Here is a 57,671-nt window from a genome sequence, read left to right as displayed (position 1 = left end):
CCGGAATATGCTCAACAGAGCTTATCTCTTCAAGCATACGCAAACAGGCTTCGTTAGCACCACCGTGTGCAGGCCCCCACAGTGAAGCGATACCCGCAGCAATACACGCGAATGGGTTGGCACCTGAAGACCCCGCAGTACGCACGGTTGAGGTAGAAGCATTCTGCTCATGGTCGGCATGGAGAATCAGGATGCGATCCATTGCCCGCTCCAGCACCGGGTTAACGACATACTGTTCGCAAGGTGTGGCGAACATCATATGCAGGAAATTCCCGGCATAGGACAAATCATTACGCGGATAAACGAACGGCTGGCCGATAGAGTATTTGTAACACATCGCTGCCACAGTCGGCATTTTTGACAGCAGACGATAAGCCGCGATTTCACGATGACGCTCGTTACCGATATCCAGCGAGTCATGATAGAACGCCGCCAGTGCGCCCGTTACACCGCACAGTACCGCCATAGGGTGCGAGTCACGGCGAAAGCCGTGGAACAGGCGGGTAATCTGTTCATGCACCATGGTATGACGCGTGACCGTCGTTTTGAAGGTGTCGTACTGTTCCTGTGTTGGGGCTTCGCCAAACAACAGAATATAACAAACTTCAAGATAGTTTGATTTTTCAGCCAGTTGTGCAATCGGATACCCGCGGTGCAACAACACACCCTGATCGCCATCAATGTAGGTAATTTTAGATTCGCAGGATGCGGTGGAAGTGAAACCGGGGTCAAACGTGAAGTAACCTTTAGAACCCAGGCTACGAATATCAATTTCGTCGTTGCCAAGCGTACCTGACAGCACATTCAGCTCAATTGCTTCTTTGCCGTCTATTGTAAGCGTTGCTTTTTTATCAGCCATTTACAGTCTCCTTAGCGCTTTAATCTTTAATTTTAAAAATTCGTCACTGCAGAAATACCGTCATGCCCGCACGCTGGACAAAGTAAACAGACCAGACGTCGCTCTGTCGTCAGGAACAAGACTGGATACAGAGTTGACTGTTATCGTCAGGCGGCCACAGCCAGGAATGAACAGGTTGTTCTTCCTGCCAAGGGGTTGACCCTGTCCTGCTCTAAGTGTAGCTAGTACTTATAACTTTTCCGTGGACTTTATTCCCCACTGTTACATAACTTTGGCGAATGGGAAAGAGCTACTGACAAGCTTTAACAGGGCCAATGTATTCTTGGGCACTAGTTGTAATTTAAATGTTTAAGATTTGTCAAATCAGATAATTAATTTTATATAAATTGTGAAATGCGTGATCTTAATCACTGTTCAGGGCAAATGTGCCCAAACCGTTTGTAGGGTAATTGTAATGGGAATGTGAAGTGCCTATACTGCCGCCAGGTCTCCGGAATACCCTGCAGTAGGAGCACCCAGTGTGATCGGTTTGCATAACTGAAGTATTAAGGATTGTTACTCAGGTGTGCATCAACAGAGACGAACACCATCTCATCGTCCACACTGTCTGACCCCACAACAGGTCCGGAGGAAGAAAATAATAAAAGCTGTGTGGGCAAACCCGTGAAAAAACAAAGACCTGTCAATCTGGATCTCCAAACGATCCAGTTCCCCGTTACTGCGATAGCATCTATTCTTCACCGTGTCTCCGGCGTTATTACGTTTGTGGCTGTGGGTATTCTGTTATGGCTGCTTGGTCTCTCCCTGTCTTCCGCTGAAGGGTTTGCTCAGGCATCGGCCATCATGGGCAGCTTCATCGTGAAATTCATTGTCTGGGGCATCATGACCGCGCTGGCCTATCATATCGTCGGTGGTCTTCGCCATTTGCTGATGGATTTCGGTTATATCGAAGAAAATTTCGCCGCAGGCGCTCGTTCTGCAAAAACCTCGTTCATCATTACTGTCGTGCTTTCATTTTTGGCTGGAGTCCTCGTATGGTAAGCAATGCCTCCGCATTGGGGCGCAATGGCGTACACGACTGGTTATTACTTCGTGCTTCTGCCATCGTCATCGTGCTGTATGTGCTTTATATCGTTGGCTTTGTAGCCAGCGCCGGTAACATTACCTATGAAGTCTGGCATGGTTTCTTTGCCATGCATCTCACCAAGGTATTCACCCTGCTGACGCTATTTGCGATTTTGGTTCATGCCTGGATTGGCATGTGGCAGGTGTTGACTGACTACATCAAACCGTTAGCCATTCGCCTGACATTGCAACTGGCGATTGTGGTCGCGTTACTGGTGTACGTCATTTATGGAACTGTTGTGGTGTGGGGTGCGTGATGAATTTGCCAATCAGAGAGTTTGATGCTGTTGTTGTTGGCGCAGGTGGCGCGGGAATGCGTGCTGCATTGCAGATTTCTCAGATGGGGTTGTCGTGCGCCCTGTTATCAAAAGTCTTTCCGACCCGCTCTCATACCGTTTCCGCTCAGGGTGGCATCACGGTAGCGCTGGGTAATTCCCATGAAGATAACTGGGAATGGCATATGTATGACACCGTGAAAGGGTCTGACTATATCGGCGATCAGGATGCGATTGAATACATGTGTAAAACCGGCCCGGAAGCCATTCTGGAGCTTGAACACATGGGGTTGCCGTTCTCGCGTCTGGACGATGGTCGCATTTATCAGCGTCCGTTTGGTGGTCAGTCCAAAAATTTCGGCGGCGAGCAGGCAGCGCGTACCGCGGCGGCGGCAGACCGCACCGGTCACGCCTTGTTGCATACGCTGTATCAACAGAATCTGAAAAATCACACCACCATCTTCTCCGAATGGTACGCGCTTGATTTGGTTAAAAATCAGGATGGCGCGGTGGTTGGATGTACCGCTATCTGTATTGAAACCGGTGAAGTCGTCTATTTCAAAGCCCGCGCGACGGTGCTGGCAACCGGCGGCGCGGGCCGTATTTATCAGTCCACTACTAATGCCCATATCAATACCGGTGATGGTGTTGGTATGGCTCTGCGTGCCGGTGTACCGGTACAGGATATGGAAATGTGGCAGTTCCACCCGACTGGCATTGCTGGTGCTGGGGTATTGGTGACTGAGGGGTGCCGTGGCGAAGGCGGCTATCTGCTGAATAAACACGGTGAGCGTTTCATGGAGCGCTATGCACCGAATGCCAAAGATCTGGCCGGCCGTGACGTGGTAGCCCGTTCTATCATGATTGAAATTCGTGAAGGGCGTGGTTGTGAAGGCCCGTGGGGGCCGCATGCCAAGCTGAAACTGGATCATTTAGGTAAAGAGGTATTGGAATCTCGCTTGCCGGGGATTCTGGAGCTTTCCCGTACCTTCGCTCACGTCGATCCGGTTAAAGAGCCTATTCCGGTTATCCCAACGTGTCACTACATGATGGGCGGCATTCCGACCAAAGTGACAGGTCAGGCGCTGACGGTAAACGAGAAGGGCGAAGATGTGGTGATCCCAGGTTTGTTCGCTGTGGGTGAAATCGCCTGTGTATCGGTGCACGGTGCGAACCGTTTGGGGGGTAACTCACTGCTTGATTTGGTGGTGTTTGGCCGTTCTGCCGGTATGCATCTGCAAGAATCTCTGGCCGAGCAGGGAGCAAGCCGTGATGCCAGTGAGTCTGATATCGACGCCTCACTTGACCGGCTTAACCGCTGGAATACCACCCGCTCTGGTGAAGATCCGGTCGAAATACGCAAAGCGTTGCAGTCTTGTATGCAAAACAATTTCTCGGTATTCCGAGAAGGTGATGCGATGGCAAAAGGGCTGGAAGAACTGAAAGTGATTCGTGAGCGCCTCAAAAATGCCCGTTTGGATGATACATCGAGTGAGTTTAATACCCAGCGTATTGAGTGCCTGGAGCTGGATAATTTGATGGAAACGGCTTATGCAACTGCCGTATCAGCCAATTTCCGTACGGAAAGTCGTGGTGCGCATAGCCGCTTCGACTACCCTGATCGTGATGACGAGAACTGGTTGTGCCATTCGTTGTATCAACCGCAAAGTGAGAGCATGACGCGCCGTGAGGTGAACATGCAGCCCAAACTGCGCCCGGCCTTCCCGCCGAAAGTGCGTACCTACTAATTGTGCGGAGAAACAGCGATGAAAGTTGAATTTTCCATTTATCGTTATAACCCGGATGTCGATAACGCGCCGCGCATGCAGGATTATACGCTGGAAGCCGAAGATGGCCGGGACATGATGCTGCTCGATGCGTTGATTCAGCTCAAAGAGCAGGATCCAACGCTGGCGTTCCGGCGTTCGTGTCGTGAAGGCGTGTGCGGTTCTGATGGTTTGAACATGAACGGTAAAAACGGTCTGGCTTGCATCACACCGGTTTCCACTTTGCGCAACGGTAATAACAAAATTGTGATCCGGCCATTGCCGGGATTACCGGTTGTGCGTGATTTGGTGGTAGACATGGGCCAGTTCTATGCTCAATATGAGAAAATCAAACCTTACCTGTTGAATAATGGGAAGAATCCACCAGCCCGTGAACATTTGCAGGCACCAGAGCAACGTGAAAAGTTAGATGGATTATACGAGTGCATTATGTGTGCCTGTTGTTCCACCTCATGTCCGTCGTTCTGGTGGAATCCGGACAAATTTATCGGGCCTGCGGGTTTGCTGGCGGCCTATCGCTTCCTGATTGATAGTCGTGATACGCAAACGCAGGCACGTCTGGATGATTTGAATGATGCTTTCAGTGTGTTCCGCTGCCATAGCATCATGAACTGCGTCAGCGTATGTCCTAAAGGACTTAATCCGACGCGGGCTATTGGGCATATTAAATCGATGTTACTGCAACGCAGCGCCTGATTGTTCAGCAGCTAAGATGACATGCTCCCTTGCAAGCGAGCAGGGGAGCTGGCAGGAAACCTTTAAAAGCCGGCTCACGCGCCGAACCGTTTTTTAAAGGTTCCTTCTGGATAGGAATATGCGCCTCGTGCGTCAGAAGGCACTGTAAGTGAACCGTTTTTACGGCTGTCCGTTTTTATTACGGCAAGATAAAACATGTTAACCACGGCGAAAACTGAAGGCTTATTAGCTTAAGGGATCACAATGCAGAACGGCGCAATGAAGGCCTGGCTGGATTCCTCCTATCTGGCGGGCGCGAACCAGTCCTACATAGAGCAGCTCTATGAAGATTTTTTAACAGATCCAGATTCTATCGATCACAGCTGGCGTTCGATCTTTCAACAACTTCCTACCACCGGGGTTAAACCCGATCAGCTTCACTCTAAAACGCGTGATTATTTCCGCCGTTTGGCGAAAGATGCGGCGCGTTATGCTTCTTCTATTACCGATCCTGACAGCGATGCGAAGCAGGTGAAAGTCCTGCAATTGATAAACGCTTTCCGTTTCCGTGGTCATCAGCATGCTAATCTTGATCCACTGGGCTTATGGAAGCAGGATCGCGTCGCCGATTTGGAACTGGCCTATCATAATTTGACGGATAACGATCTCAAAGAGAGCTTTAACGTTGGGTCGTTTGCGATAGGTAAAGACACCATGCAGTTGGGCGAACTCTATGCCGCCCTTAAGCAGACCTATTGCGGCTCGATTGGTGCAGAGTATATGCACATCACCAATACGGATGAGAAGCGCTGGATTCAGCAACGCATTGAATCAGTTGTCGGGCAACCAAGTTTTACCAATCAAGAAAGAAAACGGTTTCTGAAAGAGCTGACGGCGGCTGAAGGGCTGGAGCGTTATCTCGGGGCTAAATTTCCTGGTGCGAAACGTTTCTCGCTGGAAGGTGGCGATGCGTTAATCCCGATGCTTAAAGAAATGATCCGGCATGCGGGTAAGAATGGCACACGCGAAGTGGTAATGGGGATGGCCCACCGCGGTCGTCTCAATGTGCTGGTCAACGTGATGGGGAAAAAACCTCAGGATCTGTTTGATGAGTTCTCTGGTAAACATAAAGATCACCTCGGTACGGGTGACGTGAAATACCACCAGGGTTTTTCGTCTGATATGGAAACCGAAGGGGGCAAAGTCCATTTGGCTCTGGCCTTTAACCCTTCACATCTGGAAATCGTCAGCCCGGTGGTAATGGGGTCGGTTCGTGCGCGTATCGATAGGCTGGATAAACCCAGCAGTTCATTGGTGCTGCCGATTACGATTCACGGCGATGCGGCTATTGCTGGCCAGGGTGTGGTGCAAGAAACCCTGAACATGTCTCAGGCCCGTGGCTATGAAGTCGGCGGTACTATTCGCATTGTTATCAACAATCAGGTGGGATTTACAACCTCTAACCCGCGTGATGCCCGCTCTACTGAATACTGTACTGATATTGGCAAGATGGTACAGGCTCCGATTTTCCACGTTAATGCGGATGACCCTGAAGCGGTGGCGTTTGTGACTCGCCTGGCGCTGGATTTCCGCAACACCTTCAAACGCGATGTGTTCATTGATTTGGTCTGTTATCGCCGTCATGGCCATAACGAAGCGGATGAGCCGAGTGCGACTCAGCCCGTGATGTACCAGAAAATCAAGAAGCATCCGACACCGCGTAAAATTTATGCCGATCGTCTGGAGCAGCAAAAAGTCTCGACGCTTGAGGATGCGACTGAGCTGGTCAACGTCTATCGCGATGCGCTGGATGCTGGCGAATGCGTGGTAGATGAATGGCGACCAATGGATATGCACTCTTTCGCCTGGATGTCTTATCTCAACCATGAGTGGGATGAGCCTTATCCGCATAAGGTAGAAACCAAGCGCTTACAAGAATTGGCCCGTCGCATCAGCGAAGTGCCATCGGCACTGGAAATGCAGCCGCGCGTTGCCAAGATTTATAATGACCGCGCTGAAATGGCGGCTGGTGAGAAATTGTTCGACTGGGGTGGGGCTGAAACGCTGGCCTACGCGACCCTGGTTGATGAAGGGGTTCCGGTGCGCTTGTCGGGTGAAGATGCCGGACGCGGGACGTTCTTCCATCGTCATGCGGTGGTGCATAACCAGAAAGGCGGTTCTACTTATACACCGCTGATGCATGTCCATAACGCGCAAGGCGTGTTTAATGTCTGGGACTCTGTTCTGTCAGAAGAAGCCGTACTGGCATTTGAATACGGCTATGCGACGGCAGAACCGCGTACGCTGACCATCTGGGAAGCACAATTTGGTGACTTCGCTAACGGTGCACAGGTGGTTATCGATCAGTTCATCAGTTCTGGTGAGCAGAAATGGGGCCGTATGTGTGGTCTGGTGATGTTGCTGCCGCATGGCTATGAAGGCCAGGGGCCGGAACACTCCTCTGCACGTCTGGAACGTTATCTGCAATTGTGTGCTGAACAGAATATGCAGGTATGCGTCCCCTCTACGCCAGCACAGGTGTATCACATGCTGCGCCGTCAGGCGTTACGTGGCATGCGCCGTCCGCTGATTGTTATGTCACCGAAATCGTTATTGCGCCACCCGCTGGCAACATCGTCACTTGACGAGCTGGCAAGCGGCCAGTTCCAGCCTGCAATCGGTGAAATTGATGCGCTTGATCCAAAAGCAGTGAAGCGCGTCGTGCTGTGCTCTGGCAAGGTCTACTATGATTTACTGGAGCAACGTCGCAAAAACGAACAGAACGATGTGGCGATTGTACGTATTGAACAGTTATATCCGTTCCCGCATCAGGCTGTGCAGGCTGCACTGGAGCCTTTTGCTCACGTACATGATTTTGTCTGGTGCCAGGAAGAGCCGTTGAATCAGGGGGCATGGTACTGTAGCCAGCACCATTTCCGTGAGGTCATTCCATTTGGTGCCTCGTTGCGGTATGCCGGTCGTCCGGCCTCTGCTTCACCCGCCGTCGGCTATATGTCCGTACACCAGAAACAACAGCAAGCTCTGGTTGATGACGCGCTGAACGTTAATTAAATAAATAAGGATAGATAATGAGTAGCGTAGACATTCTTGTTCCCGATCTGCCGGAGTCAGTCGCTGATGCCACTGTGGCTACCTGGCACAAGAAACCGGGTGATAGCGTCCAGCGTGATGACGTGCTGGTAGAAATTGAAACGGACAAAGTGGTGTTGGAAGTGCCGGCTATTGAAGCGGGTGTGCTGGAAGTGGTGCTGGAAGCAGAAGGTGCAACCGTCACCTCTCGTCAGGTACTCGGACGCCTGCGCCCCGGAGATAACTCGGGTAAAGAAACCAGCGAGAAAGCACAAAGTAAAGAATCAACGCCAGCACAGCGCCACACCGCAGGGCTGGAAGACGAGAATAATGATGCCCTCAGCCCGGCGATTCGTCGCCTGATTGCCGAGCACGATCTGGATGCTGCTGCTATCAAAGGCAGTGGTGTCGGTGGACGAATTACGCGTGAAGATGTAGAGAAACATCTGGCAAGCCAGAAAAAAGCACCAGCAGTAGCACCTGACGTGGTGGCTTCGGCACCGGTACTCGCCAGCCGCAGTGAAAAACGCGTGCCGATGACCCGCCTGCGTAAGCGTGTCGCTGAGCGTTTACTGGAAGCGAAGAATAGTACCGCCATGCTGACGACGTTCAATGAAGTCAACATGCAGCCTATCATGGATTTGCGCAAGCAATATGGTGAAGCCTTCGAGAAGCGTCATGGCGTCCGTCTGGGCTTTATGTCTTTCTATATCAAAGCCGTTGTGGAAGCGCTGAAACGCTATCCTGAAGTAAATGCATCTATCGATGGTGAAGATGTGGTGTACCACAACTACTTCGATGTCAGCATCGCGGTGTCTACTCCGCGCGGGCTGGTGACACCCGTGCTGAAAGATGTCGATCTGCTGGGTATGGCCGAGATCGAGAAGAAAATTAAAGAGCTGGCAGTGAAAGGTCGCGACGGTAAATTAACCGTTGAAGAGCTGACTGGCGGAAACTTTACCATCACTAATGGCGGCGTGTTTGGCTCTTTGATGTCTACGCCGATTATCAACCCACCACAAAGCGCGATTCTTGGCATGCATGCCATCAAAGATCGCCCAATGGCCGTTGATGGTCAGGTTGTTATCCTGCCGATGATGTATCTGGCGCTGTCCTACGATCATCGCCTGATTGACGGCCGTGAGTCCGTTGGTTTCCTGGTCACCGTAAAAGAGATGCTCGAAGATCCGGCACGTTTGCTGCTGGACGTCTGACACACTACGGTGAAAGGCGGTTGGCCTGCGCCCGACCGCCGCGATAACGAGTGCTATGCAGGCCGTTACATGAATAACTAAATGAATGTGGCGGCGTTATCCACGATAGAAAGTCCCAGGACTTATCTTCAAACTTAAATGGATAGAACATCATGAATTTACATGAGTATCAGGCAAAACAACTCTTTGCTCGGTATGGTTTGCCGGCTCCGACCGGTTACGCCTGCACAACACCGCGTGAAGCGGAAGAAGCCGCATCAAAAATTGGTGCAGGCCCTTGGGTGGTAAAATGCCAGGTACATGCAGGTGGTCGCGGTAAAGCCGGTGGCGTGAAACTGGTTAATAGCAAAGAAGAGATTCGCGCTTTTGCCGAAAACTGGTTGGGTAAACGTCTGGTGACCTACCAGACAGATGCCAATGGTCAGCCCGTTCATCAAATTCTGGTGGAAGGGGCAACCGATATTGATAAAGAACTCTATCTGGGTGCGGTAGTAGACCGTGGCAGTCGGCGTGTGGTCTTCATGGCCTCGACCGAAGGTGGGGTTGAAATTGAGAAAGTGGCAGAAGAAACGCCGCATCTGATTCATAAAGTGGCGCTTGATCCGCTAACCGGGCCTCAGCCCTATCAGGGGCGTGAACTGGCCTTTAAACTGGGCCTGAGTGGCAAACAGGTTGCACAATTTACCAAAATTTTCATGGGGCTGGCGACGCTGTTCCTGGAACGCGATCTGGCGCTGGTAGAAATTAACCCGCTGGTTATCACTAAGCAAGGCGATTTGATCTGCCTGGATGGCAAGCTGGGTGCAGACGGCAATGCTCTGTTCCGCCAGCCTGAGTTGCGTGAGATGCGTGACCCCTCACAGGAAGATGCACGCGAAGCACATGCAGCCCAGTGGGAACTGAACTATGTTGCCTTGGACGGTAACATTGGCTGTATGGTGAATGGTGCCGGTCTGGCGATGGGGACCATGGATATCGTGAAACTTCATGGTGGTTCCCCGGCCAACTTCCTTGACGTGGGAGGCGGTGCGACCAAAGAGCGAGTGACCGAGGCTTTCAAAATTATTCTGTCTGATGACAAGGTAAAAGCCGTTCTGGTCAATATTTTCGGTGGCATCGTGCGTTGTGACCTGATCGCCGACGGGATTATTGGTGCCGTTGCCGAAGTTGGGGTGAATGTACCGGTCGTGGTGCGTCTGGAAGGGAATAATGCCGAACTGGGTGCACAAAAACTGGCGGATAGTGGTCTGAACATCATTGCTGCGACCAGCCTGACGGATGCGGCTCAGCAAGTGGTTGCGGCAGTGGAGGGTAAATAATGTCCATTCTGATCGATAAAAACACCAAGGTCATCTGTCAGGGTTTTACCGGCAGCCAAGGGTCATTTCATTCTGAACAGGCGATTGCTTACGGAACGTTGATGGTGGGGGGGTTACGCCCAGGTAAGGGCGGCACTGAGCATCTGGGCTTGCCAGTATTTAACACCGTGCGTGAAGCGGTAGAAGCGACCGGAGCGACGGCGTCGGTGATTTACGTTCCGGCACCGTTTTGCAAAGATTCGATTCTGGAAGCGATTGACGCGGGTATTGAGCTGATTATCTGTATCACCGAAGGCATTCCAACGCTTGATATGCTGACAGTGAAAGTGAAGCTTGAGCAGAGTGGGGTTCGGATGATTGGCCCTAACTGTCCGGGCGTTATCACACCTGGTGAGTGCAAAATTGGTATCATGCCGGGTCATATTCATCTGCCGGGTAAAGTGGGTATCGTATCGCGTTCGGGCACATTGACCTATGAAGCAGTGAAGCAAACTACGGATGCCGGTCTGGGCCAGTCAACCTGTGTAGGTATCGGTGGCGACCCGATTCCAGGCTCCAACTTTATCGATATTCTCAAGCTGTTCGAACAAGACCCACAGACTGAGGCTATCGTGATGATTGGTGAAATCGGTGGGACGGCAGAAGAAGAAGCGGCCGCTTACATTAAAGAACACGTCACCAAGCCGGTTGTGGGATACATAGCGGGCGTCACCGCGCCGAAAGGCAAACGCATGGGTCATGCGGGTGCCATCATCGCGGGTGGTAAAGGTACGGCAGATGACAAATTTGCCGCCCTGGAAGCCGCTGGCGTTAAAACTGTACGTAGCCTGGCGGATATCGGTGATGCGGTGAAAGCGGTACTGAGCCGCTAAGTTACCTTCATTCCTGTTCTGGAATGGGTAGACAAAAAATCGAGTCTGTCGTTTTCTGGGTTCGACATGGTTGGCCACTCCTGTGAGTGGCCTTTTTTATTGCAGTCATTTTGTGCCGAGTGTAAGCCCGGTGTATTTGTGGAAATGTGGCTGTCACTGTTGTCCTGACTTATTGCAAAATTTATTGATTGCCGTCGCAAAAAAACAGTTTATCTGAAAACAAACCAACCCAATAAAATAACAATAAAACAACAAATAGGGGGCGATTAAAAAATTTAGTATTCCGAGATCAAATTTCGCCATTTTTAATTAAACTTAAAAATATATTCTTAACAATCTACGCACGAAATCGGTTTATTACATTAAATTAACAATGAGTGTTTGTGTAAAAATAAATACCACAGTTGTTAACATTGCAGGAAATTATTGTTTGAGATCAAAAAAGCGAGCTGGATATCGTTTAAGAAATAAGATTAAATTGCTACAGGTCAATTACGCCTTTGACGGGTTGTTACGCGGGGATTGATGCAGAGGCAAAAACTCAATCCATATCACGTAAAAACTTATTTATTGTAGGGTTACAGAGGCGTAATATACCCGTACTCATATTTGAGTATGTTATTTGTAATTCTGTGATTTTTTTGGCTCACTTTCCAAATGCGCATAGCGACGTGGTAGCGCATATTAAGGCCTGTGCTAAAGCAATTGTTGTGTTTTCTTTAGGTTACTAACTGCCGGGTGTTTAGTGGCTTGTTTGCATAGCGAGCTAAAGACCCTCCTGCGAGGAGCAAGGAGTTAAGATGTTTGATGTAGTCGAACTGTCACGTTTACAGTTTGCCTTGACCGCGATGTATCACTTCCTGTTCGTGCCATTAACGCTGGGGATGGCGTTTTTGCTGGCGATCATGGAAACCGTATATGTCCTGTCCGGTAAACAGATCTACAAAGATATGACCAAGTTCTGGGGCAAGTTATTTGCAATCAACTTCGCACTGGGCGTTTCCACCGGGCTGACTATGGAGTTCCAGTTCGGTACTAACTGGTCATATTACTCTCACTACGTAGGCGATATCTTCGGTGCTCCGCTGGCTATCGAAGGTTTGATGGCATTCTTTCTGGAGTCTACCTTTGTCGGGCTGTTCTTCTTTGGCTGGGATCGTCTGGGCAAAGTTCAGCACATGGCAGTGACATGGTTGGTTGCGTTAGGTTCTAACCTGTCGGCACTGTGGATTCTGGTAGCAAACGGCTGGATGCAAAATCCGATTGCGTCGGATTTCAACTTCGAAACCATGCGTATGGAGATGGTGAGTTTCGCCGATCTGGTGCTTAACCCAGTCGCACAGGTGAAATTCGTCCACACCGTGGCTTCCGGTTATTGCACTGGCGCTATGTTCATTCTGGGCATTAGCTCCTACTACCTGTTGAAAGGGCGTGACATCGCTTTTGCCAAACGATCTTTCGCTATTGCAGCCAGTTTTGGTATGGCGGCGGTACTGTCAGTTATCGTGCTGGGCGACGAATCAGGTTATGAGATGGGTGATGTGCAGAAAACCAAGCTCGCTGCAATCGAAGCTGAGTGGGAAACCCAGCCTGCTCCTGCGGCATTTACCTTATTCGGTGTGCCTAATCAGGATACGATGGAGAATAAATACGCGGTTCAGATCCCCTATATGCTGGGACTCATCGCGACACGCTCTACCGATAAGACGGTCACCGGCCTGAAAGAGCTGATGGTGCAGCATGAAGTGCGTATTCGCAACGGTATGCAGGCTTACCATCTGTTACAGCAGTTGCGTTCCGGTAATACCGATCCTGCTGTGCGCGATGCATTTAACAAAAACAAACAGGATCTGGGCTACGGGTTGTTGCTCAAGCGCTACACGCCAAACGTAGCTGATGCCAGCGAAACGCAGATCAAACAGGCGGTGAAGGACTCCATTCCGCGTGTGGCTCCATTGTACTTCTCTTTCCGTATCATGGTGGCATGTGGCGTACTGATGCTTCTGATTATCGGTCTGTCTTTCTGGACGGTACTGCGTAACAAGATTGGTCAAAAACGTTGGTTGCACCGTGTCGCGTTGTACGGTATCCCACTGCCGTGGATTGCGGTTGAAGCAGGCTGGTTTGTTGCCGAGTATGGCCGTCAGCCCTGGGCTATCGGTGAAGTGTTGCCGACGGCGGTAGCGAATTCTTCGCTGACGGCGGGCGATATCCTGTTCTCTATGGCACTGATTTGCGGTCTCTACACGCTATTCCTGGTCGCTGAACTTTACCTGATGTTCAAGTATGCGCGTCTGGGTCCAAGCAGCCTGAAAACAGGGGCCTATCACTTCGAACAGCCGATCGCGGCTCAGGAAGCACGGTAACAGGAGTCCACTATGTTTGATTATGAAGTATTGCGTTTTGTCTGGTGGCTGCTGATTGGTGTGTTGCTGATCGGTTTTGCGGTCACCGATGGGTTTGATATGGGTGTCGGGATGCTCGTGCGCCTGATGGGCCGTAACGATGTTGAACGCCGTGTGATGATTAACAGCATTGCGCCACATTGGGACGGCAACCAGGTTTGGCTGATTACGGCAGGTGGCGCTTTATTTGCTGCCTGGCCGATGGTGTATGCTGCCGCGTTTTCCGGTTTCTATATCGCGATGATCCTGGTGCTGGCTTCTCTCTATTTTCGTCCGGTAGGGTTCGATTATCGTTCAAAACTGGAGAGTTCACGCTGGCGCAACCTATGGGACTGGGGCATTTTTATCGGTAGCTTTGTACCGCCTGTCGTCATTGGTGTGGCGTTTGGTAATCTGCTGCAAGGTGTCCCGTTTCATGTGGATGAGTACTTACGCCTGTATTACACCGGTAATTTCTTCCAGTTGCTCAACCCGTTTGGCCTGCTGGCGGGTATTGTCAGCCTGAGCATGATTCTGGCTCAGGGCGCGACATACCTGATGATGCGTACCACGGGTGATTTGCACTTCCGTGCAAAAAAAGCAGCCCAGCTATCCTCGCTGGCACTGACCGTCACTTTCGCATTAGCGGGGGTGTGGGTGGTATACGGCATTGACGGCTATGTGATTACCTCGGTTATCAATACGGCTGGCGAGTCCAACCCGTTACATAAAGAAGTGGTGCGTCAGGCTGGTGCCTGGATGGTTAACTTTAATCATTACCCTGCGCTGTGGGCTATTCCGCTGCTGGGGGTGCTGCTGCCGTTGGTCACGCTGATTATGGCGCGAGCGCAGAGAGGCGCACTCGCGTTCCTATTCTCTTCACTGAGCATTGCGTGCGTTATCCTGACTGCCGGTATTGCGATGTTCCCGTTCGTGATGCCGTCAGTAACGGTACCGAATGTCAGCCTGACGATGTGGGACGCGACTTCCAGCCTGCTGACGCTTCGTGTAATGACGGTGGTGGCGATAATCTTCGTGCCTATCGTGCTGAGTTACACCATCTGGTGTTACTACAAGATGTTCGGTCGTATCACCAAAGAACATATTGAGCAGAACACTCATTCGTTGTACTAAGTAAGGAGCCTGATTTATGTGGTATTTTGCCTGGATATTGGGAACGCTTCTTGCTTGCTCGCTGGGCGTCATTACGGCTCTGGCGTTAGAGCAGAGCGAAGCGACCAAGGCGAATAAAGATAAACCGCAATGATTGCCTTCATTGATAGTCTCTATCGCTGCATGGATAAGGGCCCGCTAAGGGCCCTTTCCCTGTGCATGGCTCTGTTGCTGGCCGGATGTGTCTTCTGGGAGCCAGCCCGTTTTGCTGCACGAACCAGTTCATTGGCCGTCTGGCAGGGCATGGCGCTCATTTGGGCCGTATGCAGCGGGGTAATACATGGTGTGGGCTTTCGTCCTCTGCGAGTCAGGTGGCGTGCTGCCTTCAGCCCATTGCCTGCCTTTGTGATCCTGGCCGCAGGATTATATTTCTACTTCTTATAGAATATCCGCTCATTCCTTTTGGTTATGGGTTGTGCACAACCCATAATTATTTACCATCCTGTACATAGAACCCATTCCAAACCTTATCCCTCTTGCGTATAGTAGCGGGGTTTATCGCATTACCGGGATGTAGAGTGAGTAATACAGTGTTCCGCTGGCCAGTACGCGTCTACTACGAAGATACTGATGCAGGTGGTGTGGTCTATCACGCACGCTATGTGGCCTTTTATGAACGGGCCAGAACTGAAATGTTGCGCGCACATGGCTTTCATCAGCGTGAACTTATGCATGAACATGTCGCCTTCGCTGTTCGTAAAATGACGGTTGAGTATCTTGCCCCGGCGCGTCTTGATGACTTACTGGAAGTGCAGAGCGAAATCGTTGGCATACGCGGCGCTTCCCTGACATTCGCACAGCGCATTATTGACTCTCAGGGCACTTCATTGAGCCATGCTGAGGTGTTAGTCGCATGCATCGATCCATTTCAAATGAAGCCAATCGCGCTTCCTAAGTCTATTGTCGCGGAGTTTAAGCAGTGACTGAAATGAACGTTCTTGATTTGTTCCTGAAGGCAAGCCTTCTGGTTAAACTTATCATGTTAATTTTAATCGGTTTTTCTATTGCCTCCTGGGCAATTATCATTCAGCGTACCCGTATTCTGAATGCTGCGACGCGTGACGCCGAAGCGTTTGAAGATAAGTTCTGGTCGGGTATTGAGCTGTCGCGCTTATATCAGGAAAGTCAGACGCGCCGTGAAAATCTGACCGGGACTGAGCAAATCTTCTATGCCGGTTTCAAAGAGTTTGCCCGCTTACACCGTGCTAACAGCCATGCGCCAGAAGCGGTTGTCGAAGGGGCATCGCGCGCTATGCGTATTTCTATGAACCGGGAGCTGGAAACGCTGGAAACGCATATTCCATTTCTTGGCACCGTCGGCTCTATCAGCCCTTATATCGGGTTGTTCGGTACCGTTTGGGGGATTATGCATGCATTTATCGCTTTGGGGGCGGTTAAGCAGGCAACGTTGCAGATGGTTGCACCGGGTATTGCTGAAGCTTTGATTGCGACAGCGATTGGTCTGTTTGCGGCTATTCCAGCGGTGATGGCATACAACAGGTTAAATCAGCGTGTGAATAAGCTTGAGCAGAATTACGATAACTTCATGGAAGAGTTCATTGCTATCCTGCATCGCCAGGCGTTCTCCAGTGAAGGCAACCGGTAATCGGGAGGTAATATGGCTCGTGCGCGTAGTGGCCGTCGGTCGCTAAAATCCGAGATTAATATTGTTCCCCTGCTGGACGTACTGCTGGTGTTGTTACTGATATTTATGGCAACGGCACCCATTATCACACAGAGCGTGGAAGTGGATTTGCCGGATGCGACAGAATCTAAAGCAGTTTCCAGTAATGATAATCCACCTGTGATTGTCGAAGTGTCTGGCGTGGGGCAGTACAGCCTGGTGGTTGATCATAATCGTATGAATCAATTGCCGGCAGAGCAGGTGGTGGCTGAGGCACAGTCACGCCTGAATGCAAACCCGAAAACGGTTTTTCTTATCGGAGGAGCTAAAGATGTTCCTTATGATGAGATAATCAAGGCACTGAATTTGTTACATCAGGCCGGTGTCAAGTCTGTCGGGTTAATGACCCAACCGATTTAACTGGCGAGTCCGTAAATGATGCATCGTCATTTTTCTGGCAAAACTGTTTTTGGGAATCCCTTGTGTTAAAGGCAAACGAACGAAACGATAAGCTAAAGCGTGCCGTTACTATCTCGGTCGTTTTGCACATTATTTTGATTGCGTTGCTGATCCTGAGTTCGATGAATCAGAAGATGGATGACGCCAGCGGTGGCGGCGGTGGTTCATCGATTGATGCGGTGATGGTTGATCCCGGTGCCGTCGTCGATCAGTATAATCGCCAGCAACAGCAACAGAGTGATGCGCGCCGTGCAGAGCAACTGCGTAAAAAACAGGCCGAGCAACAGGCTGAAGAGTTACAGGCAAAGCAGGCGGCTGAACAGCAGCGTCTGAAGGAACTAGAAAAAGAGCGTCTGCAAGCACAAGAAGAAGCCAAGCAGCAGGCACAGGAGCAGGCTGAGGCGAAGAAACAGGCTGAAGAGTCGGCGCAGAAAGCTAAAGAGCAGCAAAAACAAGCTGAAGCCGCGGCGGCGAAAGCGAAAGCGGAAGCTGAACAGCAAGCCAAAGCCGCGGCTGAAGCGAAAAAACAGGCGGAAGAAGAAGTCAAGAAACAAGCCGCTGCTGCTGCTGCAAAAAAGAAAGTTGAAGAAGAAGCCAAGGCTGCTGCGGCTGCACAGGCAAAGAAACAGGCGGAGGAAGAGGCCAAAGCTAAAGCCGCCGAAGTGAAGAAAAAAGCGGAAGAAGAAGCCAAGGCCAAGGCCGCTGCTGAGGCGAAAAAACAGGCAGCAGAAGAGGCTAAAGCGGCGGCTGCCGAAGCGGCTAAAGAAAAAGCTGCTGCTGAGGCCGCGAAGAAAGCAGAAGCCGCCGCTGCGGCGAAGAAAGCGGCTGATGATAAGAAAAAAGCAGCGGCTGCCTCCGCTAAACAAGCGGGCGAAGTCGATGATCTCTTAGGTGGACTGGCTTCTTCGAAGAATGCACCTAAGGGCGGTTCGAGCGGTGCCAGTGGTGGTGCAGCCGCGGCCGGGGTGGGAAACAGTAAAAAGAGCGGTGCATCCGGTGCTGCGCTCGATAGTTACGGCAGCCAGGTTCGCTCTGCTATCCAGAGTAAATTTTATGACTGGGAGTCCTACAAAGGCCGTACTTGTACGTTACGTATCAGACTGGCACCTGATGGCCTGCTGATTGATGTGAAGACAGAAGGGGGCGACCCTGCGTTGTGTCAGGCGGCAATTGCTGCTGCCAAGCAAGCACGGATACCAAAACCGCCTAGCACCGACGTCTATGACGCTTTCAAAAATGCACCGATAGACTTTAAACCGCAGTGATGAGGTTGTCGGTATCCAGAGTGCGTAACTGTGGATTAACCGGCTATCACACACTTTGTGTTTGTTGATATGGGTTTGTTAAAACGCTGCCAGATTATCGTTGGCGCTGTAGCCGTGATAAGGGAGATGAGATGAAGCAGGCATTAAAAATAGCATTGAGTTTTCTGATGCTGTGGACCGCTGTATTACACGCAGAAGTTCGCATTGAAATTACCCAAGGGGTAGACTCTGCCCGGCCGATTGGCGTTGTGCCGTTTAAGTCCACAGGTGGCGCTGTTCCTGAAGAAATTGGCAGCATTGTGGCCGCCGATCTGCGTAACAGTGGTAAATTTAACCCGATCGACGCCAGTCGTATGCCCCAGCAACCGGGCAGCGCGGCGGAAGTGACGCCATCAGCCTGGACTGCATTGGGGATCGATGCGGTAGTGGTCGGTCAGGTTCAGCCAACTGCCGATGGTTATTTGGTGTCTTACCAGTTGGTTGATACCTCGGGTAATGCCGGTAGCGTGTTGGCGCAAAATCAATTCAAAGTCACGAAACAGTGGTTGCGTTATGCTGCGCATACTGCCAGTGATGAAGTGTTTGAGAAACTGAGTGGTATCAAAGGGGCGTTCCGTACGCGTATTGCGTATGTCGTACAGACTAACGGTGGTCAATATCCCTATGAACTGCGCGTTGCTGATTATGACGGATATAATCAGTTCGTGGTGCATCGCTCCCCGGAACCGCTGATGTCACCCGTATGGTCTCCTGATGGTAGCAAGCTGGCGTATGTGACCTTCGAAAGTGGTCGTTCCGCGCTGGTCATCCAGACGTTGGCTAACAGCGATATCCGGCAGGTTGCTTCTTTCCCTCGTCACAACGGGGCTCCTGCGTTCTCGCCGGATGGCAGCAAACTGGCATTCGCGCTGTCCAAGAGTGGCAGTTTGAACCTGTATGTAATGAATCTGGGCTCAGGACAGATTTCCCAGGTAACCGATGGCCGTAGCAACAATACGGAGCCTACCTGGTTCCCCGATAGCCAGACGCTGGCCTATACTTCTGACCAGGCTGGCCGTCCACAGATTTACAAAGTCGGTATCAATGGTGGCGCGCCACAGCGTATCACCTGGGAAGGGGCACAGAATCAGGATGCTGAAGTCAGCAGCGATGGCAAATTCCTGGTGATGATCAGCTCCAACGGCGGCGCTCAACATGTCGCCAAGCAGGATCTGGTAACGGGTGGCGTTCAAGTGTTAACGGACACGTTCCTGGATGAAACGCCTAGTGTCGCGCCAAATGGCACCATGGTAATCTACAGTTCCAAACAAGGGCTGGGATCCGTGCTGCAACTGGTTTCGACCGACGGGCGTTTTAAAGCGCGTCTTCCGGCAACCGATGGTCAGGTGAGATTCCCTGCCTGGTCGCCGTATATGTAATGAAAATATGTACAATAACCTATTTAAAGGACATAGAAATGCAATTCAATAAAGTGCTGAAAGGCCTGATGTTGGCTCTGCCGGTGCTGGCTGTTGCCGCATGTAGCTCCAACAAACACGCTAACAATGACCAGTCCTCTCTGAATGGCGGTGCAGGTCTGGAAAACAATGGCGGCAACATGTCTTCTGCTGAGCAGGCTCGTCTGCAAATGCAGGAACTGCAACGCAATAACATCGTTTACTTCGATCTGGACAAATATGACATTCGTCCTGATTTCGCTCAGATGCTGGATGCTCACGCGGCTTTCCTGCGCAGCAACCCGTCTTACAAAGTGACTGTTGAAGGTCATGCTGACGAACGTGGTACGCCGGAATACAACATCGCGCTGGGCGAGCGTCGTGCTAACGCTGTGCAGATGTACCTGCAAGGCAAAGGCGTGTCTGCCGATCAGATCTCTGTGGTTTCCTACGGCAAAGAGAAACCGGCTGTTCTGGGTCATGACGAAGCTGCATGGTCCAAGAACCGTCGTGCCGTTCTGGTATACTAAGAGAATCGCATGAGCAGTAACTTCAGACATCATTTGCTGAGTCTGTCGTTACTGGTTGGCGTAGTGGCCCCCTGGGCCGCTACTGCCCAAGCGCCAATCAGTAATGTCGGCTCTGGCTCGACAGAAGATCGAGTCACTCAACTTGAGCGTATCTCCAACGCTCACAGCCAGCTATTAACCCAACTCCAGCAGCAACTTGCCGACACTCAGCGCGATATTGATGGTTTGCGCGGCCAAATTCAGGAAAATCAGTATCAACTGAATCAGGTGGTTGAACGCCAGAAGCAGATCTATCAACAGATCGATAGTCTGGGTTCTCAGGGATCCACCTCCTCGTCAGCGTCATCGGCAGCAACGAGCGGTGCGGCATCCCCTGACGTGGGGTCAGCAAACAGTGCTAGCGCAAACGCCGCAGCCGCACCTGCGATGACGGGAGATGCTAATACCGACTACAATGCGGCTGCATCACTGGTGCTGGAAAAAAAGCAGTATGACCAGGCGATAGTGGCGTTTCAGAACTTTATCAAGAAGTATCCTGATTCAACTTATCAGCCAAATGCCAATTACTGGCTAGGTCAGCTTTTTTACAACAAGGGAAAAAAAGACGACGCAGCATATTATTTTGCTAATGTTGTCAAAAATTACCCTAAATCACCCAAAGCCTCAGAAGCGATGTTCAAAGTGGGTGTCGTGATGCAGGAAAAGGGCCAGACGGATAAAGCCAAAGCCGTCTATGAACAGGTGATAAAAACCTACCCAAACTCCGATGGGGCCAAGCAGGCTCAGAAACGGTTGTCGGGTTTGTAATCGCTATTCCTACACAAAAACTGCGCAATGTGCGCGGTTTTTGTGCTTTGGCGTTCAAGCTATAAGCAATTGATTTTTTTTTCTGAAAATAGGTTGCACAGAAAAATTATATTAGTAATATATGCCGCCGTTGCCAAGGCGATATGCCATTGCTAAAGCAGCCGTTGTTTTGGGTCGTTAGCTCAGTCGGTAGAGCAGTTGACTTTTAATCAATTGGTCGCAGGTTCGAATCCTGCACGACCCACCAAAACAAAATATCTCTTTGTGGCACACCTGTAGCGGGTCGTTAGCTCAGTCGGTAGAGCAGTTGACTTTTAATCAATTGGTCGCAGGTTCGAATCCTGCACGACCCACCAAAGCAAGATATCTCTGTGTAGCACACCAATAGCGGGTCGTTAGCTCAGTCGGTAGAGCAGTTGACTTTTAATCAATTGGTCGCAGGTTCGAATCCTGCACGACCCACCACCGCGAAGTAGAAGTAAATGTCTTCTAAACGATTGCCGCCTGCTCCGGCGTGATTTCATAAAACCACTCCCGCACGAACAAACCGGCAACTACCACCCCGTAAACACCGTACTCATCTGGTAAGACACGCCACCTTTTCCTGCCGTATTGCAAAACCCCTTACCGCTTCATGTTGTTTGCTATATCTCTTTTTACCCTGTACCGGTTTAAGCACGACAGCACATTTGGCGTATAGTGGAAGCTTCTTTTTTGATTGAGGGCAATGTCCCTTCGCAAGCTGCACAATTGAAGGATAAGCCTTAAGGGAGACGTGATGATAGGTCCGGTAATTAATGGTGTTGCCATTCTGGCAGGAGGGGCGCTGGGCGTGGTGTTACAGCGTTTTATTCCACAGCGTATGCGTGATGGTCTGCCACCGGCATTTGCCATGGTGTCGATTGCTATGGGGATTACGCTGGTTGTAAAGGTGCATCAACTGCCCGCTGTCGCGCTGGCAATTATTCTTGGGGTGGGTGTAGGGGAGTTTTTACGTCTTGAAGCTGGCGTACAAAAAGGGGCCATCATGATTGAGCGCCTGTTGAGCCGGTTTGTTCCTGCCCCCGCACTCAAGCTGCCGCAGGATGTTTACACCCAGAACTTTACCGCGTTGATTGTGCTGTTTTGCGCCAGCGGTACCGGGGTAGTGGGTTCAATGACCGAAGGGCTGACGGGTGATTATCAGTTGCTGATTATTAAATCGGCGCTTGATATTTTTACCGCGTTAATTTTTGCCATTACTCTCGGGGTGGCAGTGATGTCGATAGCGATCCCTCAGTTTCTGGTACAGAGCCTGCTGTTTTTCTCCGCCAAACTTATCATGCCCTTTATGAATGACATCACGATGGGGGATTTTGCCGCCTGTGGCGGGATTGTCATGATGGCTGTCGGGTTGCGTATCGCGCAGATTAAAACCTTTGCTGTCGTCAATTTCCTTCCGGCATTAGTGCTGATTATTCCCCTTTCTCTGTACTGGCATCGTCTGTTCGCCTGACGACGTTTATTCGCTTGACTACTCTGGCAGGGCCGTTTGGCCCTGTACCGCAATAGGGTGTATTTTTTTAATCGATTAAACAAAAAAAACGAATGCTGGCGATATTTGCAGGTTTCTTGGCTTTTTATATGTATTTTGTTTAGTATGTAAAACAAAGTTCAGCCATTTGCGGCCATCAATATGGCCTGGGGATTCATAATGAGCCTGTCTGTAGAACATCCGACTATCGACTACCCTTTCCCTGCCCGCCCTAAAACGCTGTCTCATCAGGAAAAACAGCACTACCGCCAGCAAATCAAACAGTTACTTAAGGCGCGTGATGCAGTGCTGGTCGCGCATTATTACACTGACCCGGAGATACAGGCGTTAGCTGAGGAAACCGGCGGATGCGTTGCTGATTCGCTGGAAATGGCGCGCTTTGGCCGCCAGCACGCAGCCAGTACGCTGGTGGTGGCTGGTGTGAAATTCATGGGGGAAACCGCAAAAATCCTCAGCCCGGAAAAAACCATACTCATGCCGACGCGAGAAGCGCAGTGCTCATTGGATTTGGGCTGCCCTCCTGAGGCATTTCACGCATTTTGCGACAGCCACCCTGATCGTACTGTTGTGGTGTACGCCAATACCTCTGCGGCGGTAAAAGCCCGTGCCGACTGGGTTGTCACCTCCAGCATTGCGGTAGAGTTAATCGAGCATCTCGATAGCCTTGGCGAGAAGATCCTCTGGGCACCCGATCGCCACCTTGGGCATTATGTGCAGCAGCAGACCGGAGCAGACATATTGTGCTGGCAGGGGGCGTGTATCGTTCATGATGAATTCAAAACGCAGGCGCTAAAACGGATGAAAGCGTTATATCCGCAGGCCGCGGTGTTAGTCCATCCCGAGTCACCCCAGAGTGTGGTGGCGATGGCTGATGCCGTTGGCTCGACCAGTCAGCTGATTCAGGCCGCCAAAACGCTGCCGCATCAACAACTCATTGTAGCCACTGATCGCGGTATTTTTTATAAAATGCAGCAGGTTTGCCCGGAAAAAGAGTTGCTGGAAGCCCCCACCGCCGGGGAGGGGGCAACCTGCCGTAGCTGTGCGCACTGCCCGTGGATGGCCATGAATGGCCTACAGGCCATCGCTGATGCACTGGCGTCAGAGGATATCTCTGACCATGTGATAGCCGTGGCAGAATCGCTGCGTCAGCAGGCGCTGGTGCCGCTGAATCGGATGCTGGCATTTGCTGCTACACTCAGGGCGTAATTTATCTTCACGTTAATCGCTACCCTGATAATCAGGATAGAGAGGTCATCGCCTGTGTCGCTGTAGCGAGTCAGGCTCAGGAGTTCACATGGATTTTTTTAGTACCAGCACAATTCTGGTTCACATCCCGTTAGGGGCAAAAGGTTACGACTTGTCGTGGATTGAAGCGCTGGGAACGTTATCGGGGTTGGCATGCATCTGGCTTGCCAGTCTGGAAAAAACGCAGAACTACCTGTTCGGTTTGATCAATGTGTCATTATTTGCGCTGATTTTCTTTCAGATTCAGCTTTACGCCAGCCTGTTACTGCAAATTTTTTTCATCGCCGCCAACGTGTATGGCTGGTATGCCTGGAGCCGCAAAACCGGCGATCGGCAAACCGAGCTGCGCATTCGCTGGCTGTCTCGCCGTCAGGCGGTGCTCTGGGGAGCGGGATGTGTTATTGCCACACTGCTGATGTCACGTTATATCGATGCTTTCTTTGCCTTGCTAAGTCAGATTGCGGTGGCGCTGATGCAGGCGATTGGGCTGGATGTTTCGATGCCTGAACTGCAACCGGATGCATTCCCCTTCTGGGACTCCGCCATGACGGTGCTCTCGGTCGCCGCCATGCTGCTAATGACAAGAAAATATGTGGAAAACTGGTTACTGTGGGTGGTAATTGACGTGATAAGCGTCGTTATCTTTGCCTGTCAGGGCGTCTATGCCATGTCATTGCAGTATCTTATCCTGACCGGTATTGCGCTCAATGGGAGCCGGTTGTGGATAAACAGTGCCAGGGTCAATCATTCTCACCCTTTGGCGCGTGTGGCGTAAATATTACGTGATAGGGCTGGTGTGGCATTTAACATGGACACATCGCCGAGAACCGGTAAAACGCCTTGTCGAGACATGGCGTTATTTTTTGGCCGCTTGACTTATCATCGCCAGCCTGCAATATGTTCACGACATTTTTATTTTTCTGTTTTTACTCTGGGCTGAGAGGGAAGGCTCCCTTCGCAGCCCTGGAGACATGGACCCATTATGAATTACCAGAATGACGATTTGAGAATCAAAGAAATTAAAGAGTTACTTCCCCCCGTTGCATTATTGGAGAAATTCCCTGCCACCGAACGTGCAGCACAAACGGTATTTAATGCCCGCAGCGCCATCCATAAAATCCTCAAAGGCAGTGATGATCGCCTGCTGGTGGTGATTGGCCCTTGCTCGATTCATGACCCCATCGCCGCCAAAGAGTATGCGGCACAGCTATTATCGTTACGTGAAGAACTGCATGGCGATTTAGAAGTGGTGATGCGAGTCTATTTTGAAAAACCGCGCACGACCGTTGGCTGGAAAGGCTTGATTAACGATCCGCATATGGATAACAGTTTCCAGATTAATGACGGGTTACGTATTGCACGTCAGTTGCTGCTGGAAATTAATGACACCGGTTTACCGGCTGCGGGTGAGTTTCTGGATATGATCACCCCGCAGTACATGGCAGACTTGATGAGCTGGGGGGCCATTGGTGCGCGTACCACTGAATCGCAGGTGCATCGTGAGCTGGCATCAGGGCTCTCTTGCCCGGTTGGGTTCAAGAATGGTACGGATGGCACTATCAAGGTGGCAATTGATGCGATTAATGCCGCCCGTGCACCGCACTGCTTCCTGTCTGTGACCAAGTGGGGTCACTCTGCGATTGTGAATACCAGCGGCAATCACGACTGCCACATCATTCTGCGCGGCGGCAAAGAGCCTAACTACAGTGCACAACATGTTCAGGCTGTGAAAGTCGGTTTGGAAAAAGCCGGTTTGCCCGTGCAGGTGATGATCGATTTCAGCCATGCCAACAGCAGCAAGCAGTTCAAGAAACAGATGGATGTCTGTGAGGATGTTTGCCGTCAGGTTGCCGGGGGCGAGCGTGCCATCATGGGTGTGATGGTCGAAAGTCATCTGGTTGAGGGTAATCAGAATCTGGAGAGCGGTGACGCACTGGTTTACGGCAAAAGCGTGACCGATGCCTGTATCGGCTGGAGCGACACCGAAAAACTGCTGCGCCAGTTGGCTGCCGCAGTACGCCAGCGTCGGGGCTGATTGCTGAAGCAATAAAAAAAACCGGCCAGGCCGTAATGCCGATCAGTTAAGACAAAAATGATCGGTTGAACGATCCGGCAGTTCTGCAAGAATCCGTAATCTCTCAAGGATTACGGATTTTTTTATGCTTCTCAGCCAGGCGTTGGACACCCTCCACCCATTTACTCCTCAGGAGTTCGCAGCCCCTTCAGACCGCCTTTCTCCTGAACTGATTGATGAGTGCCTTGCCGATACCGGCGTGGTCACATTACGTAAACGCCGACTGTCGATGGAAATGATGGTCTGGGCCGTGATGGGAATGTCACTTTTTCGTTCCCATTCAATGAACCAGCTCGTGTCTCATCTGGACATTCTGCTGCCGGGGAAACGACCCTTTGTCGCGCCCAGTGCCGTTGTTCAGGCTCGCCAGCGACCCGGTGAAGACGTCGTCCGGTTAATGTTTGAGAAAACTCAGCGCCTGTGGTTTGAGAAAACGCCCCTGTCTCACCGGAACGGAAAGGCACTGGATGCGGCCACTGCGTAAAGGTGCTCAGTACCGAGTGATACGCAAGTCAGGTGCCGGGCAGGAACTGGTGGAATTATCGTTATCGCCACAGGCGAAGAAAAAATGGCCGCTCGCGCCGCAGACGCTGACAGCAAGGCTTATCAGCAAAGCGCTCAACGGCAAGGTGGTACAGATACTGACCTCCATGTGTGACCCGCTGAGGTATCCAAAATCTGATATTGTGGAGCTGTACAGTCATCGCCGGGAAATAGAGCATGGGTTCAGGGAGATGAAACAACATCTGCTGAATAATGAGCTAACGGTAAGAAGCAAAAAACCGGAGCTTGTGCGTCAGGAACGGTGGGGAGTGGCGCTGTCCTACAATCTTCTGAGGTTCATGATGGCACAGATGGCGTATAGCCTGAAAGGTGTGGAGCCTTATCAGATGAGTTTTAAACAGTCAGCGCTGTATCTGAAAAGTCAGTTGAGCCTGTTACCGGGTGTGGCACCGGGAAAAATCCCGCGAATAATGAAAGAGATAATGGCGATGGCCCCGGGGTTGGTCCTGCCGGAACGAAGAGCACGTCATTACCCCATAGCGGTAAAAAAGAGGCCGCAACGTTATCCGTTGCGGCCTCCTTCAAAGGCTTAACTGACAAGCATTAGGCCAGGCCGGGTTTTTCATCATCACCGCGAAAGGGTGATGATTTCACGTATTACTTTGCTTTGCCCTGGTTGGCAACAGCTGCGGCTTTTGCTGCGATTTCGTCAGCATTGCCCAGGTAGTAACGTTTCAGGGGTTTGAAGTTTTCGTCAAACTCGTAAACCAGCGGCACGGCGGTTGGGATATTCAGTTCCAGAATTTCTTCTTCGCTCATGTTATCCAGGTATTTCACCAGTGCACGCAGGGAGTTACCGTGTGCAGCGATGATAACGCGCTCGCCAGTCTTCAGACGCGGCAGAATGGTTTCGTTCCAGAACGGCACCACACGCTCGATAGTCAGCGCCAGGCTTTCCGTCAGCGGCAGCTCTTTGTCGCTCAGTGACGCGTAACGCGGGTCGTGGCCCGGAAAACGCTCATCTTCACGGGTCAGCTCTGGCGGGGTGACGGCAAAACCACGACGCCACAGTTTGACCTGGTCGTCGCCGTATTTTTCAGCGGTTTCCGCTTTGTTCAGACCCTGTAACGCACCGTAGTGACGTTCGTTCAGTTTCCAGCTTTTCTCGACCGGCAGCCAGGCTTGATCCAGCTCGTCCAGTACGTTCCACAGGGTGTGAATGGCACGTTTCAGCACCGAGGTGTAGGCGAAATCGAAGCTGAAGCCTTCTTCTTTCAGCAGTTTACCTGCCTGTTTGGCTTCATTAACCCCTTTTTCAGACAGCTCAACGTCCATCCAGCCGGTGAAGCGGTTTTCGTTGTTCCACTGGCTCTCACCATGTCGCACCAGTACCAGTTTCGTTACAGCCATAGCTTAACTCCTTCATATACTAAGATTTCTATGATAACTACGCTCATTATAGGGCCGCAGAGCGGTTATCGGCAATCGCTAGTCATCTGGCCGACGGATTTATCGGTCAGCATGATGACGACAAAATAGCGCGCTTTATCGTTTCAGTTGCTCTGTTTCTCCACTTTATTGCGTTGAAGTAGCAAAAAGAGCGCCGGGATCACCAGCATGGAGAGCACAGGAGCACTGATCATTCCACCAATCATCGGTGCGGCGATGCGTTGCATCATTTCCGAGCCGCTGCCACCGCCCCACATAATCGGCAGCAAACCGGCCATAATGGTGGCTACCGTCATCATTTTAGGCCGCACGCGCAGGACTGCGCCTTCACGAATCGCAGCCATCAGTTGATGCTCGGTCAGCTTTTGCCCGGGCAGGCGATGTTTCTCCACCGCCTGATTCAGGTATAGCAGCATAATGACACCAAACTCGGCAGCCACCCCGGCCAGTGCAATAAACCCCACCGCCCCGGCGACAGAAAGATGATACCCAAGCAGGTATAGCAACCAGACGCCGCCAATCAGTGCAAAGGGTAGTGTACCCATAATCAGCAGCGCGTCTTTGATCTTGCCAAACGTCAGGTACAGCAGAATGAAAATAATCATCAATGTGAAGGGCACCACCCGTTTCATGGTGGCGGTAGCCCGTTCCAGGTACTCAAACTGCCCGGACCAACTGAGTGAGACGCCCTGTGGCAGGATAATCTGCTGCGCCACCTGTTTTTGCATGTCGTCAACGGCTGATTTGAGGTCACGCCCGCGTAAATCAACATAGACCCAGTTACTCAGTCGGCCATTTTCGCTTTTTAGCATCGGCGGCCCTTCGCTGATACGAATATCCGCCAGCTCGGATAACGTCAGGTGCGCACCGCGTTGTGTGACGACCGGCAGATTTTTTATAGCGTCCAGCGAATCGCGCCTTTCCTGCGGATAGCGCACATTAATCGGGTAGCGCTGGCGGCCCTCCAGTGTTTCACCAATGTTTTGTCCGCCAATCAGCGTAGCCACCATCGATTGTAACTCTTGCACGGAAACGCCATAGCGGGCCGCGCGGACACGATCGATGTCAATATCAATATATCGCCCTCCCGTTAACCGCTCTGCCAGCGCCGAGGTGACGCCGGGTACGCGTTTTACCACCTGCTCGATACGTGCCGCTACCCGCTCAATATCCTGCTGATTATCACCATTGACCTTGATACCCACCGGGCTTTTGATACCGGTTGCCAGCATATCAAGCCGGTTGCGGATAGGCGGTACCCAGACATTGGCAATACCGGGGAGGCTCACCGCTTGGTCAAGCTCGGCAATCAGTGCGTCCATTGTCATACCGGGTCGCCATTGTTCGCGTGGTTTCAGGCGCAGGGTCGTCTCGAACATGGTCAGCGCCGCCGGGTCAGTTGCGCTGTCGGCGCGTCCGGCTTTGCCAAATACGCTTTCGACTTCCGGCACCGTTTTGATGAGTCGGTCAGTTTGTTGCAGCAAACGCGCCGCCTCACGAGGCGAAATGCCGGGCAAGGTCGAGGGCATATACAACAGGTCACCCTCATCAAGCGGTGGCATAAACTCGCTGCCCAGGCGCATGAGCGGAAAGGCGGTGAGCAACAGTAACGCCAGTGAGAGCGCCAGCGTGGTTTTAGGAAACCGCAGTGCCCGCTGTAACACCGGCTGATAGAGTGCAATCAGCCAGCGGTTTAACGGGTTGGCCTGTTCATCGGGCAGACGGCCGCGCACCACATAACCCATGAGCACCGGCACCAGCGTTATCCCGAGCATCGCCGAGACCGCCATTGCATACGTCTTGGTAAAGGCCAGCGGCGAGAACATGCGGCCTTCTTGTGCTTCCAGCGAGAACACCGGAATAAACGACAGCGTAATAATCAGCAGGCTGCAAAACAGGGCCGGGCCTACCTCGGTGGCGGCCTGCGTGGCAAGCTGCCACCAGGTGGCGTTATCGGGCTCGCGGTCAGGGTGCTGATGCCGCCACTGTTCGACCACTTTGTGCATGTTTTCAACCATCACGATGGCGGCGTCCACCATCGCCCCAATGGCAATCGCAATCCCGCCCAGCGACATGATGTTGGCGTTGATACCCTGATAGCGCATGATGATAAACGCCCCCAGAATACCAAGCGGCAGGCTGATGACCGCCACCAGCGAGGAACGCCAGTGAAACAGGAACAGCGCGCACACCAACGCAACGACCACAAACTCTTCCAGCAGTTTATGGCTAAGGGTGGTGATAGCACGCTCAATCAGCGGTGAGCGGTCATAGGTGGTGACCAGTTCAACCCCGGCAGGCAGTTGCTGGCGGATTTGCTGTACACGGGCATGAATTGCACGCAGTGTTTCCAGTGCGTTTTTCCCCGAACGCAGCACGATCACTCCCCCGGCGACTTCCCCTTCGCCGTTAAGCTCGGCAATGCCCCGGCGCATTTCCGGGCCTTCACGTACGCTGGCGACATCCTGTAATAACACCGGAACGCCCTCACGCAGGCCCACGGGCACGTTGAGAAAATCGGCCGGTTTTAGCAGATAACCGCGGCTGCGCACCATGTACTCGGCCTCGCCCTGCTCGATAACCGATCCGCCACCTTCCTGATTCGCTGCCCGCAGTGCCTCGATGACCTGCTGGTGCGTGATGTTAAGTGCGCGCAACTGCTCGGGGTTCAGCACCACCTGATACTGGCGCACCATACCGCCAATACTGGCGACTTCTGCCACATTGGGCAGCGTTTTCAGCTCATATTTCAGTTGCCAGTCCTGAATGGCGCGTAGTTCGGCCAGGCTGTGCTGGCCACTTTTATCAATCAGTGCATATTCGTAAATCCAGCCAACGCCGGTGGCATCAGGCCCCAGCGCGACTTTCGCCTCGGCAGGCAGGGTCGATTGCACCTGACTGAGGTACTCCAGTACGCGCGAACGTGCCCAGTAGGGGTCGGTGCCATCTTCAAACAGCACGTAGACATAGGTATCACCGAACATCGAAAAACCGCGTACCGTTTTGGCTCCCGGCACGGATAGCATGGTGGTGGTCAGCGGGTAGGTGACCTGGTTTTCCACCACTTGAGGGGATTTGCCGGGGTAGCTGACGCGAATAATCACCTGCACGTCAGATAAGTCGGGCAGGGCATCCAGCGGCGTGTTCTGTAATGATATCCCTCCCCAGAACGCCATCAGCAGTGTGGCTATCAGCACCAAAAACCGGTTCTGAATGGACCAGCGAATCACATGCGCTATCATTGGTGGCCTCCGTGTGCTGTCGTGGCGATCGGCTGGAGATCCCGCAGTTGTGCGCCGCTGTCTTGCAGGCGAAAGCGAAATCTCACCTGCATGCCGGGGCGAAGGGTATCGGGTAATGCGCTGTCGGCGGTGAAATCCATGGTCATCGGTGGCCAGCCCAGAGCCTGAATGGCTTCATGGGCAATCGTCACCTGCCTGCCGTTAATGGCGTTGAGAGTGCCTGTGGCCTGATAGTCGCCCTCTGGCGGGGCAGCGCTGGGTTGTGCCGCTTTAGACTCTTGCTCCCCGTCGCTAAATGCAGCCAATGCGCTGTGCAGGCTGGCTTCAGAGTCAAGCAAAAATTGGCCGGATGTCACGACACTGTCGCCCTCATTCAGGCCGGATAAAATCTCGGCCCAGCCATTCTGTATCGCACCTGTTTGCACCTGACGCGGGGTGAAGTAGCCTTGCCCGTCGCTGACCAATACCCGGTTTTGCTGGCTGCTCATCAGTAGCGCCGATTGGGGAACCATTAACACCGTCTGGGCCGGTGCGGCGGCGGGCTGCACGCGCAGGTACATACCCGGTTTGAGCCGTTGATCCGGGTTGTCCAGCTCAATGCGCGCCCTCAGGGTGCGAGTGGTGGTATCAAGCTGCGCCAGTACCTCGGTGATGCGCCCCTGAAAAGTGACGCCGGGCCAGCTATCGCTGGTAGCGAGGAAGGTATCGCCACGGTGTACGGCGGCCGCCTGCCACGCCGGGTACTCTATCTCAAGCCAGGCCGGGTCGGCGTAGGCAAGCTCAAACAGGGGTTGCGCCGCAGTGAGCTGCGTGCCGACGCGCACATCCAGCCGGTTAACATAACCGCTTTGTGGCGCGCTGATGGTGAGCCGGGATTGCGTTTTACCGTCACGTTCGACATTACGGATGACACTCTCTGGCATAAACGCCAGCGCCAGCTTTTGGCGCGCCGCCCGGCTGAGTTCGGCATCGCCTAACTGGCGTACCGCCAGATACTCCTGCTGGGCAGCCGCCCAGCCGGGGTTCCACACAATAGCCAGCGTCTGGCCTTTTTGTACCTGTTGCTGTACGGCGCTGACCTCAAGCTGCTCGATTACGCCGCCAGCGGGGGCGACCAGGGTGCGCAGGCTGTGCTGATTAACCACCACCGTACCGTAGCCGTTAAGCGCGGGTGTACGGGCGCGGCGCTCGGCGCGTGCGGTTCGCACCCCCAGATTTTGTTGCTGGCGCGGGTTTATCCGCACACCGCCATTATCCTGTGTCTCATCGGCGTAGCGGGGGAGCAGCGGCATGTCCATAAACGGCGATTTACCCGGCTGTTCAAAGCGTTTGTCCGGCACCATTGGGTCATACCAGTAAAGCACTTTGCGCGTGCGATTATCGTTCGTCTGGGGCGAGCCCTGCGCACCGTCTGCCTGTGGCGAAGATGCAGGGGGGACATAATGGGCCGTGCGTTTGCCAATCATGTAACCGGCTGTCGAGGCGGCCAGTGCAACGGCTATCAGGCTTGTAATGAGCGTCCGGTTCATTTTGCCAAAGCTCCTTGAGGGGTCAGATAACGCAATGTGGCCCATAACATGGCCAGCTCACGGGTGGTGTTTTGGGCTGCGATGCGGCTCTCCAGCAGGGCGCGGCGTGCGTCGAGCACACCGGAGAGATCGCCGGTGTTGCTTTGATACTGGCTTTGCAGCAGGCGAATGCGCTGTTGCTGCAAGGGCAGCACCTCATCATTCAGGCGGTGCCAGCGTGCCTGCACTGCCTGATATTGCGCCAGCAGCGCATCAAGCTGTGCCCGGTGCTCTCGCTGTACCAGCGCGGCCCGGTCGCGTGCTTCCAGGCCGCGAGCCAGATCGGCGGCATGATCTTTGTCCTGACGACGAGACTGAAAGAGCGGTAAATCGACGCTGATTGCAATACCGGCCATGTCATCAAAGCGGTTGCCGCGTTTGCCGTAGTAAACCTCAACACCGACATCGGGCAGGGCCGCCACCGCTGATTGCGCAGCACGCGCCTGCGCCAGCCGGGTTTCCTGTTCAGCTTGCACGATATCCGGGTGTTGCATGAGCGCGCCGTAGAGCTGTGCGGGGTCGGCGGGCAAGCGTTCAATGCGCGGTATGGCTCCTTGTGGGGTAATGTCGGTCATACCGGTCAGGGCGGTGAGCCGGGCTTGTGCGATGGCGAATACGCTGCGGGCATCGGCCTGTTTGTCCTGCATTCCCGCGAGCGTCAGTTGCGCCTCCAGCACCTTTGCGGGGGCTGTGCCTGCTGCTACTGCCGCTTTTTGCACGGCCAGTTGTTGCCCGCTCTCTTTGACCAGCGCATCAATCTCTTTTAGCGTCTGACCGGAGATAGCCAGTTCCAGCCAGGCCTGAGCGGTATCGCGTTGCAGCCGGGCACGCAGCGTTTCACCGTTGCTGCGTATGGCCTTGGCCTCGGCTTCAAGGGTCTGTGCCTTGCGCTCACGTTTAGTCGCGCTGACGTAGGTTTGCATGATACCGATACGTTGCATGGTCATGCCTTCCCGGGTCAGGCGAGCGTTATTGTTGCCGCCGAGCGGTACGTTATCGAGAGCGTATTTCAACTGCGGATCAGGCAGTTGTGTTGCGGCATCGGCCATGTTCTGTAGTGCGCTAATCTGGTGCCGGTTGGCTGACAGGTCAGCGGAATAGCGTTCCGCCGCCTGTAATGCCTCTTCCAGACCCAGCGTTGCCGCAAACGACGCGGCAGGCAGCCACAGCAACATCGCCAGCCACGCGCGGGAAGCGCGAAACTTGCGTATGTACATGGTTTGCTCCGATTAATTCTGCCGTGGGGTAATATCAGTCAGGGTGTAACCGTCTGCGCTTTGCACAAAGCTGAAACTCACCGCGCTGCCTTGCGGTAAAACGCTCAGTTCGCGGTTCGCGGGCAGGCGGAAGGTCATGGTCATCGCAGGCCAGCGCAGCGCGGCAATGGCCTCATGCGAAAGTGTCACATTGCGGCTGTCCCACTGTTTGACGATGCCGTTGGCATGGTAGCGCGTGGCCGTCTCCGGTGAGGCCGGTTGGGCAGCGTGCGGTTGTGCTTCGTCCATCATGGTATGGGGCAGGTTGCCCATGTCATGGGTTTGGGTGTCAGCGTGTGTCAGTAGCGGGAAAAAAACCAGCAGGGTGGCGATGGCCACAGAGAGTTTAGGCATGATAATAGCTCCATAAATACGATAAATAACAAAATGTTATGGTAAAGGCGCATAAATGATATTTATCGCAGGGGCTATTCTCTGAATCGGCAAAAGCGAATGGTGGCCGGGGGCCGGTGACAGGTGGTGTCAGCCTGTCATCACTGGCGACGGCTAACGATGGCGAGGGGGGCACGGGCAGCAGTTCATCATTGACCGGCAGAGCCAGCAGTGACAGTGAAGGCAACTCCTGAGTAGCGGAATCCGGCAAACAGTGTTTTTCACACAGCGGGCTTATCTCTGCGCTTGCCTTAACCTGCGCAGTGGTTTGCCCGTCTGGCATATCGGCAGGGTGTGACATCCGGTGGGCTTCATGCTGCACCATAACCGGCGCAGCCGTTATGGTAAGCCCGCAACGGTGACCCGCGACAGCCAGTTGGGTATTGAGCAGCAACCAGCATAACGCCAGCAGCCAGCCCCATGCGCTTTTATGGCGCAGAGCATGCAGGCTGAATGGACGATGGCGAAATGCTGTCATGAAGGCAATATCCCTATAAACGGTAGTGTCAGTGTACGAGGCGTACTTCACGCCGGACAAGCAGGAATTTGCACAGTTTTGTAAAGAGCCAGCGGTGCTGGCTCAGGGAGGATTAATCGGCCTGGCGGTCATGACCTGCCGGATGGGCGCTGAATACATAACGGGTGAGGGCGCTGTAGCGTTTGCCGGGTCTTAGCCAGCAATCCGGCTGTGGCCAGTTCGGGTGGTTGGGGCTGTCTGGCAAAAACTCGCTCTCCAGCGCCACACCCGCATGGTTTGCATAGCATCCGCCTTCGCGTGACGGCGTGCCTGCAAGAAAGTTACCGGTGTAGAGTTGCAGCGCAGGCGCGCTGGTATAAACCTGCATCTGTACCCTGTTGTCGGCTGACCACAGGCAGGCGGCCGGGCTTGCGTCAGATCCACCGGTGCGGTGCAACAAAAACGCGTGATCATAACCACCAACCGCGCGTTGATCGGCATCAGCCAGAAAGTTCTGTTGCAGCGTTTTAGGCTGGCGAAAATCAAAACTGCTGGCGGTGACATCGCGCAAGCCGTCCAGCGGGATGCCATCACTGCCTACCGGCAGATAATAATCCGCCATCAGTTGCAGCCGGTGCTGGCGCACATCGCTGGCCGAGCCGTCAAGATTGAAATAGGCGTGGTTGGTCAGGCAAACCGGGCTGGGTTTATCCACCACCGCCTGATACTCAATCTCCAGCGCGTTCTGGTCGGTAAGCTGATAACGCACCTGAGCTGTCAGCATACCGGGGAATCCCTGATCGCCATCGGGTGACGTCAACTGATAAATCACCTGATGGGTCTGTTGCCCGATAACCTGCCAGCGCCGGGCGTGGAACCCTTCCGGCCCGCCATGCAACTGGTGTACGCCTTGATTGGCATGCAGCGCAATAGCGGTATCCCCCTGATGTAACGTCGCATCAGCGATGCGGTTAGCGTAACGCCCGACGGAGGCCCCCAGATAGGCGGATTGATGCGGGTATTGCTCAGGCTTGCAGCCGAGCAGCACCTCGCGTGTCTCCCCTTCGCTTAACGGCAACTGGCAGGAGAGCCAGGTGGCTCCCCAATCCATCAGCGTGACGTGCATACCGTGGCGGTTTTGCAGCAAGGTGAGTTGAAACGGCTGGCCGTCTGGCGCGAGCGCATCATTCGACATAACCGGCTCCCGGCGAGGCCTGACAGACGTAACAGGTCGGTTGTAAGCCGGTTCTGGCCGGATACTCTTGTAACACCGCTTGTTGCACTGCTCTGGCATAGTGTTGCGGCACTAATGCCACAATGCAGCCGCCAAAGCCGCCGCCGGTCATGCGCACGCCACCTTCGTCACCAATCACCGATTTGACTATCTCGACCAGGGTATCGACCGGCGGCACGGTGATTTCGAAATCATCGCGCATTGAGGCATGGGACGCGGCCATCAGCTCGCCCATCAGGCGAAGGTTGCCATGCGTCAGTGCATCGGCTGCCGCCAGCGTGCGGGCGTTTTCGGTAATAATGTGGCGGGCACGACGGGCGACAACCTCATCCAGCCCGGCGGATTTGGCGGCGAAATCTGCTTCGCTGACATCACGCAGCGCCTTGACCTGAAAATGGCGCGCTGCCGCTTCACACTGCTGGCGACGGGTATTGTATTCGCTGTCCACCAGGCCACGTTTCACATTCGAGTTAATGATAACGACGGCGACGTCTTTCGGCATGGATACCGGGCGCGTAACCAGGGTGCGGCAGTCTATCAACAGCGCGTGACCACGCTGGCCCTGGGCGGAAATCATTTGATCCATAATGCCGCAGTTACAGCCAACGAACTGGTTTTCTGCTTCCTGCCCGTTGAGCGCCAGCGCCACATTGTCCAGCGGCAATTGATACAGTGTCTGAATCGCCTTGCCCACGGCCACTTCCAGCGATGCCGATGAGCTCAGGCCCGCGCCTTGCGGCACATCGCCACTGATGACCAAATCCGCGCCGCCGAAGCTGTCATCACGGGTTTTCAGGTGTTTTATCACACCGCGCACGTAGTTGGCCCACTGCCACTGCGCATGATGTTCAATCGGGGCATCCAGTGAGAAGAGGTCTTGCTGGTTATCATAATCAACGGCAATCACCCGAATCTGGCGGTCACTCCGCGGCGCGGCGCTAATCGTGGTGGAATAATTAATCGCGCAGGGCAGCACAAAGCCGTCGTTATAGTCGGTGTGTTCCCCTATCAGGTTAACCCGTCCCGGTGCCTGCACGGTGAGGGCGGCCGGATAGCCGAACTGCTGCTGAAACACTGCCTGGGTACGTGCTGATAAGGTCATGCCTGAACTCCTGAATCACGATAATGAATGTCGCTGACTGCCCGCAGCCGCTCGGCGGCTTGCTCGGCGGTTAAATCACGCTGGGTTTCTGCCAGCATTTCGTAGCCCACCATGAATTTACGCACGCTGGCAGAGCGCAACAGCGGCGGGTAAAAGTGGGCGTGCAATTGCCAGTGTTGCTGGTCGCCTTGCGTAAACGGCGCGCCGTGCCAGCCCATTGAGTAAGGGAATGAGGTCTGGAACAGGTTGTCATAGCGGCTGGTGAGCTTTTTCAGCGCCAGCGCCAGATCCTGGCGCTGTTCGGCCGTGAGATCCGGCAGGCGCAGCGTATGGGCTTTGGGTAACAACAGGGTTTCAAACGGCCACGCTGCCCAATAGGGTACGACGGCCAGCCAGTGCGCGGTTTCCACCACATGGCGGGCACCGTCGCGCAATTCACGTTGCAGATAATCGAGTAGCATCGGTGAGCCGTGCTGCGCAAAATAGTCACGCTGTAGGCGGTCTTCGCGCTCGGCTTCGTTGGGCAGGAAATCATTGGCCCAAATCTGCCCATGCGGGTGCGGGTTAGAGCATCCCATTGCCGCGCCCTTGTTCTCAAACACCTGTACCCACGGGTAGATTTTCCCCAGCTCTGCGCTCTGCTGCTGCCAGGTGGCCACAACCTGCTCCAGCGCGACTAACGGCAGTTCCGGCAGGGTTTTGCTGTGGTCAGGCGAGAAGCAGATTACCCGGCTGGTGCCACGCGCGCTTTGGCAGCGCATCAGCGGGTCAGTATTTTCCGGCGCAGCCGGGGTGTCGGCCATCAGGGCAGCAAAGTCATTGGTAAACACAAAGGTGCCGGAGTAATCCGGGTTGGTATCCCCGGTGACTCTCAGGTTGCCAGGGCACAAAAAACAGCCTGGGTCATGTGACGGCAGCACCTCGGAAGAGATGCTTTCCTGCTGCCCTTGCCACGGGCGTTTGGCCCGGTGTGGCGATACCAGTACCCACTGGTCAGTCAGCGGGTTATAACGACGATGCGGATGTTCAACGGGGTCAAAATACGCCATGAGAATGCCTTAACGATGTCATCGAAAACGGGTCAACGGGATAGCTCATCAAGCGATGAGCACACCAATCAGTCTGGAAAACCATTCGGATGACGAGACTGCCAACGCCAGGTGTCAGCGGCCATTTCATCCAGAGTCCGGCTCGTGCGCCATTTCAGCTCGCGGGCGGCTTTTTCTGCATCGGCCCAGTAAGCGGGCAGATCGCCATCGCGCCGTGGCGCGAAGTGATAGGCGAGCGGTTTGCCACAGGCGCGGCTAAACGCTTCGACGACCTGTAGTACGCTGTACCCAACACCGGCACCGAGATTGTAGGTGTGTACCCCAGCCTTGCCGTGCAGCGTGTTCATGGCGGCGACGTGCCCATCGGCCAGGTCAACCACATGGATGTAATCACGCACGCCGGTACCGTCGGGGGTGGGGTAGTCATTACCGAAAATCGCCAGCGAGTCGCGGCGGCCTACGGCGACCTGCGCAATGTAAGGCATCAGGTTATTCGGTACGCCCTGTGGGTCTTCCCCCATCTCGCCCGAGGGATGGGCACCTACCGGATTAAAGTAACGTAACAGCACCACACTCCAGTCAGGCTCGGCGCGGTGCAGGTCTTGCAGAATTTGTTCGACCATCAATTTGCTGTGGCCGTAAGGGCTGGCAGGTGTGCCGGTCGGGAAACTTTCCTGATAAGGGATCTGAGGCTGGTCGCCATAGACCGTGGCTGATGAGCTAAAAATCAGTGTCTTAACACCGGCGTGCTTCATCGCTTCGACCAGCGTCAGCGTACCGTAGACGTTATTGTCATAATAACGAACCGGCTCACGGACGGATTCCCCCACCGCCTTGAGGCCGGCGAAATGGATAACGGCACCGATATCCTGTTCGGAAAAAATGCGCTGCAACAGGGCGCGGTCGCGGATATCACCTTGATAGAACACGGCGGCCTGCCCGCTGACGCGGTGAATGGCATCCGCCACGCTCGCTTTGCTGTTGCACAGGTTATCGAGAATAACCGGCTGATGACCCGCGGCGATCAGTTGTACGCAGGTATGACTGCCTATGTAACCGCTACCACCTGTAACCAATACTTTCATAATGACCTCTGTCGCAGAAAACTGATGGAAAAAATAGCATGACCAATGGCGGAAAAAGGTGATCAACGCCCTAATTAGCGATATTGAGGTGTTATCACCGGTGGATCAATCGAGACGATCTTTCCGTCTGAGACTGTCAGGCAGGATAAAGCATTTACGGGTTTTGTGGTAACGTTATCACTTGCCCGGTGGCGATGATTATCGTGCGTGGCTACACTGGGAAGTGCAGGAGCCACGCAGCATAAAAGCCCTGGCGATATCAGCAGCGCTGTACCTGATAACGATAGCCGTCACCGTCGGGAATAAAGCTCAGGCGGTGGGTAATGCAATCCGGCGCATCTTCGGCATGGTGAGAAACGAACAGCAGTTGCGTGTGCCCTTGCGCCATCAAAATATCCAGCCAGCGGCGAATCAACTGACGGTTAATGGCATCCAGCCCTTGCAGCGGTTCATCCAGAATGAGCAGGGTGGGATGTTTGACCAGTGCCCGCACAATGAGTGCCAGCCGTTGCTGCCCCCAGGAGAGAGACTGGAAGGGCGCATCAGCCACGCGGTCAGGCAGGCCAAGCAGCGAAAGCCATTGGGCGACCAGAAAGCGCTGCCTGTCGGAGATAGCCTGATAAATGCCGATAGAGTCAAAAAAACCGGAGGTGATGACGTGGCGTAAGCTGGTACTCACCCGGTATTCCAGATGCAGGCTGCTGCTGACATAACCAATATGGCGCTTGATGTCCCAGAGGGTTTCACCGCTGCCACGTCGGCGGCCAAATAAGCTCAGGTCATTGCTGTAACCTTGTGGATGGTCGCCGGTAATCAGGCTCAAGAGCGTCGATTTACCCGCGCCGTTTGGCCCGGTGATTTGCCAGTGCTGGCCGGGTAACACTTCCCAGTTCAACTGGTGAAGGATCGGTTTATCATTGTAGCTCACCACCCCGTTAACAAGGCGCACCAGCGGTGTTTCGGCCGCAAACTGCGGGCGCTGCGCCGGGTGTTCCGGCTCCGGCAGTGCCGTGTGGGCAAGGGACTCACTGTGTGCCAGTTGGGCGAGCAGCGAATCGGCCAGCAGCGTTTCACGAGCGCCCTGGCTGACCAGCGCACAATCTGCCAGCACCCCGACCTGACTGACAAATGCCGGTATATCCTCAAAGCGGTTGAGTATGAGTACCATCGTCTGCCCCTGGCGGGCAAGCGCTGCCAGCAGCTCAGCCAGTTGCCTGCGTGAGCCGACATCCAGCCCGTCAAACGGCTCATCGAGAATTAATAAATCGGGTTGTGCCATCAACGTCTGACAAAGCAGCGCCTTGCGAGTCTCACCGGTGGAAAGATATTTGAAGCGGCGGTGCAGCAGGGGCGTCATACCAAATTGTGCCGCCAGTTGCTGGCAACGCCCGGCATCCCGAATGTTCTCCTGAATCACCTCGGCAGTGGTGCGCCCGGTGTCGTCTTCATCGGCACTGAGCATATCGGTATTGTTGCGCTGCCACTCCTGCGCCACCAGGTGCTGCAATTGCTCGAAAGAGAGCCGGGCGAGGCGCTGAAAGTCGCACTGACGCTGACCGGCCAATTGTAACAGCTCACCGGACAACGCCCGCGCCAGCGCCGATTTGCCGCTGCCGTTCGCGCCGACAAATGCCCAGCACTGCGACGAATCTAGCCTGAAATCCTCCAGATGCATCATCCGGGTATCGCTTAACCGGAACTGCGCCTGCTGAATGTGTAACACTGACATGTCCATTTCCTTGATAGCACGCAAATAACCTTTACGGGTAAAGGCAAGTGCCGGGCTTGTCAAGGTTTCGTTGCCGCTCTTCCTCGGCCCTTTAGCCAGCGGCCGCGGTGGCGGGGGTTAATGCCCGCTTTTCTCGGCGAGCAATTGCTCAATGGGCGTCATTATGGCCCGCTGTATCAGTTTGCCTGCCACAAGCTGAAACCCGTCTTGCTCTGCGGCTGGGGTCAGTGAGATGAGGCCATCAACCGAGTGGAGATCGGGCATTTCAACAGCGAGAGTGCTGTCACTGGCGGTATTCACAACAAAATTATGATTTCCCGGTGCCTGGTAAACAGAAAATGCGGTGCTCATCGGTTCATCGGCCTGGGCCGCCCCTTGACCGAAGGTGTTGACCACCTCCGCCAAAAAAGCAAAGTTTGTCCGGTGGTTGAACGAAAAGCCGGGGTCAAGTTGGTAGCGCAAAAACCCGGTGTCTAATGGCGTGGTGTTGAGGCTTTCACTGGTTAGGATCTGGGTGGCGGTCGCGGCATCGGCATCCGTGAACGCAAAGGTCTGGGCGTGGCCGTTCATATCGTACATTTTGCCGTTATTGACACTGACGCTCACGCGGCCAAACATGCGGTAGTCACCGAGGTCGCGCGCTAAATCATCAACATACTGCAAGTCCACGCCAGATTGTTGTGCATGGGCATACAGGGCTGAAAGCCTGTCTCTGTCTTCATGGGTGAGAAAGTTCACCGATGACATTTTCATGGTCGTCTGCGTCAATTCGGTCTGGATGGTGGGGGTTGCGTGTGCATCACCGAACAGTCGAGACATCATCAGCCCTTTACCACTGAACGTTGTCTGTGGGACGGTTGACGACGGTGTTTGGTGAGAGCCCGTTTGTGACCGCGCATTTTGGTCGGCTTTCTGCGTGCTGTCAGCGGTGTTTTTAACCGGAAAATAGGTCGTGGTATCAGCGCGAATTTCCATGTTGTGACCTTTTATTAGCCCAATTATTAGCCCAAATTTTGTGATTGGCGGTGTCATTAAAAGTGTGAGGGAATATCGCTAATAGCTATAGTCCCAACGAACACTTTCTCGACGTGAAGGTTGAAGGTTATTGCCAGGACGTCCGGTTATGTCATGACGAATTTGCATTTGCGTACCCAGATCAAACCGCAAGTCGTTGAACTGTGTCGTTGTGCCGGATGTTCCACTTGGCACGGAGATGCAACGTGTTGGAGAGGTTTGATAGGATTGGAAATAGCACAGTTGTACTTTGTCGGTATACGCTCCCGGGTAGGCCGCTATTTCGTAACTCACCCGAGCCAATTTTTTGGGCGTATTTAGCGTGCCAGAGGGGAAATCTGTGGAAGTCGCGTACATGGCACTTAATCCCATCGACGTCGTCCCATCTGAATAAATAAATTTTATCTGTGCGGAAGATGATTTTGTGATGCTGCCTGTCGCCGCTGGTGAGGGCGGCGTTACTATCACTGTTGTTATGAGTACAGGTATTAAGAGTAATGCCTTCTTCATTCTCTCCAATCCTTGGTAATGTACTGATTTAGATATGAATTATCGGTTAATCAATACAGGCCGGAGAAGCCTGTTTCGTGGCTATAATAAACGGCAGAGTGAACAAAAACTTTAGATATTCTTAATTTTTTATGATGGTAAGCCTCATTATTGAACTTGTCTGGCCTTAACACAGGGTAGCGATAATCACCTTGTCGGCATTAAAACTGGCGTAGACCGCCGTTTCAGGCTGAAGGCCTCGCTGGGCTACCTCTTCGTTGGCGAGTGTGGCGCAGACCACTTCGCCACCGTCCAGCGTCACCAACACTTCACTGTGAGTCTCGCCTGGTTGCAGGTGGCTGATGTGGCCTGCCAGCACATTATCGTGAGCGGGCCGCGGGGCGGTTTGCGGCGTGACGATAATCCAGGGCGCTTTAATCAGTGCCAGTACCTCTTTGCCGCTTGCTAACGTCAGTCGCGCAACGCTCTGCTGGGTTAATGCTGCCTGAATGCGCGTTTGGCCGTCAGCCAGTAAAATGGACAGATGCTGCTGCACCGGTTGCTGGTCACAGTCGAGGATGGTGCCAAAAAACTGATTGCGCGCGCTGGTTTGCAGCGAAAAGCGTGCAATTGCGCCAAGCAGGCTGTCCAGCGGTATGCCGTCATCGTGCAGTACATCAAAGGCTTTTTGCTGAATCTGACCAAGTAAATCATACAGTTGTATTAAACGCTCGCCGTATCGTGTCACTCTTGCGCCGCCACCGCCTTTGCCGCCGGTGGTGCGTTCGACCACGGTGTGTTCAGCCAGTTGATTCATTTCGTTAATGGCATCCCAGGCGCTTTTGTAGCTGATGCTGGCCAGGCGTGCGCCCTGGCTGATGGAACCGGTCTGTTTGACCTGCTTGAGCAGCGTGATGCGCCTTGGGTCGGCAAACAGTCGTTGCTGAAGTTTCAGGGTAAGGAGAATCTCTGCATGCATGGGGAATATCCCTGTTTGAGTTGAGGCTTTTGGCTATTGTTATCGTTTTGCGCCCAACAGGCAAACCGCACAAATCGCCGCGTCGGTTTTGGCGATTCAGGTAAACTGGTGAGCTGTGATGAAGGTGGTTTGCGCTTTCTGAATTTAATGACTGCCGGTGGAGAGTGCGCCAGTCGGCATGAAATACGAGGTAGCTATGTTGGAATTGCTGAAAAGCCTGCTGTTTGCGGTATGCATGGTGCCGGTGATGATGGCGCTGATTTTAGGGGCTATCTACGGTCTGGGAGAGGTGTTCAACCTGTTTTCTGCTATCGGCCATCGCCAGTCTGCACCGGCGCGTAAGTAATCCCCGTCTGATTTCTGTGATGACGAATCCGGCCTGTGGCCGGATTTTTTTTGCGCCAGAACAATGACAATGCCATCGATATTGGGTATTTATCGTTATATTATTTACTACACAACGATAAGTATGGGAGAAAAGAATGAAATCTTCATGGACGCACTGGCTTGCTGCCGCCACTCTGACGCTGGGAATGAGCACCACTATCGCACAGGCGCAGACAACCGTTACCGTGTTTGCCGCCGCGTCACTGACCAACGCCTTGCAGGATATCGCCGCGCTCTATCAGAAAGAAAAGCAGGTGTCGATTGTGGCGTCCTACGCGTCGTCATCCACGCTGGCGCGCCAGATTGAACAGGGTGCCCCGGCAGACGTGTTCATCTCGGCCGATCAGCAATGGATGGATTATGCGCAGGGTAAACAATTGCTGGAAGAGGGCAGCCGCGTCACCTTGCTGGGCAACCAGTTGGTGGTCATTGCACCGAAGTCGGCCGATACCAAAGGCTTTAAAATTGAAGAAAAAACCGACTGGAAAAGCTTGCTCAAGGGCGGGCGTTTATCGGTAGGTGACCCGGATCATGTTCCGGCCGGACTTTACGCAAAAGAAGCGCTACAGACCCTGAACGCCTGGGAAACCTTGTCACCGCTGATGGCGCGAGCCAATGATGTGCGTGCGGCGATGGCGCTGGTCGAGCGTGAAGAAGCGCCGCTGGGGATCGTGTATGGCTCCGATGCAGTCGCCAGCACCAAAGTCAAAGTGGTCGGTATTTTCCCTGAGAACACACACAAACCGGTGGAGTACCCGCTGGCGGTTATCAAAGGGCGTAACACTCCGGTGGTGAACGCCTTTGCGGAGTATCTGAAAACACCGCAGGCCGCCGCTGTATTTAAGCAATATGGATTTACGCCGCGCTAATGCTATTCGGTAGCGAAAGTATGTTCCTCACGGACTATGAGTGGCAGGCGGTTGCCTTAAGCCTGAAAGTGTCGCTGGTGGCCGTCAGCCTCAGCCTGCCATTCGGTATTCTGGTAGCCTGGGTGCTGGCACGCTGCCAGTTTGTCGGTAAATCCCTGCTGGATAGCGTTATCCACCTGCCGCTGGTGCTGCCACCGGTGGTGATTGGCTACCTGTTGTTGATAGTGATGGGGCGTAAAGGTGTGGTGGGGGCTTTGCTGTATCAGTGGTTCGGCTTTAGTTTTAGTTTCAGCTGGCACGGTGCGGCGCTGGCGGCGGCGGTGGTGGCCTTTCCACTGATGGTGCGTGCTATCCGGCTGGCGCTGGAAGCGGTGGATACCCGGCTGGAACTGGCGGCGCGCACGCTGGGAGCCGGGCGCTGGCGGGTCTTCTTTACCATTACGCTACCGCTGACGCTACCGGGCATTATTGTCGGCACCGTGCTGGCGTTTGCCCGTTCGCTGGGCGAGTTCGGTGCGACTATTACCTTCGTGTCAAATATCCCAGGGGAGACGCGCACCATTCCTAACGCCATGTACACCCTGATAGAAACGCCGGGGGCTGAAATGCAGGCCGCCCGGCTGTGTGCGATAGCCATTGGCTTATCACTGGTTTCCTTGCTGTTGTCGGAATGGCTGACGCGCTGGAGCCGCAGGAAACTGGGGGGTAATGCTGCAACTGGACTTCACACAGCAACTGGGAGATTTACAACTCAACATTACCAGTGAACTGCCTGCCAGCGGTATCAGTGCCGTATTTGGCGTGTCCGGTGCCGGTAAAACCTCGCTGATTAATGCCATTGTGGGGTTAAGCCGCCCGGACAAGGGGCGTATTCAACTCAATGACCGGGTGCTGGTCGATACCGGGCGTAAGCTGTTTCTGCCACCAGAAAAGCGGCACATCGGTTATGTGTTTCAGGATGCCCGCCTGTTTCCGCATTATCGGGTGCGCGGCAATCTTTGTTACGGCATGGCCGCACAGATGCGCGCGCAGTTTGATGACATCGTGCAGTTGCTCGGTATTGCACCGCTGCTCAGGCGGTATCCGCTCACCTTGTCCGGCGGCGAAAAGCAGCGGGTGGCGATTGGCCGGGCGCTGCTCACTGCCCCGGAATTGTTGCTGATGGATGAGCCGTTAGCCTCGCTGGATACGCCGCGTAAGCGCGAGTTGTTGCCGTATCTGGAGCGGCTGGCGCGTGAGGTTAACACGCCGATTCTCTATGTCAGCCACAGTCTGGAAGAGGTGGTCAGGCTGGCGGACAGGGTACTGGTGCTGGATAGCGGGCAGGTGAAAGCACAAGGTACGCTGGAAGCGGTTTGGGCAAGCAGTGCGCTGCGTGCCTGGCTGCCGCGCGAGGAGCAGAGCAGTATTCTGAAAGTGACGGTGATGGCGCATCACCCGCGTTATGCGATGACAGCGCTGTCACTGGGTGAACAGCATCTGTGGGTCGGGCGCGTTGATGCACAACAGGGGACGGTGCTGCGTATTCGCATCAATGCCGCCGATGTGTCGCTGGTGACGCAGCGCCCATCAGCAAGCAGCATTCGCAATGTGCTGGCGGTGTTTGTTATCGAATGCCTGGATGTTGAGGATCAGGTGGAGGTGAAGCTCGATATCGGCGGTCAGGTGCTTTGGGCGCGCATTACACCCTGGGCGCGCGACGAGCTGGGGATAAAATCACGCCAGTGGCTGTATGCCCAGATTAAAAGCGTGTCTATTACGCCGTGAACCCCGTCACACCGTAAACCCTGTAACGAAACCGGGCCGCCGTGTTGACGGCCCGGTGACGCGAGGCGCTTAGGCCAGAATGCGCTGGCGTATGACCCCGGCAATCCCCGGTGATTCATTATCACCGATCACCATATCGGCGTGCGCTTTTACCTCATCGGCACTGTTGCCCATGGCAACGCCTAAGCCTGCCGATGACAACATACTAATATCATTGAAGTTATCACCAAAAGCCACGACCTCATTCATGCTCACGCCCTGGGATTCGACCCAGCGTTGCAGCAGCCGCCCTTTGCTGTTGCCGGTCTGGGCAATATCGACCTGATCCATCCATGACCATTCACATGACAACCCCAGTTCATGCTCCAGCTGTTTGGCTGCGTCATTGAGTACGGCGGTGTTGCTGTGATGCGTGGCAAACTTCCAGATAGCTGTTGCCTCATCCGCCGCGTCCATCAGGCTCGTGACCTGACGAAATACCGGGCGTTGTGCGTGCGGCAGATTCTGCGCCCAGGTTTGGGTTCGGGTAATGTGCCCGGTTTCCTGCTGGTAGTACATCGCATCATCCGCATACATCAGGGCGTGAATGTCATACTGCTGGAGTCGGTTCAGCACCTGTTTGGCCTGCCCGGTACTCAGTGGGTTGGCATGCAGCGCCTGCGCGCGCGCATAGTCGTACAAATAGGTGCCGTTACAGCAGATAACCGGCGTATCCAGCGCCAGCGCCTGATAAAACGGATGAATGGCCGAATGGTGACGGCCGGTGACGATAATCACGCGAAGACCCGCTTGTCTGGCCTCGGCCAGTGCGTGTAGCGAGTCCGGTAAGATGGTTTTTTTGGCGGTTAACAGAGTGCCGTCAAGGTCGAGGGCAATGATGCGATAGCTCATGGTATGCTCATCAGATTATCAGGTTCATATCATTGGGATGGTACACTGGAAGCCATCGCGATCAACAGGCTCTTTTGCGGGCCGTACCGGTTAAGGCGGTGTTGCCGTCGTGCGTGACCGGGTTTAACAAGGAGAATGCAATGCAGCAAGTGGTGTATGTTGCCAGTCCTGACAGCCAGCAGATCCATGTCTGGCAACTGGGGGAGAGCGGAGAACTGAGCCTGCTACAGGTGGTGGCGGTTCCCGGTCAGGTGCAACCGATGGTGGTCGCGCCGGATAAGCGCCATCTGTATGTCGGTGTGCGCCCGGAATTTCGTGTTATCAGCTATCGTATTGATGCGGAAGGTAAACTCAGTCAGGCCGGGGTAGCACCGTTGCCGGGCAGCCCGACGCATCTGTCTACCGATAAGCAAGGTCGGGTGCTGTTCAGCGCCTCTTACAGTAACGCATGCCTGAGTGTCAGCCCGATCGGCGAGGACGGGGTGGTCGTTGCACCCGTGCAGCAATTTGACGGGCTGGAAGGGTGTCATTCCAGCAATATCGACCCGGATGACCAGATTCTGTGGGCTCCTTGCCTGAAAGAAGACCGCATTCGGTTGTATAAGGTGGCTGACGATGGCCGCCTGAGCGAACATCAGCCAGACAGCTATGCCAGCGCCACTGGAGCCGGGCCGCGCCACATGGCGTATCACCCGAGCCTGCGCGTGGGCTATTGCCTGAATGAGCTGGATAGCACGGTGGATGTGTTTGCGCTGGATGCGCAAGGGGAAGGGCAGCGAGTACAGACGCTAAACGCCATGCCGGCAGATTTTTCCGGCACCTGCTGGGCGGCGGATATTCACATCACGCCGGATGGCCGTCACCTGTATATCACCGATCGCACCGCCAGCGTGCTCGGTATTTTCCAGGTGTCGGCGCAGAACGGCACCTTGACGCTGACCGGCCATCAGCCGACAGAAACCCAGCCGCGCGGTTTTAACATCGATAACAGCGGCCAGTTCCTGATAGCCGCCGGGCAAAAATCCGATCACATTGAGGTTTATCGCATTGCGCCGGATAACGGCAGCCTGACGCCGCTGGCGCGCTACCCGGTGGGACAGGGGCCGATGTGGGTGTCGGTGCTGGCGCTGGCATAAAGCAGCAAACCGGCCATCATGCAAAAAAGATGAACCCCGCAGGGTTCATCTTTTTTTGTCTGCGTTTTGTCTGCCGATCAGCCACGGTATTCGATAATTGACAACCCGGCGTTGTAGTCGGTGCTGTAGATAATGCCCTGGGCATCGACAAACACATCACAGGACTGAATAACACGCGGGCGGCCTGGACGCTTATCCATCATGCGCTCCGGTGCGGCAGGCACCAGCGCACCGGTCTCTTTCGGGCGGTACGGGTTGCTGATGTCATAGGCGCGTACCCCGGCGTTTTGGTAGGTGGCAAAAATCAGTGTGGAACTGATGAAGCTGCCCGGCCGGTTTTCATGCAAATTATGCGGGCCAAAATGCGCCCCTTTCTTCACATAGTCGGTTTCATTGGGCTGCGGGAAGGTGGCGATACTCACCGGATTGGCGGGCTCGCGGATATCAAACACCCAAATCAGCTTTTCGCCGTCTTCCTGATTATCCAGCACCGCCTCGTCCAGCACGATAAGCAGGTCACGATCCGGCAGTGGCAGCGCGGTATGGGTACCGCCGCCAAACGGCGGGCTCCAGTTGCGGTGACAAATCAGTGTCGGCTCGGCCCGGTTACTGACATCCAGCAGCGTCAGGCCGCCGTCGCGCCAGCTACCGTAGGCGGTATCGCCGCTGACAATAGCGTGGTGCAGCGCGTAGCGTTTGCCTTGTGGCCAGTCGGGTGTTTCACCACCCGCCGTGTGCATGCCGGGCAGCCAGTAGCGCCCGGCGATTTCGGGCTTACGCGGGTCAGCCAGATCGATGGTCAGGAAAATGTAGTCGCTGTAGCCATCAAGCAGGGCGGAGACATACGCCCAGCGTCCGCCGACATACCAGATGCGGTGAATCCCGATACCGTCAAGCGGCAGGAAGCTGATTTCATACGGTTTATCTGGCGTTGAAATGTCAAAAATGCGCAGCCCCGCGCTCCAGCGCTTATCCTGCGGGCCTGTGGCGACCGTTTGTGCCACCGAGCGGGTGTAATAAACTTTCTCTTCGGCAAAACGGGCGTCGGCGAACAGGTCGCGGGCATTGACCACCAGCAGCAGGTCATCATGGGTTTGCAGATGAATATTCCATGTGCCCGGTGGCGCGGCGATAAATCCGGCCGCGCGTGGGTTTTTCGGGTCACGCACATCGACAATCGATACGCCCTGCGACACCATGTGTCCGATGTAGGCGTAACCACGATGAACCATGACCTGAACGCCATCAGGACGCCCGCCCTGATCGCTGTGTCCAATCAGCCGCATATTGCGGCTGTACTCCGGCATGGGCAGGGGCGTTGATGCCATAGAAGCCTCCGTGATAACAGACGGTTATTTGCTTTTGGCTTCCAGTGTAGCAAACCACGGTGCGACAAAGTCATTGGTCTGCCCCCAGCCGGGAATGATTTTTGCCAACCCCGTCACGTTAACCGGGCCTGGCTGGCTGGCCAGCAGTGCCTGCGGAATGCTGGCGGCCCGGAATTCGTAGCTGGCGGGCGTTGGTTCACCGGCGATTTTATTGGCCACCAGCCGCAAATTAACCTTGCCGATGAGTTTCGGGTCAACCGCCACGCTCACCTTCCACGGGCTGTTGGCTTCGCGCATCAGTTGCAAATCCTGATTGGAAATATCGATGCTATAGAGTTTGATTTCGGTGCGGCCATTCTCTTTCAGTGCTTTATAGGCACCCTGACTGAACGCATCCCAGGCACCCCAGATAGCATCAATTTTCCCTTTCGGGTATTTTGCCAGCACGGCACCGACTTTATTGGCGGTATCGCCCTGCACATCGGAAGACACCGCACCGATAGATTCCAGCTCTTTGATGCCGGGGTTATCTTTGAGGATCTGCTGATAGGCGACCTGACGGCGCTCCATCGGCGGGAAACCGGCTACCCACAGTTTGATGATATTGGCTTTACCGTTGAAATCTTTGACCAGTTGGCCCAGGGATTCGTTTGCCAGTGAGGCATCATCCTGCTGGGTGACGGTGACGCCGGGAATCGCACGATCGACAGCAGTATCGAACACCGCCACTTTTATGCCGCTGTCCACAATGCGCTGAATCAGGTCAGTGGAGTAGGGTGCGCGGCCTTGCGACAGGATGATACCGTCATATTTCTGGCTGATGGCCTGATTGACGAAATCCTGAAATTTGGCGTCATCACCGTTACTGAGAAAGGTGCTGACTTTAAAACCGAGTTTTTTCCCCTCTTCCAGCACGCCCGACACAAATTGCGTGGTGTTATCGTCAGAGCCGAGATTACGAATGACCGCGATACGCACCTGCCCCTGATGGCCCGCGAGAGCGGCCGGAACCGGTGCGGCGCTAGCCGGGGTTTCGGTTGCAAGCGTAGTGAAAGAGGCCGTCAGGCTGAGTGCCAGTAAAGCGACAGGGAATTTTTTCATCATCAATCCTCGGTGTTGTGAAAGGGGTTGCCTGGTTTATGGATATCTTTTTGTAGATAGCTTTATGTGGATATCTTTATGTCTGGATGTCTATTTTAAGTGTGACAGAAATCATAACGGGTAACGTTGCAGGCTGCAAAGAGGGGGCGTTATGCCGTTTGGATTTACCTTATAACGTTTTGTTTAAAAACATCGGCGGTGAGGTAGAACAGGATTGGGCAACACGGGCAAAAGAGAGAAGGGAGACGCCGTTAACATAAGAGACAGAAAACGCCCCCTCAGGGCGGAAGACCGGCCTGAGGGGGCGGTTGATTACTTAATTTGCATCCCCGGCTGAGCGCCGCTGTCAGGGCTTAACAGGAAGATGTCTTTGCCGCCGGGGCCAGCGGCCATCACCATCCCTTCAGACACGCCAAAGCGCATTTTGCGCGGCGCAAGGTTTGCCACCAGTACCGTGAGGCGGCCTTCCAGCGCCGCCGGGTCCGGGTAGGCGGCACGGATGCCGGAGAACACCTGACGGGTCTGTCCGCCCAAATCCAGCGTCAGGCGCAGCAGCTTGTCTGAACCGTCCACCAGTTCGGCTTTCTGGATCAAGGCAACGCGCATATCGACTTTGTCGAAATCGGCAAAGTCGATGGTGTCCTGAATCGGGTTGTCAGCCAGCGGGCCGGATACTGGTTTAGCTGCCGCGGCCGCGTCTTCTTTGGACGATGCCACCATGCCCTGAATCTGTGCGATGTCGATGCGGTTAAACAGCGCTTTAAACGTACCGACCTGATGGTTTAGCAACGGCTGTGCCAGCGAGTCCCAGCAAAGCTCGGTGCGCAGGAAGGCTTCGGCCCGTTCTGCCAGCGACGGCAATACCGGTTTGAGGTAAGTCATCAGTACGCGGAACAGGTGGATGCCCATCGAGCAGATGGCTTGCAGGTCAGCATCACGGCCTTCCTGTTTGGCGACGACCCACGGGGCTTGTTCATCCACATAGCGGTTAGCGAGATCGGCCAGCGCCATGATTTCACGAATCGCCTTGCCGGATTCACGGCTGCCATAGGCCTCGGCGATGGTTTGTGCCGCATCGATAAAGGTCTGATACAACGCGCTGTCGGCCAGTGAGTCCGCCAGTTTGCCGTCAAAACGCTTGTTGATAAACCCGGCGTTGCGCGAGGCCAGATTAACCAGTTTATTGACGATATCGGCGTTGACGCGCTGCACGAAATCTTCCAGATTCAGGTCGATATCATCAATGCGTGACGAGAGCTTGGCCGCGTAGTAATAACGCAGGCAATCGGCATCAAGATGTTTCAGATAGGTGTCAGCCTTGATGAAGGTGCCGCGAGATTTTGACATTTTCGCGCCGTTGACTGTCACATAGCCGTGTACAAACAGGTTGGTGGGTTTGCGAAAACCGCTGCCTTCCAGCATCGCAGGCCAGAACAGGCTGTGGAAGTAGACGATATCTTTACCGATGAAATGATACAACTCAGTGCTGGCGTCTTTGCGCCAGAATTCGTCAAAACTGAGGTCGCCACGTTTATCGCACAGGTTCTTGAACGACCCCATGTAACCTATCGGCGCATCCAGCCAGACGTAAAAATATTTACCCGGCGCATCCGGCACTTCAAAGCCGAAATAGGGTGCATCACGGGTGATATCCCACTGCTGAAGACCGGCGTCGAACCACTCCTGCATCTTGTTGGCCACCTGCTCCTGCAATGCGCCGGAGCGAGTCCAGCTTTGCAGCATGTCGCTAAATGCCGGCAGGTCGAAGAAAAAGTGCTCGGACTCACGCATCACCGGAGTGGCACCAGAGACCGCTGATTTCGGCTCGATAAGCTCGGTCGGGCTGTAGGTTGCGCCACACACCTCGCAGTTATCGCCATACTGGTCCGGGGTTTTACATTTCGGGCAGGTGCCTTTTACAAAGCGATCCGGCAGGAACATGCTCTTTTCCGGGTCGAACAGCTGTGAAATGGTACGGTTTTTGATAAAACCGTTCTCCTTCAGACGACGGTAAATCAGCCCTGACAGCTCCCGGTTCTCCTCACTGTGTGTGGAGTGATAGTTGTCATAGCTAATGTTAAAACCGGCGAAATCCTGCTGGTGTTCCTGACTCACCGCCGCAATCATCTGCTCTGGTTCCAGCCCCATTTGCTGTGCCTTGAGCATGATAGGCGTACCGTGGGCGTCATCTGCACAGATGAAATGCACCTGATGGCCGCGCATTCGCTGGTAACGAACCCAAATATCTGCCTGAATGTGTTCAAGCATGTGGCCTAAGTGAATCGGGCCGTTAGCATACGGCAGCGCGCACGTTACCAAAATTTTCTTTGCGACTTGAGTCATAGTGGGGAACTTGCTTTGATTGGTGGATAAATTAAGAAGGAGCGGTGATGTTACCCCATCGCGCCTTGATGCGTAAACCGTGTGGCGCAACGTCTGGCGATAAAACCGATGCGGGGACGGAACCGTATCTATTGCACAGCGCTCCTGATGGCGCGCTAAGCCACAACGTGCGGCGTTGCGACGGGGTAGCCATGATGGCTGCTGCTGAGGATTTTTTCACGCCAGAAGAGTGCGGTGATACACCCCGTGACAAGCGTTCTGCTATGCTAGGGCGTTTTTATAATGACCCTAAATCAACTCAAGGAGCCGGGATGAACGATAAACTCCCTGCGCAGAACCCCGAGATGTTGCGCGCCATGGTGAATGGTGTGCTGTCCTCTTTTAAACACCCGACGTTAAAGAATAACCTGACGGCGCTCAATGCATTGCATCACTGCGCGTTACTGGATGGTGTGTTGCATATTGAGCTGACCATGCCGTTTGCCTGGCTCAGTGGACTTGCTGATTTAAAAGACACGGTGAGCGAGGAACTGCTGCGCCTGTCTGGTGCTCATGAGGTGGCGTGGCGCTTAACCCATCAGATTGCCACGCTGCGCCGTGTCAACAATCAGGCGGGTATCAACGGTGTCAAAAATATTGTTGCGGTGAGTTCGGGTAAAGGCGGTGTGGGTAAATCCAGTACGGCCGTTAATCTGGCGCTGGCGCTGGCGGCAGAGGGTGCCAGTGTGGGCATTTTGGATGCGGATATTTACGGCCCGTCCATTCCGACGATGCTGGGTGCGGCCAATGAGCGGCCGACGTCACCCGATGGGCAGCATATGGCACCGATTATGGCGCACGGTCTTGCCACCAACTCTATCGGTTATCTGGTGACTGACGATAATGCGATGGTGTGGCGTGGGCCGATGGCCAGCAAGGCACTGCTACAGCTACTACAAGATACCTTATGGCCAGAGCTGGATTATCTGGTACTGGACATGCCGCCGGGCACCGGGGACATTCAACTGACGCTGGCGCAAAACGTACCGGTCACCGGCGCGGTGGTCGTCACCACGCCGCAGGATATTGCGCTGGTGGATGCGATGAAAGGCATCGTGATGTTTGAGAAGGTAAAAGTGCCGGTGCTGGGTATTGTCGAGAACATGAGTGTGCATATTTGTAGCAACTGCGGTCATCTGGAGCCGATTTTCGGTACCGGTGGTGCGCAGAAACTGGCGGAAAAATACCAGTGTTCGCTGTTAGGGCAGTTGCCGTTGCACATCTCATTACGTGAAGACCTCGATCGCGGTGAACCGACGGTCATCAGCCAGCCGGACAGCGAGTTCACTCAACTGTACCGCGAGCTGGCAGGCCGGGTTGCGGCCCAGCTCTACTGGCAGGGTGAGGTGATCCCGACAGAAATCGCGTTTCGCGCATTGTAATCGCCGTTGGCGGATGCCACCGCGGGTGGCATCCGTGATGCCGTTGTGCTGTACCTAAAAATCCTGCGTATTATCGCGCTGGTTTCGCCGCGATACCGGTCGTAATGCTGGCGTGAAACGGGCTTACTCCCTATAATTGCCGCGTCCATGCACTTCAGGCTCAACCCCCTGTTTTATCAACGAGGCCGATGGCGATGTCCCCGGATCCTAGCCGGTGGGTTGCTGTCCAGGCAGCCTGGTGTGCATCCCTCCTTTTATTTTTTAATCAGGTCTTTATTACCATGACTGATAAGTCTCGCCAGTGTGTCATCATCGGAATTGCCGGTGCGTCTGCCTCAGGGAAAAGTCTCATTGCCAGTACGCTCTACCGCGAGTTACGCGATCAGGTCGGTGATGAACACATTGGTGTCATTCCTGAAGACAGCTACTACAAGGATCAATCGCACCTGACCATGGAAGAGCGGGTCAAAACCAACTATGACCACCCCAGCGCCATGGATCATAGCCTGTTGCTACAACATCTTCAGATGCTCAAAGCCGGTCAGTCGATATCATTGCCACAGTACAGTTATGTTGAACACACCCGCCTGCAGGAAACGGTGCAACTGGCGGCGAAAAAAGTGATCATTCTGGAGGGGATTTTGTTACTGACCGACGCCCGGTTACGTGGCGAAATGAACTTCTCGATTTTTGTTGATACCCCGCTCGATATTTGTTTGATGCGCCGTATGCGCCGTGACGTTAATGAGCGTGGCCGTTCTATGGATTCTGTCATGGAGCAGTACAAAAAAACGGTACGGCCGATGTTTTTGCAGTTTATTGAGCCTTCCAAGCAGTATGCCGACATTATTGTGCCGCGAGGTGGGAAAAACCGTATCGCCATCGACATATTGAAGGCGAAGATCAGCCAGTTCTTTGAGTAACTGTTGATTTAGATAAAGAGGATTGCAGTGCCGCCAGAATAAAGACATCGCGCTGCCGTCGATGAGCCAGCCTGCGCTTTCTGGAATGAGCCTCGCGAAATCCAGATGAGCAGAATGGTATTTCTGGCCGTCCTGTGGCAGTTTGGCTGCCTGCACGTATGTGACTGGAGAAAACAATGAGACTGTGTGACCGCGATATTGAAGCCTGGCTGGATGATGGGCGGCTGACGATTACACCCCGCCCACCGATTGAGCGCATTAATGGTGCGACGGTGGATGTGCGGCTGGGTAATCAATTTCGGGTGTTTAGTGGTCATACGGCACCGTTTATTGACCTCAGCGGGCCGAAAGATGAAGTCAGTGCTGCGCTGGATCGCGTCATGAGTGACGAAATCAAGCTGGCAGAAAATGAGGCCTTTTTCCTGCACCCTGGAGAACTGGCACTGGCCGTGACGCTGGAGTCGGTGACGTTGCCGGATGACCTCGTCGGCTGGCTCGATGGGCGCTCGTCGCTGGCCCGCCTGGGCCTGATGGTGCATGTCACGGCGCATCGTATTGACCCAGGCTGGCAGGGGTGCATCGTGCTGGAGTTTTATAATTCCGGCAAGCTGCCGCTGGCGCTGCGCCCTGGCATGATAATCGGCGCACTGAGTTTTGAGCCGCTCTCCGGCCCGGCGGCTCGTCCTTATAATCGCCGTGAGGATGCCAAGTACAAAGACCAGCAAGGTGCGGTAGCAAGCCGGATTGACAAAGACTAACCGACTGGCACGGTACGGGACATTGCAAGGTTCAATGAGGATGGCATGAGAAGACTGTTTACCACGTTGGTCATTCTGCTGGTTGTGCTGGCGGCAGGGATGTCCGCGCTGGTGCTGCTGATTAACCCCAACGATTTTCGCGCTTATATGGTGCGTCAGGTGGAAGCGCGCACCGGGTATAAGCTCAATCTGGATGGCGAGTTGCGCTGGCATGTCTGGCCACAACTGAGCATCCTTTCCGACAGCTTATCGCTTAGCGCGCCGGGTGCGACACTACCGGTGGTCAGCGCCGAGAACATGCGTCTTGACGTCAAGCTTTGGCCGCTGTTATCGCACCGTCTTGAAGTCAGGCAGGTGATGCTAAAAGGTGCCGTGATCCGTCTGACACCGGAAAGTGAGGCCAGGGTGGTTGGCCCTGTGCCGATTGCGCCGGCCAAATCGACCCTGCCGGAGCCGGAAAGCGCGTGGCGCTTTGATATTAACCGGCTTGATGTGACCGACAGCTTGCTGGTGTTCCAGCGCGGTAATGCGCCAGCGCTCAATGTGCGTGATATCCAATTTCGCATGGAGAGGGACGATGCCCGGCAGGTGACGGTGTCATTATCCAGCCGTTTTAACCGCGATCAGCGTGATTTACAGTTTTCACTGCATGCCTTACTGGATATGCAAAACTATCCGCAACAAATTGCGGCCAACGTTGACAACGTTAGCTATCAGCTACAGGGTGCGGGGCTGCCTGCCGAGGGCATCAGTGGAAAAGGGACGCTACAGGGTCACTATCAGCGCCAGCCGGAAAAAGTTACGGTTAGCCAGTTTGCATTAAGTGCCAATAACAGCCAGTTGGGTGGGGCACTGTCTGCGACCTTTGATACTTCACCTGATTACGTGTTATCGCTGACATCAGAAAGGCTGGATTTGGATGCATTACTGGGATGGGCTCATCCTTCGCAACGTACTGCCAATGGCGAGAAACCGCTGGTAATGCCGCCCGTGTTTTCACAACAGCCGACGTCTGCCTCGTATCAGGGGATGCGGGATTCGGTAGCGCAGGTGTCGGTGATGGCAAAATCGCTGATTTATCAAGGCATCACGGTAAATCAATTTGCCCTGCAAGGCCGTAATCAACATGGCAAGATGGCCATCAGTACGCTGCGTGGTCAGGTTGGCAGCGGCTCCTTTTCACTACCGGGAAGCCTGAGTCTTGATGCTTCTCCGGCAATAATGCTGCAACCGACACTCACCTCGATGGAGATGTCTACCCTGTTACCCTTGCTGGGTTGCCTGCCAATTGAAGGGAAAGTCAGCCTGAAAGGGCAGTTACAAGGCGATGAATTGTCGCGTGCGGCGCTGCTCTCACAGTGGCGGGGAAATGCTGAGGTCACTTTTTCACCGTTGCGGCTCCCGGGATTGAATATTCAGCAACTGCTCCAGCAGGCGGTGGCGCGCAGCA

General features: G+C 54.0%; 51 protein-coding genes, 3 tRNA genes and 1 pseudogene (2 of these 55 cut by a window edge). 36 read left to right on the top strand and 19 right to left on the bottom strand.

Annotated features, from left to right (window positions below; genetic code table 11):
* A protein-coding gene (locus DAQ1742_RS13530; protein ID WP_035340803.1) for a citrate synthase crosses the window boundary here: on the bottom strand, positions 1-859 show its 5' portion. 428 nt of this gene lie to the left of the window's left edge; only the first 859 of its 1,287 coding nucleotides appear in the window; it begins with the start codon at positions 857-859; the stop codon falls past the left edge of the window.
* A gap of 651 nt (positions 860-1,510) precedes the next feature.
* Between DAQ1742_RS13530 and sdhC the strand changes: the two genes are divergently transcribed.
* From sdhC to DAQ1742_RS13395, 27 genes and pseudogenes are all read left to right on the top strand, one after another.
* Positions 1,511-1,900: a succinate dehydrogenase cytochrome b556 subunit gene (gene sdhC, locus DAQ1742_RS13525; RefSeq protein ID WP_035340805.1), complete on the top strand. Its 390-nt coding sequence runs from the start codon at positions 1,511-1,513 to the stop codon at positions 1,898-1,900.
* A complete protein-coding gene (gene sdhD, locus DAQ1742_RS13520) occupies positions 1,894-2,241 on the top strand; it encodes a succinate dehydrogenase membrane anchor subunit (protein ID WP_035340807.1) in 348 nt (115 codons plus the stop codon). Before sdhC ends, sdhD begins: the two co-directional genes overlap by 7 nt.
* Positions 2,241-4,007 carry a succinate dehydrogenase flavoprotein subunit gene (gene sdhA / locus DAQ1742_RS13515; protein WP_035340813.1) on the top strand — a complete coding sequence of 589 codons (1,767 nt, stop codon included), beginning with the start codon at positions 2,241-2,243 and terminating at the stop codon, positions 4,005-4,007. Before sdhD ends, sdhA begins: the two co-directional genes overlap by 1 nt.
* 18 nt (positions 4,008-4,025) lie before the next feature.
* Positions 4,026-4,742: a succinate dehydrogenase iron-sulfur subunit gene (locus DAQ1742_RS13510; protein ID WP_035340816.1), complete on the top strand. Its 717-nt coding sequence runs from the start codon at positions 4,026-4,028 to the stop codon at positions 4,740-4,742.
* Between the two features lie 243 nt (positions 4,743-4,985).
* Entirely contained in the window at positions 4,986-7,793 is a 2,808-nt protein-coding gene (gene sucA, locus DAQ1742_RS13505; protein WP_035340818.1) for a 2-oxoglutarate dehydrogenase E1 component, read from the top strand.
* Between the two features lie 17 nt (positions 7,794-7,810).
* A complete protein-coding gene (gene odhB / locus DAQ1742_RS13500; RefSeq protein WP_035340820.1) occupies positions 7,811-9,025 on the top strand; it encodes a 2-oxoglutarate dehydrogenase complex dihydrolipoyllysine-residue succinyltransferase in 1,215 nt (404 codons plus the stop codon).
* 152 nt (positions 9,026-9,177) lie between these two features.
* Positions 9,178-10,344: an ADP-forming succinate--CoA ligase subunit beta gene (sucC, locus tag DAQ1742_RS13495; RefSeq protein WP_067486647.1), complete on the top strand. Its 1,167-nt coding sequence runs from the start codon at positions 9,178-9,180 to the stop codon at positions 10,342-10,344.
* A complete protein-coding gene (gene sucD, locus DAQ1742_RS13490) occupies positions 10,344-11,216 on the top strand; it encodes a succinate--CoA ligase subunit alpha (protein WP_180706147.1) in 873 nt (290 codons plus the stop codon). Before sucC ends, sucD begins: the two co-directional genes overlap by 1 nt.
* Positions 11,217-12,016: 800 nt before the next feature.
* The gene (gene cydA, locus DAQ1742_RS13485) at positions 12,017-13,582 is read left to right on the top strand and encodes a cytochrome ubiquinol oxidase subunit I (RefSeq protein WP_035340823.1); all 1,566 of its coding nucleotides are present in this window, start codon (positions 12,017-12,019) and stop codon (positions 13,580-13,582) included.
* 12 nt (positions 13,583-13,594) lie between these two features.
* Positions 13,595-14,734 carry a cytochrome d ubiquinol oxidase subunit II gene (cydB, locus tag DAQ1742_RS13480; RefSeq protein ID WP_035340825.1) on the top strand — a complete coding sequence of 380 codons (1,140 nt, stop codon included), beginning with the start codon at positions 13,595-13,597 and terminating at the stop codon, positions 14,732-14,734.
* A 16-nt stretch (positions 14,735-14,750) separates the two neighbouring features.
* Positions 14,751-14,867 carry a cytochrome bd-I oxidase subunit CydX gene (gene cydX / locus DAQ1742_RS13475; protein WP_067486653.1) on the top strand — a complete coding sequence of 39 codons (117 nt, stop codon included), beginning with the start codon at positions 14,751-14,753 and terminating at the stop codon, positions 14,865-14,867.
* Positions 14,864-15,157, top strand: a complete 294-nt coding sequence (gene ybgE / locus DAQ1742_RS13470; protein WP_035340826.1) for a cyd operon protein YbgE — start codon at positions 14,864-14,866, stop codon at positions 15,155-15,157. The genes cydX and ybgE overlap by 4 nt, the downstream gene beginning before the upstream one ends.
* Positions 15,158-15,291: 134 nt before the next feature.
* Positions 15,292-15,696, top strand: a complete 405-nt coding sequence (ybgC, locus tag DAQ1742_RS13465) for a tol-pal system-associated acyl-CoA thioesterase (RefSeq protein WP_035340827.1) — start codon at positions 15,292-15,294, stop codon at positions 15,694-15,696.
* Positions 15,693-16,379, top strand: coding sequence for a Tol-Pal system protein TolQ (tolQ, locus tag DAQ1742_RS13460; RefSeq protein WP_035340828.1), 687 nt, complete (start codon positions 15,693-15,695; stop codon positions 16,377-16,379). The genes ybgC and tolQ overlap by 4 nt, the downstream gene beginning before the upstream one ends.
* Before the next feature lie 12 nt (positions 16,380-16,391).
* Positions 16,392-16,817: a colicin uptake protein TolR gene (gene tolR / locus DAQ1742_RS13455; RefSeq protein WP_035340831.1), complete on the top strand. Its 426-nt coding sequence runs from the start codon at positions 16,392-16,394 to the stop codon at positions 16,815-16,817.
* A gap of 62 nt (positions 16,818-16,879) precedes the next feature.
* A complete protein-coding gene (gene tolA, locus DAQ1742_RS13450) occupies positions 16,880-18,121 on the top strand; it encodes a cell envelope integrity protein TolA (RefSeq protein WP_035340834.1) in 1,242 nt (413 codons plus the stop codon).
* Between the two features lie 131 nt (positions 18,122-18,252).
* A complete protein-coding gene (gene tolB, locus DAQ1742_RS13445) occupies positions 18,253-19,539 on the top strand; it encodes a Tol-Pal system beta propeller repeat protein TolB (protein ID WP_035340836.1) in 1,287 nt (428 codons plus the stop codon).
* Positions 19,540-19,577: 38 nt separating this feature from the next.
* The gene (gene pal / locus DAQ1742_RS13440; RefSeq protein ID WP_035340839.1) at positions 19,578-20,087 is read left to right on the top strand and encodes a peptidoglycan-associated lipoprotein Pal; all 510 of its coding nucleotides are present in this window, start codon (positions 19,578-19,580) and stop codon (positions 20,085-20,087) included.
* Positions 20,088-20,096: 9 nt separating this feature from the next.
* Positions 20,097-20,894 (top strand): cell division protein CpoB, encoded by a 798-nt coding sequence (cpoB, locus tag DAQ1742_RS13435; RefSeq protein ID WP_035340841.1) that lies wholly within the window; start codon positions 20,097-20,099, stop codon positions 20,892-20,894.
* 171 nt (positions 20,895-21,065) lie between these two features.
* Positions 21,066-21,141: transfer RNA gene (locus DAQ1742_RS13430), tRNA-Lys, on the top strand.
* A gap of 33 nt (positions 21,142-21,174) precedes the next feature.
* Positions 21,175-21,250 (top strand) — tRNA-Lys (locus tag DAQ1742_RS13425).
* A gap of 33 nt (positions 21,251-21,283) precedes the next feature.
* A tRNA-Lys gene (locus tag DAQ1742_RS13420) sits at positions 21,284-21,359 on the top strand.
* A gap of 313 nt (positions 21,360-21,672) precedes the next feature.
* Positions 21,673-22,389, top strand: a complete 717-nt coding sequence (locus tag DAQ1742_RS13415; protein WP_035340844.1) for a DUF554 domain-containing protein — start codon at positions 21,673-21,675, stop codon at positions 22,387-22,389.
* A gap of 198 nt (positions 22,390-22,587) precedes the next feature.
* Positions 22,588-23,634 (top strand): quinolinate synthase NadA, encoded by a 1,047-nt coding sequence (gene nadA, locus DAQ1742_RS13410; RefSeq protein WP_035340846.1) that lies wholly within the window; start codon positions 22,588-22,590, stop codon positions 23,632-23,634.
* Between the two features lie 88 nt (positions 23,635-23,722).
* Complete coding sequence (gene pnuC / locus DAQ1742_RS13405) at positions 23,723-24,448, top strand: nicotinamide riboside transporter PnuC (RefSeq protein ID WP_035340848.1); 726 nt, start codon at positions 23,723-23,725, stop codon at positions 24,446-24,448.
* Positions 24,449-24,655: 207 nt separating this feature from the next.
* Positions 24,656-25,708 carry a 3-deoxy-7-phosphoheptulonate synthase AroG gene (aroG, locus tag DAQ1742_RS13400; RefSeq protein ID WP_035340851.1) on the top strand — a complete coding sequence of 351 codons (1,053 nt, stop codon included), beginning with the start codon at positions 24,656-24,658 and terminating at the stop codon, positions 25,706-25,708.
* A gap of 124 nt (positions 25,709-25,832) precedes the next feature.
* Positions 25,833-26,844: pseudogene (locus DAQ1742_RS13395) on the top strand (transposase domain-containing protein).
* 64 nt (positions 26,845-26,908) lie between these two features.
* On the opposite strand, the gene gpmA reads toward DAQ1742_RS13395, so the two are convergent.
* The 14 genes from gpmA to modE all read right to left on the bottom strand — a co-directional run bounded on the left by gpmA (position 26,909) and on the right by modE (position 43,297).
* Positions 26,909-27,661, bottom strand: a complete 753-nt coding sequence (gpmA, locus tag DAQ1742_RS13390) for a 2,3-diphosphoglycerate-dependent phosphoglycerate mutase (protein WP_035340854.1) — start codon at positions 27,659-27,661, stop codon at positions 26,909-26,911.
* 143 nt (positions 27,662-27,804) lie between these two features.
* Positions 27,805-30,942: an efflux RND transporter permease subunit gene (locus DAQ1742_RS13385; RefSeq protein WP_035340857.1), complete on the bottom strand. Its 3,138-nt coding sequence runs from the start codon at positions 30,940-30,942 to the stop codon at positions 27,805-27,807.
* On the bottom strand, positions 30,939-32,471 hold the full coding sequence (locus tag DAQ1742_RS13380; protein ID WP_035340859.1) for an efflux RND transporter periplasmic adaptor subunit: 1,533 nt from the start codon (positions 32,469-32,471) through the stop codon (positions 30,939-30,941). Before DAQ1742_RS13380 ends, DAQ1742_RS13385 begins: the two co-directional genes overlap by 4 nt.
* On the bottom strand, positions 32,468-33,727 hold the full coding sequence (locus DAQ1742_RS13375) for a TolC family protein (protein WP_067486656.1): 1,260 nt from the start codon (positions 33,725-33,727) through the stop codon (positions 32,468-32,470). Before DAQ1742_RS13375 ends, DAQ1742_RS13380 begins: the two co-directional genes overlap by 4 nt.
* A 12-nt stretch (positions 33,728-33,739) precedes the next feature.
* Positions 33,740-34,120 carry a copper-binding protein gene (locus DAQ1742_RS13370; protein ID WP_067486659.1) on the bottom strand — a complete coding sequence of 127 codons (381 nt, stop codon included), beginning with the start codon at positions 34,118-34,120 and terminating at the stop codon, positions 33,740-33,742.
* Positions 34,113-34,637: a hypothetical protein gene (locus DAQ1742_RS13365; protein WP_232046496.1), complete on the bottom strand. Its 525-nt coding sequence runs from the start codon at positions 34,635-34,637 to the stop codon at positions 34,113-34,115. Before DAQ1742_RS13365 ends, DAQ1742_RS13370 begins: the two co-directional genes overlap by 8 nt.
* 112 nt (positions 34,638-34,749) lie before the next feature.
* Complete coding sequence (galM, locus tag DAQ1742_RS13360) at positions 34,750-35,811, bottom strand: galactose-1-epimerase (RefSeq protein WP_035340871.1); 1,062 nt, start codon at positions 35,809-35,811, stop codon at positions 34,750-34,752.
* Entirely contained in the window at positions 35,801-36,952 is a 1,152-nt protein-coding gene (galK, locus tag DAQ1742_RS13355; RefSeq protein ID WP_035340874.1) for a galactokinase, read from the bottom strand. Before galK ends, galM begins: the two co-directional genes overlap by 11 nt.
* On the bottom strand, positions 36,949-38,001 hold the full coding sequence (gene galT / locus DAQ1742_RS13350; protein WP_035340877.1) for a galactose-1-phosphate uridylyltransferase: 1,053 nt from the start codon (positions 37,999-38,001) through the stop codon (positions 36,949-36,951). The genes galK and galT overlap by 4 nt, the downstream gene beginning before the upstream one ends.
* 68 nt (positions 38,002-38,069) lie before the next feature.
* Positions 38,070-39,086 carry a UDP-glucose 4-epimerase GalE gene (galE, locus tag DAQ1742_RS13345; protein WP_035340879.1) on the bottom strand — a complete coding sequence of 339 codons (1,017 nt, stop codon included), beginning with the start codon at positions 39,084-39,086 and terminating at the stop codon, positions 38,070-38,072.
* A gap of 259 nt (positions 39,087-39,345) precedes the next feature.
* On the bottom strand, positions 39,346-40,815 hold the full coding sequence (gene modF / locus DAQ1742_RS13340; RefSeq protein ID WP_035340881.1) for a molybdate ABC transporter ATP-binding protein ModF: 1,470 nt from the start codon (positions 40,813-40,815) through the stop codon (positions 39,346-39,348).
* 117 nt (positions 40,816-40,932) lie between these two features.
* Positions 40,933-41,790 carry a hypothetical protein gene (locus DAQ1742_RS13335; protein ID WP_051124019.1) on the bottom strand — a complete coding sequence of 286 codons (858 nt, stop codon included), beginning with the start codon at positions 41,788-41,790 and terminating at the stop codon, positions 40,933-40,935.
* Between the two features lie 78 nt (positions 41,791-41,868).
* Positions 41,869-42,339, bottom strand: coding sequence for a hypothetical protein (locus DAQ1742_RS13330; protein ID WP_145916163.1), 471 nt, complete (start codon positions 42,337-42,339; stop codon positions 41,869-41,871).
* Positions 42,340-42,505: 166 nt separating this feature from the next.
* On the bottom strand, positions 42,506-43,297 hold the full coding sequence (gene modE, locus DAQ1742_RS13325; protein ID WP_035340883.1) for a molybdenum-dependent transcriptional regulator: 792 nt from the start codon (positions 43,295-43,297) through the stop codon (positions 42,506-42,508).
* 196 nt (positions 43,298-43,493) lie between these two features.
* Between modE and DAQ1742_RS13320 the strand changes: the two genes are divergently transcribed.
* The 4 genes from DAQ1742_RS13320 (at position 43,494) to modC (ending at position 46,320) form a co-directional block, all read left to right on the top strand.
* Positions 43,494-43,643 carry an AcrZ family multidrug efflux pump-associated protein gene (locus DAQ1742_RS13320; protein ID WP_035340886.1) on the top strand — a complete coding sequence of 50 codons (150 nt, stop codon included), beginning with the start codon at positions 43,494-43,496 and terminating at the stop codon, positions 43,641-43,643.
* Positions 43,644-43,779: 136 nt separating this feature from the next.
* Positions 43,780-44,553, top strand: coding sequence for a molybdate ABC transporter substrate-binding protein (gene modA / locus DAQ1742_RS13315; RefSeq protein WP_035340889.1), 774 nt, complete (start codon positions 43,780-43,782; stop codon positions 44,551-44,553).
* A 20-nt stretch (positions 44,554-44,573) separates the two neighbouring features.
* A complete protein-coding gene (modB, locus tag DAQ1742_RS13310; RefSeq protein WP_180706146.1) occupies positions 44,574-45,320 on the top strand; it encodes a molybdate ABC transporter permease subunit in 747 nt (248 codons plus the stop codon).
* A complete protein-coding gene (gene modC, locus DAQ1742_RS13305) occupies positions 45,262-46,320 on the top strand; it encodes a molybdenum ABC transporter ATP-binding protein ModC (protein ID WP_035340893.1) in 1,059 nt (352 codons plus the stop codon). The genes modB and modC overlap by 59 nt, the downstream gene beginning before the upstream one ends.
* A gap of 69 nt (positions 46,321-46,389) precedes the next feature.
* Here the strand turns inward: modC and DAQ1742_RS13300 are convergent, their stop codons facing one another.
* Positions 46,390-47,211, bottom strand: a complete 822-nt coding sequence (locus DAQ1742_RS13300; protein WP_035340896.1) for a pyridoxal phosphatase — start codon at positions 47,209-47,211, stop codon at positions 46,390-46,392.
* 140 nt (positions 47,212-47,351) lie between these two features.
* On the opposite strand from DAQ1742_RS13300, the gene pgl reads away from it, so the two are divergent.
* Complete coding sequence (gene pgl, locus DAQ1742_RS13295) at positions 47,352-48,347, top strand: 6-phosphogluconolactonase (RefSeq protein ID WP_035340899.1); 996 nt, start codon at positions 47,352-47,354, stop codon at positions 48,345-48,347.
* A 77-nt stretch (positions 48,348-48,424) separates the two neighbouring features.
* Here pgl and DAQ1742_RS13290 read toward each other — a convergent pair whose 3' ends face one another.
* From DAQ1742_RS13290 to metG, 3 genes are all read right to left on the bottom strand, one after another.
* On the bottom strand, positions 48,425-49,675 hold the full coding sequence (locus tag DAQ1742_RS13290; protein WP_035340902.1) for an LVIVD repeat-containing protein: 1,251 nt from the start codon (positions 49,673-49,675) through the stop codon (positions 48,425-48,427).
* Between the two features lie 24 nt (positions 49,676-49,699).
* The gene (locus DAQ1742_RS13285; protein WP_035340905.1) at positions 49,700-50,776 is read right to left on the bottom strand and encodes a sugar ABC transporter substrate-binding protein; all 1,077 of its coding nucleotides are present in this window, start codon (positions 50,774-50,776) and stop codon (positions 49,700-49,702) included.
* Between the two features lie 312 nt (positions 50,777-51,088).
* Complete coding sequence (gene metG / locus DAQ1742_RS13275) at positions 51,089-53,119, bottom strand: methionine--tRNA ligase (RefSeq protein ID WP_035340908.1); 2,031 nt, start codon at positions 53,117-53,119, stop codon at positions 51,089-51,091.
* A gap of 311 nt (positions 53,120-53,430) precedes the next feature.
* Here metG and apbC point away from each other — a divergent pair, with 311 nt between their 5' ends.
* The 4 genes from apbC to asmA form a co-directional block, all read left to right on the top strand.
* Complete coding sequence (apbC, locus tag DAQ1742_RS13270) at positions 53,431-54,540, top strand: iron-sulfur cluster carrier protein ApbC (protein ID WP_035345835.1); 1,110 nt, start codon at positions 53,431-53,433, stop codon at positions 54,538-54,540.
* A gap of 281 nt (positions 54,541-54,821) precedes the next feature.
* Complete coding sequence (udk, locus tag DAQ1742_RS13265) at positions 54,822-55,463, top strand: uridine kinase (protein WP_067486665.1); 642 nt, start codon at positions 54,822-54,824, stop codon at positions 55,461-55,463.
* A 176-nt stretch (positions 55,464-55,639) separates the two neighbouring features.
* Positions 55,640-56,221 (top strand): dCTP deaminase, encoded by a 582-nt coding sequence (gene dcd / locus DAQ1742_RS13260; protein WP_035340911.1) that lies wholly within the window; start codon positions 55,640-55,642, stop codon positions 56,219-56,221.
* Between the two features lie 45 nt (positions 56,222-56,266).
* A protein-coding gene (gene asmA, locus DAQ1742_RS13255) for an outer membrane assembly protein AsmA (protein ID WP_180706144.1) crosses the window boundary here: on the top strand, positions 56,267-57,671 show its 5' portion. It continues 395 nt past the right edge of the window; 1,405 of the gene's 1,800 nt are visible here — the first part of the coding sequence; its start codon is at positions 56,267-56,269; its stop codon lies off the right edge, out of view.

It is taken from the genome of Dickeya aquatica, assembly GCF_900095885.1.
GTDB lineage: Bacteria > Pseudomonadota > Gammaproteobacteria > Enterobacterales > Enterobacteriaceae > Dickeya > Dickeya aquatica.
Note: the sequence above shows the minus strand (reverse complement) of the source record. Positions and strands in the feature narration are given on the sequence as shown.

Bases quoted from the DNA above. Each gene is read 5' to 3' on its own strand.
- sdhD (WP_035340807.1), top strand. From the start codon at position 1,894: ATGGTAAGCAATGCCTCCGCATTGGGGCGCAATGGCGTACACGACTGG.
- sdhA (WP_035340813.1), top strand. From the start codon at position 2,241: ATGAATTTGCCAATCAGAGAGTTTGATGCTGTTGTTGTTGGCGCAGGT.
- DAQ1742_RS13510 (WP_035340816.1), top strand. From the start codon at position 4,026: ATGAAAGTTGAATTTTCCATTTATCGTTATAACCCGGATGTCGATAAC.
- sucA (WP_035340818.1), top strand. From the start codon at position 4,986: ATGCAGAACGGCGCAATGAAGGCCTGGCTGGATTCCTCCTATCTGGCG.
- odhB (WP_035340820.1), top strand. From the start codon at position 7,811: ATGAGTAGCGTAGACATTCTTGTTCCCGATCTGCCGGAGTCAGTCGCT.
- sucC (WP_067486647.1), top strand. From the start codon at position 9,178: ATGAATTTACATGAGTATCAGGCAAAACAACTCTTTGCTCGGTATGGT.
- sucD (WP_180706147.1), top strand. From the start codon at position 10,344: ATGTCCATTCTGATCGATAAAAACACCAAGGTCATCTGTCAGGGTTTT.
- cydA (WP_035340823.1), top strand. From the start codon at position 12,017: ATGTTTGATGTAGTCGAACTGTCACGTTTACAGTTTGCCTTGACCGCG.
- cydB (WP_035340825.1), top strand. From the start codon at position 13,595: ATGTTTGATTATGAAGTATTGCGTTTTGTCTGGTGGCTGCTGATTGGT.
- cydX (WP_067486653.1), top strand. From the start codon at position 14,751: ATGTGGTATTTTGCCTGGATATTGGGAACGCTTCTTGCTTGCTCGCTG.
- ybgE (WP_035340826.1), top strand. From the start codon at position 14,864: ATGATTGCCTTCATTGATAGTCTCTATCGCTGCATGGATAAGGGCCCG.
- tolR (WP_035340831.1), top strand. From the start codon at position 16,392: ATGGCTCGTGCGCGTAGTGGCCGTCGGTCGCTAAAATCCGAGATTAAT.
- tolB (WP_035340836.1), top strand. From the start codon at position 18,253: ATGAAGCAGGCATTAAAAATAGCATTGAGTTTTCTGATGCTGTGGACC.
- pal (WP_035340839.1), top strand. From the start codon at position 19,578: ATGCAATTCAATAAAGTGCTGAAAGGCCTGATGTTGGCTCTGCCGGTG.
- cpoB (WP_035340841.1), top strand. From the start codon at position 20,097: ATGAGCAGTAACTTCAGACATCATTTGCTGAGTCTGTCGTTACTGGTT.
- DAQ1742_RS13415 (WP_035340844.1), top strand. From the start codon at position 21,673: ATGATAGGTCCGGTAATTAATGGTGTTGCCATTCTGGCAGGAGGGGCG.
- nadA (WP_035340846.1), top strand. From the start codon at position 22,588: ATGAGCCTGTCTGTAGAACATCCGACTATCGACTACCCTTTCCCTGCC.
- pnuC (WP_035340848.1), top strand. From the start codon at position 23,723: ATGGATTTTTTTAGTACCAGCACAATTCTGGTTCACATCCCGTTAGGG.
- aroG (WP_035340851.1), top strand. From the start codon at position 24,656: ATGAATTACCAGAATGACGATTTGAGAATCAAAGAAATTAAAGAGTTA.
- gpmA (WP_035340854.1), bottom strand. From the start codon at position 27,661: ATGGCTGTAACGAAACTGGTACTGGTGCGACATGGTGAGAGCCAGTGG.
- DAQ1742_RS13385 (WP_035340857.1), bottom strand. From the start codon at position 30,942: ATGATAGCGCATGTGATTCGCTGGTCCATTCAGAACCGGTTTTTGGTG.
- DAQ1742_RS13380 (WP_035340859.1), bottom strand. From the start codon at position 32,471: ATGAACCGGACGCTCATTACAAGCCTGATAGCCGTTGCACTGGCCGCC.
- DAQ1742_RS13375 (WP_067486656.1), bottom strand. From the start codon at position 33,727: ATGTACATACGCAAGTTTCGCGCTTCCCGCGCGTGGCTGGCGATGTTG.
- DAQ1742_RS13370 (WP_067486659.1), bottom strand. From the start codon at position 34,120: ATGCCTAAACTCTCTGTGGCCATCGCCACCCTGCTGGTTTTTTTCCCG.
- DAQ1742_RS13365 (WP_232046496.1), bottom strand. From the start codon at position 34,637: ATGACAGCATTTCGCCATCGTCCATTCAGCCTGCATGCTCTGCGCCAT.
- galM (WP_035340871.1), bottom strand. From the start codon at position 35,811: ATGTCGAATGATGCGCTCGCGCCAGACGGCCAGCCGTTTCAACTCACC.
- galK (WP_035340874.1), bottom strand. From the start codon at position 36,952: ATGACCTTATCAGCACGTACCCAGGCAGTGTTTCAGCAGCAGTTCGGC.
- galT (WP_035340877.1), bottom strand. From the start codon at position 38,001: ATGGCGTATTTTGACCCCGTTGAACATCCGCATCGTCGTTATAACCCG.
- galE (WP_035340879.1), bottom strand. From the start codon at position 39,086: ATGAAAGTATTGGTTACAGGTGGTAGCGGTTACATAGGCAGTCATACC.
- modF (WP_035340881.1), bottom strand. From the start codon at position 40,815: ATGTCAGTGTTACACATTCAGCAGGCGCAGTTCCGGTTAAGCGATACC.
- DAQ1742_RS13335 (WP_051124019.1), bottom strand. From the start codon at position 41,790: ATGGAAATTCGCGCTGATACCACGACCTATTTTCCGGTTAAAAACACC.
- DAQ1742_RS13330 (WP_145916163.1), bottom strand. From the start codon at position 42,339: ATGAAGAAGGCATTACTCTTAATACCTGTACTCATAACAACAGTGATA.
- modE (WP_035340883.1), bottom strand. From the start codon at position 43,297: ATGCATGCAGAGATTCTCCTTACCCTGAAACTTCAGCAACGACTGTTT.
- DAQ1742_RS13320 (WP_035340886.1), top strand. From the start codon at position 43,494: ATGTTGGAATTGCTGAAAAGCCTGCTGTTTGCGGTATGCATGGTGCCG.
- modA (WP_035340889.1), top strand. From the start codon at position 43,780: ATGAAATCTTCATGGACGCACTGGCTTGCTGCCGCCACTCTGACGCTG.
- modB (WP_180706146.1), top strand. From the start codon at position 44,574: ATGTTCCTCACGGACTATGAGTGGCAGGCGGTTGCCTTAAGCCTGAAA.
- modC (WP_035340893.1), top strand. From the start codon at position 45,262: ATGCTGCAACTGGACTTCACACAGCAACTGGGAGATTTACAACTCAAC.
- DAQ1742_RS13300 (WP_035340896.1), bottom strand. From the start codon at position 47,211: ATGAGCTATCGCATCATTGCCCTCGACCTTGACGGCACTCTGTTAACC.
- pgl (WP_035340899.1), top strand. From the start codon at position 47,352: ATGCAGCAAGTGGTGTATGTTGCCAGTCCTGACAGCCAGCAGATCCAT.
- DAQ1742_RS13290 (WP_035340902.1), bottom strand. From the start codon at position 49,675: ATGGCATCAACGCCCCTGCCCATGCCGGAGTACAGCCGCAATATGCGG.
- DAQ1742_RS13285 (WP_035340905.1), bottom strand. From the start codon at position 50,776: ATGAAAAAATTCCCTGTCGCTTTACTGGCACTCAGCCTGACGGCCTCT.
- metG (WP_035340908.1), bottom strand. From the start codon at position 53,119: ATGACTCAAGTCGCAAAGAAAATTTTGGTAACGTGCGCGCTGCCGTAT.
- apbC (WP_035345835.1), top strand. From the start codon at position 53,431: ATGAACGATAAACTCCCTGCGCAGAACCCCGAGATGTTGCGCGCCATG.
- udk (WP_067486665.1), top strand. From the start codon at position 54,822: ATGACTGATAAGTCTCGCCAGTGTGTCATCATCGGAATTGCCGGTGCG.
- dcd (WP_035340911.1), top strand. From the start codon at position 55,640: ATGAGACTGTGTGACCGCGATATTGAAGCCTGGCTGGATGATGGGCGG.